The sequence below is a fragment of the Streptomyces cylindrosporus genome, assembly GCF_022698165.1.
In the GTDB taxonomy this organism is placed as follows: Bacteria; Actinomycetota; Actinomycetes; order Streptomycetales; family Streptomycetaceae; genus Streptomyces; species Streptomyces cylindrosporus.
In genome coordinates this window covers 56,831-114,292 of record NZ_JALDAY010000001.1, presented here as the reverse complement: position 1 = coordinate 114,292, position 57,462 = coordinate 56,831, and the positions used below count along the sequence as shown (strand labels likewise).

The 57,462-nt window shown below is 72.0% G+C and carries 49 protein-coding genes (1 of these 49 running past the window's edge); 29 read left to right on the top strand and 20 right to left on the bottom strand.

All coding sequences use genetic code 11. The features are described from left to right. Positions 1–200: 200 nt before the first annotated feature. From MQP27_RS00500 to MQP27_RS00490, 3 genes are read right to left on the bottom strand one after another with little or no spacing between them, the layout of a single operon-like run. Positions 201–668 carry an NUDIX hydrolase gene (locus MQP27_RS00500; RefSeq protein WP_242759015.1) on the bottom strand — a complete coding sequence of 156 codons (468 nt, stop codon included), beginning with the start codon at positions 666–668 and terminating at the stop codon, positions 201–203. A gap of 9 nt (positions 669–677) precedes the next feature. Beyond that, positions 678–1,565, bottom strand: coding sequence for a pyridoxamine 5'-phosphate oxidase family protein (locus MQP27_RS00495; protein WP_242759013.1), 888 nt, complete (start codon positions 1,563–1,565; stop codon positions 678–680). 2 nt (positions 1,566–1,567) lie between these two features. Further along, positions 1,568–2,011, bottom strand: a complete 444-nt coding sequence (locus tag MQP27_RS00490; RefSeq protein ID WP_242759012.1) for a VOC family protein — start codon at positions 2,009–2,011, stop codon at positions 1,568–1,570. A 119-nt stretch (positions 2,012–2,130) separates the two neighbouring features. Here MQP27_RS00490 and MQP27_RS00485 point away from each other — a divergent pair, with 119 nt between their 5' ends. After that, positions 2,131–2,658: a CGNR zinc finger domain-containing protein gene (locus MQP27_RS00485; RefSeq protein ID WP_242759011.1), complete on the top strand. Its 528-nt coding sequence runs from the start codon at positions 2,131–2,133 to the stop codon at positions 2,656–2,658. Positions 2,659–2,832: 174 nt separating this feature from the next. Further along, the gene (locus tag MQP27_RS00480) at positions 2,833–6,129 is read left to right on the top strand and encodes a S8 family serine peptidase (RefSeq protein ID WP_242759010.1); all 3,297 of its coding nucleotides are present in this window, start codon (positions 2,833–2,835) and stop codon (positions 6,127–6,129) included. A gap of 52 nt (positions 6,130–6,181) precedes the next feature. On the opposite strand, the gene MQP27_RS00475 is transcribed toward MQP27_RS00480, so the two are convergent. After that, the gene (locus MQP27_RS00475; protein ID WP_242759009.1) at positions 6,182–6,952 is read right to left on the bottom strand and encodes a hypothetical protein; all 771 of its coding nucleotides are present in this window, start codon (positions 6,950–6,952) and stop codon (positions 6,182–6,184) included. A gap of 1 nt (position 6,953) precedes the next feature. Next, positions 6,954–7,481: an RNA polymerase sigma factor gene (locus MQP27_RS00470; RefSeq protein WP_242759008.1), complete on the bottom strand. Its 528-nt coding sequence runs from the start codon at positions 7,479–7,481 to the stop codon at positions 6,954–6,956. A 208-nt stretch (positions 7,482–7,689) separates the two neighbouring features. Here MQP27_RS00470 and MQP27_RS00465 point away from each other — a divergent pair, with 208 nt between their 5' ends. Beyond that, positions 7,690–8,709 (top strand): aspartate-semialdehyde dehydrogenase, encoded by a 1,020-nt coding sequence (locus MQP27_RS00465; RefSeq protein WP_242759007.1) that lies wholly within the window; start codon positions 7,690–7,692, stop codon positions 8,707–8,709. Here the strand turns inward: MQP27_RS00465 and MQP27_RS00460 are convergent. Beyond that, positions 8,706–9,179: a DUF1203 domain-containing protein gene (locus MQP27_RS00460; RefSeq protein WP_242759005.1), complete on the bottom strand. Its 474-nt coding sequence runs from the start codon at positions 9,177–9,179 to the stop codon at positions 8,706–8,708. The genes MQP27_RS00465 and MQP27_RS00460 overlap by 4 nt on opposite strands. Before the next feature lie 158 nt (positions 9,180–9,337). Here MQP27_RS00460 and pepN point away from each other — a divergent pair, with 158 nt between their 5' ends. Further along, positions 9,338–11,935 (top strand): aminopeptidase N, encoded by a 2,598-nt coding sequence (gene pepN / locus MQP27_RS00455; protein WP_242759003.1) that lies wholly within the window; start codon positions 9,338–9,340, stop codon positions 11,933–11,935. A 66-nt stretch (positions 11,936–12,001) separates the two neighbouring features. Here pepN and MQP27_RS00450 read toward each other — a convergent pair whose 3' ends face one another. The 3 genes from MQP27_RS00450 to MQP27_RS00440 form a co-directional block, all read right to left on the bottom strand. Beyond that, positions 12,002–12,760 carry an SDR family NAD(P)-dependent oxidoreductase gene (locus MQP27_RS00450; RefSeq protein WP_242759002.1) on the bottom strand — a complete coding sequence of 253 codons (759 nt, stop codon included), beginning with the start codon at positions 12,758–12,760 and terminating at the stop codon, positions 12,002–12,004. A 79-nt stretch (positions 12,761–12,839) separates the two neighbouring features. After that, a complete protein-coding gene (locus tag MQP27_RS00445; protein WP_242759001.1) occupies positions 12,840–14,237 on the bottom strand; it encodes a sigma-70 family RNA polymerase sigma factor in 1,398 nt (465 codons plus the stop codon). 58 nt (positions 14,238–14,295) lie between these two features. Then, positions 14,296–15,183: a LysR family transcriptional regulator gene (locus MQP27_RS00440; RefSeq protein WP_242759000.1), complete on the bottom strand. Its 888-nt coding sequence runs from the start codon at positions 15,181–15,183 to the stop codon at positions 14,296–14,298. A gap of 137 nt (positions 15,184–15,320) precedes the next feature. Here MQP27_RS00440 and MQP27_RS00435 point away from each other — a divergent pair, with 137 nt between their 5' ends. Beyond that, the gene (locus tag MQP27_RS00435) at positions 15,321–16,226 is read left to right on the top strand and encodes an SDR family oxidoreductase (protein ID WP_242758999.1); all 906 of its coding nucleotides are present in this window, start codon (positions 15,321–15,323) and stop codon (positions 16,224–16,226) included. A 728-nt stretch (positions 16,227–16,954) separates the two neighbouring features. On the opposite strand, the gene MQP27_RS00430 is transcribed toward MQP27_RS00435, so the two are convergent. The 3 genes from MQP27_RS00430 to MQP27_RS00420 all read right to left on the bottom strand — a co-directional run bounded on the left by MQP27_RS00430 (position 16,955) and on the right by MQP27_RS00420 (position 20,110). After that, a complete protein-coding gene (locus MQP27_RS00430; protein ID WP_242758998.1) occupies positions 16,955–18,073 on the bottom strand; it encodes a LysR family transcriptional regulator in 1,119 nt (372 codons plus the stop codon). Between the two features lie 95 nt (positions 18,074–18,168). After that, on the bottom strand, positions 18,169–19,116 hold the full coding sequence (locus MQP27_RS00425; RefSeq protein WP_278195536.1) for a DMT family transporter: 948 nt from the start codon (positions 19,114–19,116) through the stop codon (positions 18,169–18,171). A gap of 52 nt (positions 19,117–19,168) precedes the next feature. Then, positions 19,169–20,110, bottom strand: a complete 942-nt coding sequence (locus tag MQP27_RS00420) for an EamA family transporter (RefSeq protein WP_242758996.1) — start codon at positions 20,108–20,110, stop codon at positions 19,169–19,171. 138 nt (positions 20,111–20,248) lie between these two features. On the opposite strand from MQP27_RS00420, the gene MQP27_RS00415 reads away from it, so the two are divergent. After that, positions 20,249–20,758, top strand: coding sequence for a MarR family winged helix-turn-helix transcriptional regulator (locus MQP27_RS00415; protein ID WP_242758995.1), 510 nt, complete (start codon positions 20,249–20,251; stop codon positions 20,756–20,758). 52 nt (positions 20,759–20,810) lie between these two features. Here the strand turns inward: MQP27_RS00415 and MQP27_RS00410 are convergent, their stop codons facing one another. Continuing rightward, positions 20,811–22,256 carry an FAD-dependent monooxygenase gene (locus MQP27_RS00410; protein ID WP_242758994.1) on the bottom strand — a complete coding sequence of 482 codons (1,446 nt, stop codon included), beginning with the start codon at positions 22,254–22,256 and terminating at the stop codon, positions 20,811–20,813. A 134-nt stretch (positions 22,257–22,390) separates the two neighbouring features. Between MQP27_RS00410 and MQP27_RS00405 the strand changes: the two genes are divergently transcribed. Then, positions 22,391–22,978, top strand: a complete 588-nt coding sequence (locus MQP27_RS00405) for a TetR/AcrR family transcriptional regulator (protein ID WP_242758993.1) — start codon at positions 22,391–22,393, stop codon at positions 22,976–22,978. A gap of 119 nt (positions 22,979–23,097) precedes the next feature. Here the strand turns inward: MQP27_RS00405 and MQP27_RS00400 are convergent, their stop codons facing one another. The 3 genes from MQP27_RS00400 to MQP27_RS00390 form a co-directional block, all read right to left on the bottom strand. Continuing rightward, on the bottom strand, positions 23,098–23,349 hold the full coding sequence (locus MQP27_RS00400; RefSeq protein WP_242758992.1) for a hypothetical protein: 252 nt from the start codon (positions 23,347–23,349) through the stop codon (positions 23,098–23,100). 93 nt (positions 23,350–23,442) lie between these two features. After that, on the bottom strand, positions 23,443–25,527 hold the full coding sequence (gene malQ, locus MQP27_RS00395; protein WP_242758991.1) for a 4-alpha-glucanotransferase: 2,085 nt from the start codon (positions 25,525–25,527) through the stop codon (positions 23,443–23,445). Continuing rightward, positions 25,528–25,758, bottom strand: a complete 231-nt coding sequence (locus MQP27_RS00390; protein WP_242758990.1) for a hypothetical protein — start codon at positions 25,756–25,758, stop codon at positions 25,528–25,530. Between the two features lie 193 nt (positions 25,759–25,951). Here MQP27_RS00390 and MQP27_RS00385 point away from each other — a divergent pair, with 193 nt between their 5' ends. The 3 genes from MQP27_RS00385 to MQP27_RS00375 are packed head-to-tail and all read left to right on the top strand — an operon-like array spanning position 25,952 to position 28,562. Further along, positions 25,952–26,485, top strand: coding sequence for a PadR family transcriptional regulator (locus MQP27_RS00385; RefSeq protein WP_242758989.1), 534 nt, complete (start codon positions 25,952–25,954; stop codon positions 26,483–26,485). Beyond that, positions 26,482–27,207: an ABC transporter ATP-binding protein gene (locus MQP27_RS00380; protein ID WP_242758987.1), complete on the top strand. Its 726-nt coding sequence runs from the start codon at positions 26,482–26,484 to the stop codon at positions 27,205–27,207. Before MQP27_RS00385 ends, MQP27_RS00380 begins: the two co-directional genes overlap by 4 nt. Beyond that, positions 27,204–28,562 carry an FtsX-like permease family protein gene (locus MQP27_RS00375; protein WP_242758986.1) on the top strand — a complete coding sequence of 453 codons (1,359 nt, stop codon included), beginning with the start codon at positions 27,204–27,206 and terminating at the stop codon, positions 28,560–28,562. Before MQP27_RS00380 ends, MQP27_RS00375 begins: the two co-directional genes overlap by 4 nt. Positions 28,563–28,663: 101 nt before the next feature. On the opposite strand, the gene MQP27_RS00370 is transcribed toward MQP27_RS00375, so the two are convergent. After that, positions 28,664–29,200: an HNH endonuclease gene (locus MQP27_RS00370; protein ID WP_030609777.1), complete on the bottom strand. Its 537-nt coding sequence runs from the start codon at positions 29,198–29,200 to the stop codon at positions 28,664–28,666. A 332-nt stretch (positions 29,201–29,532) separates the two neighbouring features. Between MQP27_RS00370 and MQP27_RS00365 the strand changes: the two genes are divergently transcribed. Beyond that, positions 29,533–30,639 carry a mechanosensitive ion channel family protein gene (locus tag MQP27_RS00365; RefSeq protein ID WP_242758985.1) on the top strand — a complete coding sequence of 369 codons (1,107 nt, stop codon included), beginning with the start codon at positions 29,533–29,535 and terminating at the stop codon, positions 30,637–30,639. A 136-nt stretch (positions 30,640–30,775) separates the two neighbouring features. After that, positions 30,776–31,414, top strand: coding sequence for a Uma2 family endonuclease (locus MQP27_RS00360; RefSeq protein WP_242758984.1), 639 nt, complete (start codon positions 30,776–30,778; stop codon positions 31,412–31,414). A gap of 7 nt (positions 31,415–31,421) precedes the next feature. Here the strand turns inward: MQP27_RS00360 and MQP27_RS00355 are convergent, their stop codons facing one another. Then, complete coding sequence (locus tag MQP27_RS00355; protein ID WP_242758983.1) at positions 31,422–32,030, bottom strand: hypothetical protein; 609 nt, start codon at positions 32,028–32,030, stop codon at positions 31,422–31,424. A 147-nt stretch (positions 32,031–32,177) separates the two neighbouring features. On the opposite strand from MQP27_RS00355, the gene MQP27_RS00350 reads away from it, so the two are divergent. The 10 genes from MQP27_RS00350 (at position 32,178) to MQP27_RS00305 (ending at position 44,097) form a co-directional block, all read left to right on the top strand. Continuing rightward, positions 32,178–33,032, top strand: a complete 855-nt coding sequence (locus MQP27_RS00350) for a hypothetical protein (RefSeq protein ID WP_242758982.1) — start codon at positions 32,178–32,180, stop codon at positions 33,030–33,032. 220 nt (positions 33,033–33,252) lie between these two features. Then, positions 33,253–34,464 (top strand): ROK family transcriptional regulator, encoded by a 1,212-nt coding sequence (locus MQP27_RS00345; RefSeq protein WP_242758981.1) that lies wholly within the window; start codon positions 33,253–33,255, stop codon positions 34,462–34,464. A 72-nt stretch (positions 34,465–34,536) separates the two neighbouring features. Continuing rightward, complete coding sequence (locus MQP27_RS00340) at positions 34,537–35,913, top strand: ABC transporter substrate-binding protein (RefSeq protein WP_242758980.1); 1,377 nt, start codon at positions 34,537–34,539, stop codon at positions 35,911–35,913. Positions 35,914–35,920: 7 nt separating this feature from the next. Continuing rightward, positions 35,921–36,862 (top strand): carbohydrate ABC transporter permease, encoded by a 942-nt coding sequence (locus MQP27_RS00335; protein WP_242758979.1) that lies wholly within the window; start codon positions 35,921–35,923, stop codon positions 36,860–36,862. Positions 36,863–36,864: 2 nt separating this feature from the next. Next, positions 36,865–37,758 carry a carbohydrate ABC transporter permease gene (locus MQP27_RS00330; protein WP_242758978.1) on the top strand — a complete coding sequence of 298 codons (894 nt, stop codon included), beginning with the start codon at positions 36,865–36,867 and terminating at the stop codon, positions 37,756–37,758. Positions 37,759–37,764: 6 nt separating this feature from the next. Further along, positions 37,765–39,030 (top strand): 6-phospho-beta-glucosidase, encoded by a 1,266-nt coding sequence (locus MQP27_RS00325; protein WP_242758977.1) that lies wholly within the window; start codon positions 37,765–37,767, stop codon positions 39,028–39,030. Continuing rightward, positions 39,021–39,992 (top strand): N-acetylglucosamine kinase, encoded by a 972-nt coding sequence (locus MQP27_RS00320; RefSeq protein WP_242758976.1) that lies wholly within the window; start codon positions 39,021–39,023, stop codon positions 39,990–39,992. The genes MQP27_RS00325 and MQP27_RS00320 overlap by 10 nt, the downstream gene beginning before the upstream one ends. Positions 39,993–40,200: 208 nt before the next feature. Then, positions 40,201–41,655, top strand: coding sequence for a GlnX family signal transduction membrane protein (locus MQP27_RS00315; protein WP_242758975.1), 1,455 nt, complete (start codon positions 40,201–40,203; stop codon positions 41,653–41,655). A gap of 14 nt (positions 41,656–41,669) precedes the next feature. Further along, positions 41,670–42,707, top strand: coding sequence for a glutamate ABC transporter substrate-binding protein (locus tag MQP27_RS00310; RefSeq protein WP_242758973.1), 1,038 nt, complete (start codon positions 41,670–41,672; stop codon positions 42,705–42,707). Positions 42,708–42,762: 55 nt separating this feature from the next. After that, positions 42,763–44,097: a coiled-coil domain-containing protein gene (locus MQP27_RS00305; RefSeq protein WP_242758972.1), complete on the top strand. Its 1,335-nt coding sequence runs from the start codon at positions 42,763–42,765 to the stop codon at positions 44,095–44,097. 45 nt (positions 44,098–44,142) lie between these two features. Here MQP27_RS00305 and MQP27_RS51870 read toward each other — a convergent pair whose 3' ends face one another. Beyond that, positions 44,143–44,442 carry a hypothetical protein gene (locus tag MQP27_RS51870; protein WP_443735744.1) on the bottom strand — a complete coding sequence of 100 codons (300 nt, stop codon included), beginning with the start codon at positions 44,440–44,442 and terminating at the stop codon, positions 44,143–44,145. Here MQP27_RS51870 and MQP27_RS00300 point away from each other — a divergent pair. The 4 genes from MQP27_RS00300 (at position 44,414) to MQP27_RS00285 (ending at position 50,962) form a co-directional block, all read left to right on the top strand. Further along, complete coding sequence (locus MQP27_RS00300) at positions 44,414–46,633, top strand: serine/threonine-protein kinase (RefSeq protein ID WP_443735743.1); 2,220 nt, start codon at positions 44,414–44,416, stop codon at positions 46,631–46,633. The genes MQP27_RS51870 and MQP27_RS00300 overlap by 29 nt on opposite strands. Further along, entirely contained in the window at positions 46,634–47,953 is a 1,320-nt protein-coding gene (locus MQP27_RS00295; RefSeq protein ID WP_242758970.1) for a PP2C family protein-serine/threonine phosphatase, read from the top strand. 101 nt (positions 47,954–48,054) lie between these two features. Continuing rightward, entirely contained in the window at positions 48,055–49,401 is a 1,347-nt protein-coding gene (locus MQP27_RS00290; RefSeq protein ID WP_242758969.1) for a vWA domain-containing protein, read from the top strand. 58 nt (positions 49,402–49,459) lie between these two features. After that, positions 49,460–50,962, top strand: coding sequence for an FHA domain-containing protein (locus MQP27_RS00285; RefSeq protein WP_242758968.1), 1,503 nt, complete (start codon positions 49,460–49,462; stop codon positions 50,960–50,962). A 52-nt stretch (positions 50,963–51,014) separates the two neighbouring features. On the opposite strand, the gene MQP27_RS00280 is transcribed toward MQP27_RS00285, so the two are convergent. Then, on the bottom strand, positions 51,015–51,998 hold the full coding sequence (locus MQP27_RS00280; RefSeq protein WP_242758967.1) for a methyltransferase domain-containing protein: 984 nt from the start codon (positions 51,996–51,998) through the stop codon (positions 51,015–51,017). A 443-nt stretch (positions 51,999–52,441) separates the two neighbouring features. Here MQP27_RS00280 and MQP27_RS00275 point away from each other — a divergent pair, with 443 nt between their 5' ends. From MQP27_RS00275 to MQP27_RS00265, 3 genes are all read left to right on the top strand, one after another. Further along, positions 52,442–52,855, top strand: a complete 414-nt coding sequence (locus MQP27_RS00275; protein ID WP_242761294.1) for a globin — start codon at positions 52,442–52,444, stop codon at positions 52,853–52,855. 142 nt (positions 52,856–52,997) lie between these two features. Next, on the top strand, positions 52,998–56,246 hold the full coding sequence (locus tag MQP27_RS00270; protein WP_242758965.1) for an FtsX-like permease family protein: 3,249 nt from the start codon (positions 52,998–53,000) through the stop codon (positions 56,244–56,246). Between the two features lie 97 nt (positions 56,247–56,343). Continuing rightward, positions 56,344–57,462: the start of an FtsX-like permease family protein gene (locus tag MQP27_RS00265; RefSeq protein WP_242758964.1), read on the top strand. 1,587 nt of this gene lie beyond the right edge of the window; 1,119 of the gene's 2,706 nt are visible here — the first part of the coding sequence; it begins with the start codon at positions 56,344–56,346; its stop codon lies off the right edge, out of view.

The following is a 57,462-nucleotide window of genomic DNA, read 5'->3' as shown; positions in this document are numbered from 1 at the left end:
CCCCGAGTGCGAACGCGTCGGCAGTGGTCGCGGGTCGTCGCTGTCGCGAACTTCCCGCTCGTACTGGATGCTTGGCACCGGGGATGACCTGCGCGTGAACGAGACGGCAACGCGCAGCGCCGATCACCGTACGTGGATCTAGGAGCCCCCTGTGCGCCCTTGAGCGTGCTTCGGGCGGACGGGGGGCGGTTACGGAGTGTTCATCTTCCCGGGTAGGGGGAGGGCTCCAAGTGGCCCGTGACGGGACGCTCCCGCCACAGCGCCAGCCCCACGTCGACCAGCCCCACCCGGTTCAGCCCCGCCACCTCCCCCAGCGGATGCCATGCCGCCAGGTCCGTGGAGCCGCCCACCTCGGGGCGGAGTTCGCCGCCTGTCACCCGGGCCTCGTAGACGAGCCTCAGCGCGTGGCGGTCGACCTCGCGGCCGAAGCGGTGGTGGGTGGTGAGGCGGAACGAGTGCACGCCCAGCAGGCCGGTGATCTCGACGTCGTAGCCCGTCTCCTCCTCCACCTCCCTCAGCACGGTGTCGTACGGGTCCTCACCGTGTTCCATGCCGCCACCCGGCAGGGTCCACTCCGGCTTCCCGTCGTCGTCGATCCCGCGGGCGAGCAGGAGTTGGTCGTCGCGGACGCATACGGCGTAGGCCGCCACCCTCAATTTCCTTCGCACACGCGGACGTTAGTCCGCCGGGACCGGATTGGCAGGCGAGTATTCCGGCTCCGACCAGCGCAGTGGGAGCGCCGAGGGTGTCTCCGTCGCCTCCGTCAGCTCGAAGCGCACCCTTCGTGCGCCGTCCGCGCCGAACAGCGTCCTCGCCTCGCCGGTCAGCTGGAGCGTCGTACCCGTCGTCCAGTCCAGGAACAGCAGGCCCGCGCGGGAGTCGGAGCGGATGTTGCCGAGCGTCAGGAACATGGAGTTGCCCGGGTAGTCGCGCCAGCTCAGGGCGCGGGGTGAATCGACTCGCACGAAGCCCGGGTTGCCGCCCCTGTGGCTGACGTCCGCGCCTTCCTCGTGCACCGTCGCGATGAAGAAGGTGTCGGCCGATGCGATGAACCGCCTCTGGTGTGCGGTCAGTTCGGTGCCGCGGCGCGGGTCCTTCGCGCCCCGGTCCGCCACCACCTCGTACGACTGTCTCCGCTGGATGTACTTCGGGCAGTTGGAGAAGACCCGGTCCGCCGAGATCGCCAGTCCCCTCGGCGTCGGCCGGAGTCTGCCGTTCAGGCGCATGCGGCGGCGGGTGCGGGGGTCCAGGGCGATCGTGCCGATCCGTACGCCCTCCGTTGCCAGCGCCGGCGCCAACGGGTCCCCCGGCCGCACTCTGCCCGTCACCGACATCTGGTGCGGGGTCGTCGCCCGTGCGAAGCCGGGTGCGCCGGTCACCGGTGACGCCCACACCCTGGCCGTCTCGGGGTCCGCCGCGCCCAGTACTAGCAGTGGCTGGAGTTCCAGGAAGGCCGCCGCGACCGGCTTGATCCCGTCTCCTATCGCCCTGCCGACGTGGTCGGCCGTCTCGCGCACGCCCACCCGGTCCTGGAGCGCGCGGGAGCCCTCGTGATAGACGGGCATGGCTAGAAGAAACCGCAGGTGGGGGCGGATTCGTTCGGCACGGGCGCTCCCTTCGCGCCGCTCGGCACCGAGATCTCCAACCGCGTCCCGTCGGGGTCGTGGAAGAAGATGCCGCCCGAGGCCGCGCCCTCGCGGTGGGCCACCACTCCCTCGTACGCGAAGTCGGCGCCGTACGCCCGCAGCGCCTCCTCGTACTGACGGACCCGGTCAATGGAGTCCGCCTCCAGGGCCAGGTGGTGCAGGCCGGCGCGGGCCCCGTCGTATCCGCCGCTCGCCTGCTGCCACAGCGTGAGGACGAGTCGCTCGCCGTCGCCCAGGAACGCGTACCGCCGGTCCTCCTCCTTGCCCTCGCCCACGAGCACGAAGCCCAGGACGTCCCGGTAGAAGGCGAGCGAACGGTCGAGGTCGGTGACGTTCAGGCCTGTGTGGCCGGTGCGCAAGGTCATGGGGATCCCCTCTGCCGGATCGACGACATCTATAACCCTTGACTCTGATGTTAGCGGTTAGAATTCGGGAATGTCAACCGGTCACGTAACCTTTAGCGGTTAGCCGGAAGGAGATCCCCATGACCGCCGCCCCCGACCCGCGCCCCCTCACCGGTGAGCCGCTCGCGCTCGATCTGCTCAACACGCGGTGGATGAAGGAGGGGGTCGTGCAGGACCTGCTCCGTGACGTCGACGGGCTGGCCGTGTGGCTCGATGCCAACGGGCTGGACCACACCGCCGACGAGGAGACCCTGGGGCACGTCCTCCAGGCGCGCGACGCGCTGAGGAAAGCGGTGGACGGGGAGGACGTGGCCGCCGTCGACGCCGTGCTCGGGCATGGCCGGATCCGGGCCACGCTCACCGTCGACGGGCCCGGGGAGCTGCCCGAGTTCGGGGACCCCTCGTGGGGGCCCGCCTGGCTCGCCGCACGCAGTTATCTGGAGCTGCTCACCATCGCCCCGGACCGCATCCGCGGCTGCGCCCACGAGTCCTGCATCCTGCACTTCTTCGACACCTCACGGAACGGCACCCGCCGCTGGTGCTCCATGGCAGCCTGCGGGAACCGGGCCAAGGCGTCCCGGCATTACGCGCGCTCGAAAGATGCGTGAACCAGCCCGCAACTGACGGGTGATTTGCCGGATTTCGCGCCTGATAACACCAAAGAGCACCGGGGGTTTTCCCCATACATCCATCTCGATTCGGTCAACACTTCCCAAACAACTGTCCCTTGCGTAAAGCTGTGCGGTCGTTCACGCACGTTCCTTTACCTACAAGGGATGCCGATGACCCTCACCCCCCAGAGACGCGTGGCCCGAATAGCCGTGGCCGCCGGTCTCGTCGCCGCGCTCTCCGCGGCCGGGCCGATACCCATGGCCTTCTCCGCCGACGACCCGTCCACCACCGCCCCGACCGACGGCGCCGTCAAGTCCGCACAGGACAAGCTCGGTTCCGACGACGCCGACCTGCTCGCCGAGGCCAAGGCCGCCGGCGACAAGAACGTCACGATGATGATCGCCACCGCTCCCGGGCAGACCGAGCAGGTCGCCGAAAAGCTGGACGCGGTCAAGGGCGGCTCGGTCGGCCGGACGTACGACAAGGTCGGTTACGTCCGTGCCACCGTCCCGACCTCGAAGGCGGACTCGGCCATCGCGGCCGCCGCGAAGCTCTCCTCCGTGCACGGCATCGACCTGCGCGAGGAGATACCGCTGGACGACCCGAGCGCCGCGAGCACCGCCAAGTCGGCCTCGGCGAGCCCCACTTACCCGGCTCCCGGCAAGAAGACGCCCGCCGCGAACCCGTACAACCCGTCCTTCGAGACGGGCGCCGTCGACTTCGTCGAGGACCACCCGAAGGCGGACGGCCGCGGTGTCACCATCGGCATCCTCGACTCCGGCGTGGACCTGGGGCACCCGGCCCTGCAGAAGACCACCACCGGCGAGCGGAAGATCGTCGACTGGGTGACGTCGACCGACCCGATCCTCGACGGCGACGCCACCTGGCGGCCGATGGTCACGAGCGTCTCCGGTCCGACCTTCACCTACGGCGGAAAGACCTGGACGGCGCCCGCCGGGTCGTACCAGGTCAGCACCTTCAGCGAGTCCGCCACCACGGGCGGCGACGCGAAGGGCGACGCCAACCGGGACGGCGACACGACCGACAAGTGGGGCGTGCTGTACGACGCCGCCGCCGGGACCGTCACCGTCGACCTGAACAACAACTACGACTTCTCCGACGACACGCCGATGAAGCCGTACAAGGACGGTTACCAGGTCGGCTACTTCGGCACCGACGACCCGTCCACCGACGTCGTGGAGCGCCAGCCGTTCGTCGTGCAGATCCGCAAGGACGTGCCGATGGACCCGTACGGCGGCGACTGGGTCGGCCAGAAGCGGGACTTCGTCAACATCGGTGTCATCGAGTCCGAGCACGGCACGCACGTCGCCGGCATCACCTCCGCCAACGGCCTGTTCGGCGGCAAGATGAACGGCGCCGCTCCGGGCGCGAAGATCGTCTCCTCGCGCGCCTGCACCTGGACCGGCGGCTGCACCAACGTCGCGCTCACCGAGGGCATGATCGACCTGGTCGTCAACCGCGGGGTCGACATCGTCAACATGTCGATCGGCGGTCTGCCGGCGCTCAACGACGGCAACAACGCCCGTGCGGAGCTGTACACGCGCCTCATCGACACCTACGGCGTGCAGCTGGTGATCTCCGCGGGCAACTCCGGCCCGGGCGCGAACACCATCGGCGACCCCGGCCTGGCCGACAAGGTCATCTCGGTCGGCGCCACCATCTCCAAGCAGACCTGGGCCGCCAACTACGGCTCCCAGGTGACCAGGTCGTACCAGATGATGCCCTTCTCCTCGCGCGGTCCGCGTGAGGACGGCGGCTTCACGCCGACCCTGTCCGCGCCGGGCGCCGCGATCAACACCACCCAGACCTGGCTGCCGGGCTCCCCGGTCGCCGAGGCGGGCTACTCGCTGCCGGCCGGCTACTCGATGCTCCAGGGCACCTCGATGGCGTCCCCGCAGGCCGCGGGCGCGAGCGCGCTGCTGCTCTCCGCCGCCAAGCAGAAGCACATCGAGCTGACGCCCGCCACCCTGCGCACGGCCCTCACCTCAACTGCCAAGCACATCAAGGGTGTTCAGGCGTACGAGGAGGGCGCGGGCCTCATCGACATCGTCGACGCCTGGGACTCGATCCGGGACGGCGCGACCGCGCACGACGCTGTGCTCAACAACTACGCCGTGAAGGCGCCGGTCGACACCGCGATCGACTACGCGCTGAAGACGCCGGGCTTCGGCACGGGCCTGTACGACCGCGAGGGCGGTCTCAAGGCCGGTGACAAGAAGACGTACGACGTCACGATCACCCGGACCTCCGGCTCCGAGAAGGCCGTCTGGCACGAGCTGAGCATCGAGAACAACGCCGGTGACACCTTCCGGATCGCCGGCAAGGGCTGGGTGAAGCTGCCGCTGAACCAGCCGGTCACCGTCAAGGTGCAGGCGAACCCGAGGTCCGCGGGCATCAAGAGCGCGATCCTCGACGTCGACGACCCGAGCACCGAGGGCGTCGACAAGCAGATCCTCACCACCGTCGTGGTCTCGGCGCCGGTGAACTACACCTGGTCCGCGTCCAACTCCGTGCAGCGCAACAGCACGCAGTCGTACTTCGTGACCGTGCCGGAGGGCGCCAAGTCCCTGGAAGTCGCGATCAGCGGGCTCAAGGACAAGAGCCAGACCCGGTTCATCGCGATCCACCCGTACGGCGTCCCGGTCGACAACTCCGGCACTCCGTACTGCTACCCGAACTACCTCGACGGCAACGGCTGCCGCCCCGACGTGCGTTCGTACGCGGACCCGCAGGCCGGTGTCTGGGAGATCGAGGTCGAGTCGCGCCGGACCTCGCCGCTGCTCGACAACCCGTACAAGCTGAACGTCGCCGTCTACGGCGCGGCCTTCGACCCGGAGACCGTGACCGTCCCGGAGGCCAAGGTCGGCACCCCGGCCGCCGTCTCCTGGAAGGTGACGAACAAGCTCGCCGCGATCGACGGCAAGCTCGCGGGCGGCCCGCTGGGCTCCGCCAAGTCGGCCCGTCCGACCATCAAGGAGGGCGAGACCCAGGTCACCACGGTCGAGGTGCCCGCGGGCGCCAAGTCCCTGGACGTCGCCATCGGCAACGTCTCGGACACCTCCGCCGACCTCGACCTGACGGTGAAGAACGCCGCCGGCACGGTCGTCGGCTCCTCCGCCGACGGCGACTCGGAGGAGGCGGTCTCCATCGCCTCGCCGGCCGCCGGTACGTACACCATCGAGGTCGCGGGCTACTCCGTCCCGGCCGGCTCGACCGCGTACGACTACCAGGACGTGTTCTTCTCCGCCGCCCTGGGCACCGTCACGGTCGACGAGTCGACCCCGGTGAAGCTCGGCACGGGCGCCTCGGCGACCGTCTCCGCGAACGTCACCGCCGCGGCGGCCGCTCCGGAGGGCCGTGAGTTCTTCGGCCAGGTCCAGCTGGTCAACGCGAACGGCACGGTCGCGGGCCTGGGCAGCGTGAAGATCGAGAAGGTCACGCCGTAGTAGATGGTGGTACGGCGATGAGGGCGGGCGTCCACCGGGCGCCCGCCCTTTCTCATTCGCACGGCACGGCGGACGCCTCCGGCAACGCCCGTGCCAGCGCGGCCCGTTCGCGGGCTATGGCCTTCTCGCCGGTGAGAACGTAGTCCGGGGTGGAGGCGTGGCGCGGTACGGCGACCAGGACGTGGTCGCCCTTGCGCAGGGGCGCGGACAGCGCCTCCTCGTCGACGGTCAGGGTGAGCTGCGGCTTCGTCCTCTCCGGTGTGTACGAGCGGGTCACGTGCAGGGTGATCCGCTCCTGGCCGGCCTCTCCCGCGACCCGCTGTACGGCCGTCACGTCCCCCTCCGCGACCAGCCGGGTGCAGGCGAGGTAGCCGGGGCTGGAGAAGGGGGAGCCCGCCGCGGAGTCCGCCGCCTTGCCGCCCGCCTCCGCGCTGCTCGCGCCGGCGTCGTCGGCGCCCCCTCCGGCCTGTCCGACCAGCCAGATCATCCCGGAGAACACTCCCCCGACGGCGGCGACGGCGAGGCCCGCGAGGGCGAAGCGGCGCACGGCACGCCGGTTGCGGGGCGCCCGGGGAGCCGTCCGCCGCGGACGCCGGGCGCGTGGCCGCCGTACCGGCGCCGTCGCCTCCAGCGCCTGCTCCTCGGCCAGCGCGTCCCCGATCATGCCGAGCTGTTCCCGCAGCAGCGCCACGTCGGCCTCGGCGGCGCGGTGCTCGGCGCGCAGCTCCGCGCCGGCGCCGTCCGGCAGCGGCTCCCCCGTGATCGCGGCCATCAGCGCGTCGGGGCCGTCGTACTCCCCGTGGGTCTCGTGTCCGGCGGTCATCTCACACCACCTCGTCCTCGTGCAGGCGGGCGCGCAGGGCCCGTACCGCGGTGTGCAGCCTGCTCTTGACCGTGCCCTCGGGGACGCCCAGCTCCTGGGCGATCGAGCGGACCGGCAGATCGGCGTAGAAGCGCAGGACGAGGACCTGGCGCTGGGCGTCGGGCAGCTCGTCCAGGCCCTGGGCGACCGCCAGCGAGAGCACGCTGCTGTCCTCGCCCGACGGGTGCTCCAGCTGCCTCAGCGAGGCCAGGCGCTCGCCGATGCGCTCCTGGCGGCGCTGGGCGCGGTGCCAGTCCATGGCCAGGTTGGAGGCGACGACGGCCGCCCAGGCGGAGACGTCGCGCGGCGCCTCGTACCCCTTCGCCGCCCGCTCCAGGAGCCGCAGCCGGACCTGCTGCACCCCGTCCGGCAGGTCCGTCTGCGGCACCCCGCCCAGCGCGAGCACCGCCCGCACCCGGCGTTCCTGAGCCGCGTCCAGAGGATCCCCGTGATCGTCCTCCTGGGCCCGGCGGGCCTTTCTGCGCAGCACAAGCCACCCCCCTCACCGCGTTTCCTCTACGACGCTCCGGCGCACGGAAACGTTCGGCGCTCACGCCGGGAGTTTCACCGAGGCGTACGTCACACCCGTCGGCGTCCCATTCCTCGGGCATGGAGCGCAAAGAATTGGACAGGCGGACCCGGGTCGGCCGCATGATGGAAAAGCCGCAGACATGCAGAGAACACCTAAGGGAGTCGCCGTGAGGGTCGGAATCGTCGGAGCCACCGGTCAGGTCGGCACGGTCATGCGCAGGATTCTGGCGGAACGGGACTTTCCGGTCACCGAGCTGCGGCTGTTCGCCTCGGCGCGTTCGGCGGGGTCGGTCCTGGACGGCGTGACGGTCGAGGACGCGGCGACGGCCGACTACTCCGGTCTGGACATCGTGCTGTTCTCCGCGGGCGGCGTGACCTCGAAGGCGCTGGCCGAGAAGGTCGCCGCGCAGGGCGCCGTCGTGATCGACAACTCCTCCGCCTGGCGCAAGGACCCCGAGGTCCCGCTGGTCGTCTCCGAGGTGAACCCGCACGCGATCGCCGACCGCCCCAAGGGCATCATCGCCAACCCGAACTGCACGACCATGGCCGCGATGCCGGTCCTGAAGGTCCTGCACGCCGAGGCCGGCCTCGAAGCGCTGGTCGTCGCCACCTACCAGGCGGTCTCCGGCTCCGGCCTCGCGGGCGTGGCCGAGCTGCACGGCCAGGTGCAGAAGGTCGTCGCCGACGCGGACAAGCTGACGCACGACGGCGGCGCGGTCGACTTCCCCGAGCCCGGCGTCTACAAGCGCCCCATCGCCTTCAACGTGCTCCCCTTCGCGGGCAACCTCGTCGACGACGGTCTGAACGAGACCGACGAGGAGCAGAAGCTGCGCAACGAGTCCCGCAAGATCCTGGAGATCCCCGAGCTCAAGGTCTCCGGCACCTGCGTGCGCGTCCCGGTCTTCTCCGGGCACTCCCTCCAGATCAACGCCCGCTTCGCCCGCCCGATCTCCCCCGAGCGCGCGACGCAGCTGCTCGCCGCTGCCCCGGGGGTCGCGCTGTCCGACATCCCGACCCCGTTGCAGGCCGCCGGCCAGGACGCGTCCTTCGTGGGCCGCATCCGCCGCGACGAGACGGTCGACAACGGCCTCGCGCTGTTCGTCTCCAACGACAACCTCCGCAAGGGCGCGGCGCTGAACGCCGTGCAGATCGCGGAGCTGGTGGCGGCCGAGCTGAAGCAGGCCTAGGGCCTGCGCACCTCGTAGAGGAAGCAGCCGTACTCGACGGCCCGGACGTGGACCAGCGCCACGGCCGGGTCGGCGAACGCCTTCCGGAACGCCTCGTCGCCGGCCGCGTCCACCAGCTCGCCGCCGAGGATGCGCCCGTCGGCGGAGTAGCGGCGGACCGTGCGGTGCGCGTCGGGGAAGGGGTAGCCGTCGAGGTCGGGGCCCGGGCACTCGTCCGCGTGGACGAAGACGGGGCCCTGCTCGTCGTACGCCCCGGGCTCGGCACCCGTCTCGGCCGCCCACCGCCGCAGCGGCGCGTACGAGACGAGGGCGATCCGCTCCCCCGGCTCGCTGCGGCGCAGACAGCAGCGGAGCGGGGCGCCGCCCTCGTCGTCGACCACGGGTGCCATCGGGCGGCCCGCGTCGTCGGCGGTGCGGAGTTCCTTGAGGACGGACTGGTCGATGGGCCGTGCGGTGTAGGTCGTCGTCATGTGTTCCAGGCTGGCCCGTGCGGGCCCGGATGACCGGCGGGAATCGGACATGGCGCTGCGGCGGCGCCGATCGGTGATCCATCGGGAAAACCCTCGTCGCCCTCCCCACGGTCACGTGGAAGGATGGCCGAACCCACCCATAACGAGGAGATGACCGCGTGCCTGGCACAAACCTGACTCGCGAAGAGGCGCAGCAGCGGGCGAAGCTGCTCACCGTTGACTCGTACGAGATCGATCTCGACCTCTCCGGCGCGCAGGAGGGCGGTACCTACCGGTCCGTGACCACGGTGCGCTTCGACGTCACGGAGACCGGCGTCGAGTCCTTCATCGACCTGGTCGCCCCCACGGTCCACGAGGTGACCCTCAACGGTGACCCGCTCGACCCGGCCGAGGTCTTCAAGGACTCGCGGATCGCGCTGCCGGGCCTGCTGGAGGGCCGCAACATCCTGCGGGTCGTCGCCGACTGCGCGTACACCAACACCGGTGAGGGACTGCACCGCTTCGTCGACCCCGTCGACCAACAGGCCTATCTCTACACCCAGTTCGAGGTCCCGGACGCCCGCCGTGTGTTCGCGTCCTTCGAGCAGCCGGACCTCAAGGCCACCTTCCAGTTCACCGTGAAGGCGCCGAGCGGCTGGACCGTCATCTCCAACTCGCCGACGCCGGAGCCCAAGGACGACGTCTGGGTCTTCGAGCCGACGCCGAGGATCTCGTCGTACATCACGGCGCTGATCGTCGGCCCGTACCACAGCGTGCACAGCGTGTACGAGAAGGACGGGCAGTCCGTGCCGCTGGGCATCTACTGCCGGCCCTCGCTCGCCGAGTTCCTCGACTCGGACGCGATCTTCGAGGTCACCCGGCAGGGCTTCGAGTGGTTCCAGGAGAAGTTCGACTACGCGTACCCGTTCAAGAAGTACGACCAGCTGTTCGTGCCGGAGTTCAACGCGGGCGCGATGGAGAACGCGGGCGCGGTGACCATCCGCGACCAGTACGTCTTCCGGTCCAAGGTGACCGACGCCGCGTACGAGGTGCGCGCGGAGACCATCCTGCACGAGCTGGCGCACATGTGGTTCGGCGACCTGGTCACCATGGAGTGGTGGAACGACCTGTGGCTGAACGAGTCGTTCGCCACCTACACGTCGATCGCCTGCCAGGCCTACTACCCCGAGTCGCGCTGGCCGCACTCCTGGACGACGTTCGCCAACTCCATGAAGACGTGGGCCTACCGGCAGGACCAACTGCCCTCCACCCACCCGATCATGGCCGAGATCAACGACCTCGACGACGTCCTGGTCAACTTCGACGGCATCACGTACGCCAAGGGCGCGAGCGTCCTCAAGCAGCTCGTGGCGTACGTCGGCATGGACGAGTTCTTCGCGGGCGTGCAGGCCTACTTCAAGCGCCACGCGTTCGGCAACACCCGCCTGTCCGACCTGCTGGGCGCGCTGGAGGAGACCTCCGGGCGCGACCTGGGGAACTGGTCGCAGAAGTGGCTCCAGACCGCCGGCATCAACATCCTGCGCCCGGAGATCGAGACGGACGCGGACGGCGTCATCACCTCCTTCGCCATCCGCCAGGAGGCCCCGGCGCTCCCGGCGGGCGCGAAGGGCGCTGTATCCGATGATGCGGCTCCGCCGCGTGGGACGCTCCGCCCCCACCGCATCGCGGTCGGCCTGTACGAACTCGACGAGGACAGCGGCAAGTTGGTCCGCGACGAGCGCGTCGAGCTGGACGTCGACGGTGAACTCACCGCCGTACCGCAGCTGGTGGGCAAGCGCCGTCCGGCGGTCGTGCTCCTCAACGACGACGACCTGTCGTACGCCAAGGTCCGCCTGGACGAGCAGTCCCTCGCGTTCGTCACCGAACACCTCGGCGACTTCGAGTCCTCGCTCCCCCGCGCCCTGTGCTGGGCCTCGGCCTGGGACATGACCCGGGACGCCGAACTCGCCACCCGCGACTACCTCTCCCTCGTCCTGTCGGGCATCGGCAAGGAGTCCGACATCGGTGTCGTGCAGTCGCTGCACCGCCAGGTCAAGCTCGCCATCGACCTGTACGCCGACCCGGCCGCCCTGGAGGCCCTGCTGACCCGCTGGACCGACGCGACGCTCGCGCACCTGCGCTCCGCCGAGCCCGGCAGCGACCACCAGCTGGCGTGGGCGCGGGCGTTCGCGGCGACCGCCCGTACGCCGGAGCAACTGGACCTCCTGGAGGCCCTGTTGGACGGTTCGCAGACGGTCGAGGGCCTGGCCGTCGACACCGAGCTGCGCTGGGCGTTCGTCCTGCGGCTGGCCGCTGTGGGCCGCTTCGACGAGGCGGAGATCGCGGGCGAGTACGAGCGGGACAAGACGGCCGCGGGTGAGCGGCACGCGGCCGGCGCCCGTGCCGCCCGCCCGACCGCGGAGGCGAAGGCGGAGGCCTGGGCCTCGGTCGTGGAGTCCGACAAGCTCCCGAACGCCCTCCAGGAGGCGGTCATCGGCGGCTTCGTCCAGACCGACCAGCGCGAGCTGCTGGCGCCGTACACGGACAAGTACTTCGAGGCGGTCAAGGGCATCTGGGACTCCCGCTCGCACGAGATGGCCCAGCAGATCGCCGTCGGCCTCTACCCGTCGATCCAGGTCTCCCAGGAGGTCCTCGACAAGACGGACGCCTGGCTGGCCGAGAACGAGCCGGGCGCGGCCCTGCGCCGCCTGGTCTCGGAGTCCCGCTCGGGCGTGGAGCGCGCGCTGAGGGCGCAGGCGGCGGACGCACAGCAGTAGCAGCCGTACTCGTCCGTACGACGACGAAGGGCGCCCGGAGTCACTCCGGGCGCCCTTCGTGTGTCCTCACCGCACGACCATTCCGCCGGTCACGTTGACGAAGGTGCCGGTCAGGCCGGCCGCGTGGTCGGAGGCGGCGAAGACCGCGGTGGCGGCGACCTCCGCGAGGGTGGGGTTGCGGCGGGTCATGCGCATCGACGCGAGGTTGTCGACGATGCCCTGCACGGCGGCCTCGTCGATGGCCGGGTTGACCGCGGACAGCTTCTCGACGGTGAACGTCTCGGGCACCCCGGCCGCCCACAGCCCCACGGCCCGCACCCCGCGCGGCCCCAGTTCGATCGCCAGATTCCGTACGAGCGTGTCGATCGCGGCATCGGCCGGTCCCGTGCCGCCCATCATCGGACTCCCGTGCGCGGAGCCGCTGTTGAGGGCGAGGATGACGCCGGAGCCGCGCTCGGCCATACGGCGGCCGGCGGCCCGGGCGGTGATGAAGTTGGCGCGGGCGCCGTTGATCACGGGCCGCAGGAAGTCGTCCACGGCCATGTCGGTGAGCGGGGCGCCCTGCACATCGCCGCGCGTGACGAGGTTGAAGGACACGTCCACGTCCCCGACCCCGGCGAGGTGCTCCTCGACGGCCGTCTCGTCGAGCGCGTCGACGACGGCCACCTCGGCGTCCTTGATGTCCGCGGCCACCGCCTCCAGGGTCTCGCGGGTGCGTCCGACGAGATGGACGCGGGCGCCCTCGGCGGCGAAGGCACGGGCGACCGCACCGCCGATCGAGCCGCCGGCGCCGTACACGATCGCGGTCTTGTCGGTGAGCAGCATGGTGATCTCCTTGCGTTCCGGGGAGCGTGTTCCGTATCGGTCGGTCATACAGACGCACGGCACCCCGGACGCTCATCGGTCACAGCTTCAGCGGCAGCCCGAAGTCCGGGAACAGGTGCGGCTCGAAGGACGTGATCTCCACGATCCGGTCGTCCGCGTCGAAGCGGAGCACGTCGAGGACCTGGGCGCGGTAGACGTTCGTACCGGGCCTGCGGACGTAACCCCCCGCCGCGAGCTGGCCGTTGGCGCGGGCGGGCAGGTGGCGCCAGTGGCCGAAGAACATGGGGGACGCGGGGTCGAGAGTGGGCCGCAGGAACTCGACGAGGGCGTCCCGGCCGGTGAACCAGAAGGGGTTGGGCGGCATGGTGAGCCTGACGTCCTTGCCGAGCAGCTCGGTCATCGCGTCGAAGTCGAGCCGTTCGGCCGCGGTCATGTAGCCCTGAAGGACGGCCCGTTGGGCCTGGGTCGGCTCCCCGGCGCTCCAGTCGGCGCGCTGCCCCGGCAGATGGTCGCGCAGGGTGGGGCGGGCCCGCTGCAGCGCGCTGTTGGCGGAGGCCACGGTCAGGCCGAGGGCGTCGGCGGTCTCGGCGGCGCTCAGGCCGAGCACGTCCCGCAGGATCAGCACGGCGCGCTGGCGGGGCGGGAGGTGCTGGATGGCGGCGAGGAAGACCAGCTCAAGGGTCTCCCGCGAGACGGCCGCGCTCTCCGGCTGCTCCTCCGCGGAGGGCAGTTCGTCGTCGGGGTAGGGCTGGAGCCAGGTGATCCGGGCGGGGGGCTCGCCGGTGCCGTGGTTCATGCCGGGGATCGGCTCGTAGCGCTGCGGGCGACGGGCGGTGCGGCGCTGGAAGTCGAGGCAGGCGTTGGTGGCGATGCGGTACAGCCAGGTGCGGGCGGTGGCCCGGCCCTGGAAGTCCTCCCGGGCCCGCCAGGCCCGCAGGAAGGTCTCCTGGACCAGGTCCTCGGCGTCGTCGTAGGAGCCGGTCATGCGGTAGCAGTGGACCTGGATCTCGCGGCGGTGGGACTCGGTGAGGGCGGCGAAGTCGGTATCGGTGAGGGCTTCCGCGGTTTTTTCCGTGACGGCTTCGGGGGTTTTTTCCGTGACGGCTTTGGGGTTCTTTTCCGTGGCGGCTTTGGGGGTCTTTTCCGTAACAGATGCCGGCGTGACGGAATCGTTGGCGCTGTCCCGGGCCACCCGGGCGACCCGGCGGAGCCTGGCGACGGAGGCCGACAGTTCGGTCACGCCCGAGTAGAGGACGGAGGCCGGCTGCGGCACGAGCTCCTGCACGCGCCGGCCGATGTCCTCGATCAGCCCGTCCACGCCGGACCCCGCCCCCTGCCGCTCCCGGTACGCCTTCTGCCGGCAGGCGGCCGAGCAGTACAGGGAGCTGCGGCCCTTGCGGCCGGTCCGCTCGGGCAGCGGTTTGCCGCAGCTGGCACAGACATCGGCGACCACGGGCACCTCCGGAGGTCCGGGCATTGCGTCACGCGGGGACGGAGTGACGCTATCGCGGTACGGAGGCGGAGGGGAGCTCCGGTCAGGCCGGTTCCGATGGCCGGGTGAGGTGGGTGCGGGCGACCTTGCGGAACGCGGAGACCAGGCGGCCGCGGTCGCCGGCGCGGGTGGCCAGGGCGACCTGGCTGGGCTCCACGCCGTGCAGCGGTACGGAGGTGAGGTCGGGGCGCAGTCGGGCGCCCGCCGGATCGGCCGTGATGACCAGGGCCTCCCCGGCGGCGACGACCTCGAACTTGTCCTCCAGGTCCCGGATCTCGGGGCCGTCGGGCACCGGGCGGCCGTCGGGCCGGGGTTCGATCCGCCAGAAGGCGGCCCAGACGGGGTCGGCGCCGACGATCCTGGGCATCGGCTCGTCCGCGATGTCGTCGACGGTGACGGACTCCTTGCCGGCCAGGCGGTGACCGACGGGGACGACGATGGCACGGGGCTCGTCGTAGAGGACGGTCACCTCCAACTGGTCGGTGGCGAAGGGGAGTCGGGTCACCGCGACGTCCACCCTGCGTTCGAGCAGCGCGGTGCGCGCCTCGTCCCAGCCCAGGTGCATGCTGCGTACGTCGGCCTCCGGATGGCGGCGCCGCATCTCGCGGACGGCCGCGGTGACGAACAGGCCGCTGGTGAAGCCGACGGTGAAACGGCTGGGCTCGGCGGCGGCGCGGGCCTCGGCGGCGGCCTGCTCGGCGGAGCGCAGCAGGGCCCGGGCGCGGGGCAGGAACGCCTGGCCGGCCTCGGTGAGCCGGGTGCCGCGCGGGGTGCGGTCCAGCAGCCGGGCGCCGACCTGCTGCTCCAGGCCGGCGATCTGGCGGCTCAGGGAGGGCTGGGTGATGTGCAGGGACTCGGCGGCGCGGCCGAAGTGCCGGTGCTCGGCGACGGCGGTGAAGTACCGGACCAGACGGAGGTCGAGGTCAGCCATGCCTCCAAGATACGCCCATCCACCTGGGGTGATGCCCAAACCGCATTGCGGGATGCGGAAGAAGCCTTGGACGGGACGCCGCCCCCCTCCGGAGGATGGAGGCACATCCACTCCCCTCCCTCTCGAAGGGCTTCACCATGCGTGTTTTCGTCACGGGCGCGACGGGTTTCATCGGTTCCGCCGTGGTCCGCGAACTTCTCGACGCCGGGCATCAGGTGACCGGCCTGGCCCGCTCGGACACGTCCGCGGCGGCGCTCACGGCCGCCGGGGCCGAGGTGCGGCGCGGGGATCTCGCCGATCCGGCCGGGCTCGCGGAGGGGGCGGCCGCCGCCGACGCCGTCGCCCACCTCGCCTTCATCCACGACTTCTCGGGCGAGTTCGACTTCGCCGCCGCCTGCGCGGCCGACCTGCGGGCCATCGAGGCGATCGGGGCGGCGCTGGAGGGCTCGGACAAGCCCTTCGTGGTCTCCTCGGGGACGGCGCTGCTGCAGGGCGGCGGCCGGGTCGGCACCGAGGAGGACACGTCAGTGCCGGGGACCTTCGGGGCGGTCCGGGGGCGGAACGAGGACGCGGCCATCGCGCTGGCCGAGCGCGGGGTGCGGTCGGCGTCGGTCCGCTTCGCGCCGACGGTGCACGGCCGGGGGGACCACGGGTTCGTCCACATGCTGATCGGCATCGCCCGGGAGAAGGGCTTCGCGGCGTACGTCGGCGACGGCACGAACCGCTGGCCCGCCGTGCACCGCACGGACGCGGCGCGGCTGGTCCGGCTGGCCCTGGAGCACGCCCCGGCGGGCGCCCGCCTGCACGCGGTCGGCGAGGAGGGCATCCCGTTCCGAGACATCGCGAAGGCCATCGGCACCCGCCTCAACCTGCCGGTCCGCTCCATCACCCCCGAGGAAGCCCCACCCCACTTCGGCTGGCTCGCCCACGTCACCACCCTCGACACCCCGGCATCGAACACCCTGACCAGGAAGTGGCTGGCCTGGGAACCGACGGGGCCGGGCCTGATCGAGGACTTGGAGGAGGGGCACTACTTCGACTGATGGGGAGTTCGGCTGACGGGGAGTTCGGCGGACGGGGAGTTCGGCGGACGGGGAGTTCGGCGGACGCGGGCTTCGGTTGACGGGGAGTTCGGCGGACGCGCGCTTCGGCTGACGAGGAGTTCGGCTGACGGGCGCTTCGGTTGACGGGACTTCGGCTGCTGGGGGCTTGGCCGACGCGGGGTCCGGCTGACTCGCGCTTCGGCGGACGGGGGCTTGGCCGACGCGAGGTCCAGCCAACGCCCGCTCCGACCGACGGGGACCCGGCCGACACGGAGTCCAGCCGACGCGCGCTTCGGCGGACGGGGGCCTGGCCGAGGCGGAGTTCGGCCGACGCGCGCTCCGACCGACCGAACATAGCCGACACGGAGACCAGCCAACGCCTGCTCCGACCGACGCGGACATGGCCGACACAGAGACCAGCCGACGCGCGCTTCGGCGGACGCTGGCTGGCACGGACGTCGGCTGACCCAGCCGACTGACCCCGACTTCGGCTAACTGCGCTCCGGCTGGCTCGGATGCTGGCTGGCCCGAACGTCGACTTACCCGGACTTCCCCTGACCCGCGCTTCGGCTGACCCGAACGCTGACCGGCCCGTACGCCGGCTGGCCCGTACGCCGGCTGGCCCGAACGCCGGCTGGCCCGAACGCCGGCTAACCCCAGCCGCCTGCCCCGGACTTCCGCCGACCCCCACTCCAGCCGACCCGCACCCCGACTGCCCGAATCGGGCGCTACGACGATCGACTCGCCGCCCCGCCTCCCGCCGAAGCGACCACCCGTAGCGCCTCCAACACGCGCCCCACCGCCGCCCCTTCCTCGGCCCCCTTCCGCACGGCCGCCACGACATGCCGCCGCGGCCGATCCACGGTGAGCTCCCGCATCACCACACCACCCACCCGGCGCCCAGCCTCACCCACCGGCCGCCGCCACCGGCCTCCCCCTGGCTCCCGACCCACGGCCGCACCCTCCCGTGACTGACCCCCGGTCGTCTCCCGGACGGCGGCATCCTCCCGCGATCGGCCCTCCACCGGCTCCCCAACAACCGCACCCTCCCGTGACCGACCCCCAGTCGGCTCCCCAACAACCGCCCCCTCCCGCGACCAGCCCCCCACCGACTCCCCAACAACCGCACCCTCACCCGCCCCTTCCCTCCCCACCACCACCATCCGCGGCACCAGCGCCACCCCCATCCCGGCCTCCACCATCGCCAGGATCGCCGTCCAGCCCGCCGCCGAATGACCCTGTACGGGGCTGAAGCCCGCCGCCTCGCAAGCCGTGCGGGTGATGTCGGACCAGGGGCCGCTGCCGCCGAAGATCCACGGCTCCCCGGCGAGGTCGGCCAGCCGCAACCCGTCGGCGTCGGCCAGAGCGTGGTCGCGGGGCAGCGCCACGTCGAGCGGGTCGGCCAGGAGCGGGACGAGGGTGAAGCGGGGGTCGGCGGCGGTGGGAGCCTGCGCGGCGAGGGAGAGCGCGAGGTCGACGTCACCCGCGGCAAGCAGCTCGTACGCCTCCCCGGCCTCCGCTTCCCGTACCCGCACGGTCACCCCTGGACGCGCCGCACGCAACGCTCGTACCGCGGGAACCACCAGAGCCGGCACGGCCGTCGAGAACGCACCGACCCGCACCTCCCCCACCTCACCCCGCGCATACGCCGCCAACTCGGCATCCGCACGCTCCAGTTGTTCGAACACGGCCTCCGCGTGCCGCAGCACCAGCCGCGCCGCGTCCGTCAACCGCACCCGCCGCCCCTGAGCCTCCAGCAACGGCACCCCGAGCTGCCGGGCAAGGTTGCTCAACTGCTGCGACACCGCCGAGGGCGTCATCCGCAGCGCCTCCGCGGTCGCGGTCACGGTCTCCCGCTCCCTCAGTGTCCGCAGAATCAGCAACTTCCGGATGTCCCACTCGACCATGGCGGCAACCTATACGGCGGCCCGCTCACACCCGCTCACACCCGCGCCGCCGCCCCCAGCCCCACCCCGCCCAGGATCAGCCCCATGCACAGCACCTGCCTCCACCCGATGCCCTCCCCGAGCACCGCCCACGACAGCAGCGCCACGCACACCGGCTGGAGGTAGTAGACGACTCCCGCGCGGGCCGGGCCGATCAGGGTGATCGCCTTGTTCCAGGCGAAGAACGCGACGGCCGAGGACGCGATGCCGACATAGAGGATCGGCAGGACCGTGCCGGGCGTCGGGGTGAAGCCGCCCTGGGCGGTGAGGCTCACGGCCTGGGCCGGCAGCAGCAGGGCCGTGCCGAGGAGGAAGGTCGTGAACAGGAAGGCCGTACCGCCGAGTCCGACCGGCCGGCGCCGCAGCAGCGCGCTGTACGAGCCGAAGCAGCAGGCCCCGGCGATCATCCACAGGTCGCCCGCCGCGAACCCGGCCCCGCCGCCCACCAGCAGCACCACCCCGGCGCACGCCGTCAGCAGCCCGGCCACCCGGCGCGTGCCCAGCCGTACCCCGGCCGCCCGCTCGAATCCCGCCATCAGCACCGGCGAAGCGGCCATGATCATGCCCATGTTGGCGGCCGGAGTCGTCAACCCGGCCTGGTTCACGAGGGTGTTGTACACGGTCACCCCGAGGAGCGCGGCGAGCAGCGCGAAACCGAGATGACGCCGTATCAATTCCCTTTGCCGCCAGGCCTGTCGGGCACCGAAGGGCGTCACCGCCGCCAACGCCACCACCCACCGCCAGAAGGCCTGCTGCACCGGCGGCACGCTGTCGTGCAGGGCCCGGGACGTGACGAAGCTGCCGGACCAGACGACGGTCGCGAGGGCGGCGAGGGCGAGTCCGAGGAGGGGCGCGTTGCGGGCGAGTGCGGTGCGTGGGGCGGCGGCGGTCCGGTCGAGGACGGCGGTCACTGAGGTCCTTTCGGTCGTAGCTGAGCCCGGCATTCCGGCAATCCGGCGATCCGGCGATCCGGCGATCCGGCGAATCCCGGTGCACCTACCGTCGCAGCGCCACACCTGTCACGTCCATCGAATCTTTTCGATCATTCCTTTCAGCTGAACTGAACAATTGACGGCGTCCACCCATCGCCCCCACCCGCAGCTGCCCGGCCACCGTCGCCCCGAACGCCAACCCCATGCCCACCAGCTGGACCGGCGTGAGCGACTGGCCGAGGGCCGCCCAGCCCACGATCGCCGCGGTCAGAGGGGAGAGCGGGCCGAGGAAAGTGACCTGCGTGGCGGTGAGGCGGCCGATGCCCCGGAACCAGAGCCAGTAGGCGACGGCCGTGTTCGCGAGGGCGAGATAGAGGTAACCGCCGACCGCCGGGGCGTCCAGCGCGGGCGGCGCACCCTCGGCCAGGAACGCGAGCGGCGCGATGAGCAGGCCGCCCGCGGTCAGCTGCCAGCCGGTGAGGGCGAGCGGACCCACCCCCTCGGGCCGGCCCCACCTCTTGGTCAGCACCGTGCCGGTCGACATCGAGGCGGCCGAGGCGAGCGCGGCCAGGACGCCGACGGGATCGAGCGCGCCGGACGCCTTCAGTACGACGAGACTGACGCCGAACGCCGCCACCACCCCGGCGACCACCGCCCGCACCGTCGGCCGCTGCCCGAGCAGCAGCGCCGAGAGCCCGACCACGAACAGCGGCCCGACCGAGCCGACGACGGCCGCCATCCCGCCGGGCAGGCGGTACGCGGACAGGAACAGCAGCGGGAAGAAGGCGCCGATGTTCAGCACGCCGAGGACGGCCGACTTCCACCACCAGGCCCCGCGCGGCAGCACCCGGGCTACCGCCAGCAGCAGGAGCCCGGCGGGAAGCGCCCTGGTCAGGGCGGTGAACAGCGGGCGATCGGCCGGAAGGAACTCGGTCGTGACCGCGTAGGTCGTGCCCCAGGAGACGGGGGCGAGGGCGGTGAGCAGGATGGTCGCGGACCGGTTCATGGCGAGGCCCTTCAGAAGAAAGCTTGACGCCGATTAGCTTAGTCCTAAGCTAATCAGCGTCAAGCCACTCGCTACGAAGCCACTTAGCACCAAGCAGCTTTCTTGCAAGCGACCGGCCCCCGGACGGATACTCACTCCATGACTGCACAGCCCAAGGACCCCGTCGACGCGATCGTGGAGCAGTGGGCCGAGGTGCGGCCCGACCTCGACACGAGGGCGATGGAGGTCTTCGGGCGGATCTTCCGCCTCTCCCGCGCCATGGGCGACCGCATGGAGAAGGCGTACGCACCCTTCGGGATCTCGCGCGGCGAGTTCGACGTCCTCGCCACCCTGCGCCGCTCCGGCGAGCCCTACACCCTCTCGCCCCGCCAGCTCTCTGCGACCCTGATGCTCACGACGGGCGGCATGACGGGCCGCCTGGACAAACTGGAACGCGCAGGCCTGCTCCGCCGCTCCCCCGACCCGCACGACCGCCGCGGCCTCCAAGTCACCCTCACCGAAAAGGGATTGCAGCTCATCGACGAGACGGTCGGGGTCGGCCTGTCCGCCGAGACGGAGGCGCTGTCGGCCCTGAACGCCGAACAGGCCGACCAACTGGCCGACCTGTTGCGGGAGTTGCTGGCGAGCACCCAAAAGCCGCTGCACTAGGGCCCGTTGGACCCTCCGGCCCTGTTCGGGCGTTCGGCGCTCCGCGGCTCGCTCAGCCCACGTGCGTGGCCAGCGCCCTCTCGATCGTCGCGTCGTCCGCCGAGTCCGCCGCCCAGGCCACGTATCCGTCGGGGCGGACCAGGACTGCCGTACGGCGGGCGCTCGCCCACTGTTCCACCGCCAGTCGGTCCTTGCGGACGCTCTGGTCCTGGGGCGGCTCGGGGGTGATCAGGACGAACCGGCCGCCGCGCAGGGCCTCGTACAGGCGGCCGCTCTTCAGGGCGACGTCGGGGACTCGCGTGCCCGTGAGGCGGTGGGTGCCGCGGGGGGCCGGGTAGCGGTAGCCGATGCCGGTGAGCTGCTCGGCCATCCTGCGGCGGGCCGGTGCGACGGTGTTGAGGACCGTGGTGAGCACCGCCCGCTCCGCCAGCGTCCAGGGGTGCTTGGCCATGGCCATGCGGACGATGCCGCCGCTGCTGCGCAGGACGGACCGGCCGACGGGGTGGCGCTCGGCCTGGTAGGTGTCGAGGAGGCCGACACCCGCGTGGCCCTGGACCACGGCGGCCAGCTTCCAGCTGAGGTTGGCCGCGTCCTGGAGGCCGGTGTTCATGCCCTGGCCGCCGGCCGGGGTGTGCACGTGCGCGGCGTCGCCGGCGAGGAAGACGCGGCCCACGCGGTAGGCGGGCGCCTGGCGTTCGTCGCTGTGGAACCGGGAGAGCCAGCGGGCGTCGTGCATGCCGTAGTCGCGGCCGAGGGCGAGCCGGGTGACCTCCTTGACCTCCTCCAGTTCGAGGGGCTCGCTGTCGGGGACGTCGTGGGCGCGGTTCCAGGCGATGACGCGGTAGTAGCCGTCACCGAAGGGCGCGAGGAAGGCGAAGGCGTCGCCGACGGTGTCGACGGTGAGCAGCGACTCCGGCTCCTCGGCCAGCCGGACGTCCGCGAGTACGACGGAACGGATCACCGACCGGCCGGGGAAGGGCAGACCGATGGCCGTGCGTACGGCGCTGCGCATGCCGTCGGTGCCGACCACGTACTCGGCACGCAGGCTCTCCGCCGCGCCGCCGGCGCCCCGGACCTCGACGGTGACGCCGTCCGCGTCCTGGGTCAGGCCGGTCAGCTCGGTCTCGTACCGGAAGTCCACCCCCGCCTCGACGGCCCGCCGCTCCAGGGCCTTCTCCACCTCGTACTGCGGGATGACGAGGAGGTGGTTGAAGCGGGAGGGGAGGGTGGTGAGGTCGACTTCGAGGCGGGTGAAGAGGCGGAGGCGGTCGAGGGGGCGGCCGACGGCTTCGAGTCCGTCGGCGAGGCCGCGGGCGTCGAGCTGTTCGAGGGTGCGGGCGTGCAGGACGAAGGCGCGGGAGAGGTTGCTGGTCTTGTGGGGGCGCTTTTCGAGGAGGGTGACGGGGACCCCGGCGGTGGCGAGGTCGCCCGCGAGCAGAAGACCGGCGGGGCCGGCGCCGACGACGATCACGGGGGTGGGAGTCGGGGTGGCGTTCATGTGGGGGGCCTCCTCCTGATGCCAACATCCGTTGGCCAACAACTGTTTGCCAACGCTTGTTGACGACGTTAGCGCCACCTCGGCGACAGAGTCAACGCTTGTTGGCCAACACGTGTTGGCATACGCTCGTAGGCATGACCGGCACCGACGCATCCAGTACCGGCGGCCCCCGACGCCGCTCCGACACCACCCGCAACGCCATCCTGGCCGCCGCCCGCGAGCGCTTCGCGGCCGACGGGTACGAGCGGGCCACCATCCGCGCCATCGCCAAGGACGCGAACATCGACCCGTCCATGGTCATGCGCTACTACGGCAACAAGGAGGGCCTGTTCGCGGCGGCCGTCACGGTCGAGCTGAAACTTCCCGACCTGGCGTCGCTCCCCCGGGACGAGGTCGGCCGGGCGCTCGTGGCGCACTTCCTCGACGTGTGGGAGCAGAACGACGAGCTCACCGCGCTGCTCAGGGTCGGCGCGACCAGCCAGGCGGGGGCGGAGCGGATGCAGGGGGTCTTCCGGGACCAGTTGCTGCCGGTGACACGGCACGTGTGCCCGGACCCGGAGCAGGTGCCGACGCGGGCCGCGCTCGCGGCGACGCAGGTGCTGGGGCTGGCGCTGACCCGTTACGTGCTGCAGTTGCAGCCGGTGCGGGCGCTGGGGCGCGGGGAGATCGTGGCGTGGCTTGGCCCCACGATCCAGCGGTACCTGACGGCGCCGAGTCCCTGAAGCGCACCGAGCCCCTGCGGCACACCGAGTCCCCGAAGCACACCGAGGGCGCCCACCTCACCGACGTACCCGAGGACGGGTACGTACGGCGGGGTCGGCGCCCTCGGGAAAAGGTGAGGTCAGGCCTTCGCCTTGGTCTTCGGCTGGCGGTCCTTCGACCGGTCCAGGACCATCACGAGGCCGGCGATGACGCCGAACAGCACGAGCGGGGTCGCGACGTAGAGGCCGAGCGTCTCGACGACGCTGAGGCCCTTGCCGGGGTCGTCGCCGTCGTCGCGGGTGAGGGCGAGCGCCGGGGACGTCATGAGCAGCATCATCAGCGTCGTACCGGCGGCCAGGGCGCCGGCGCGCAGGGCGTTCTTCTTGTCCACGGGGCCAAAGTATCCAACGCCGGTTCGGGGCGCTCGTCCGGGGGTGCGTAAGTGGGTGCCCGGCACAGCCATCGGCCACGGGCACCCCGCTCGTCATGTCGCCGGCCGGCGCAGCACCTCCACCAGCGCGTGCAGCCGTGGTGACCCCGCGAGTTCCTCCAGGGTCACCGGTCGCCCTTCCGCGTCCGCGATCGGCAGCCGCCAGTTCGGGTACTGGTCCCAGGTCCCGGGGAGGTTCTGCGGGCGGCGGTCGCCCACCGTGTCCGGGAGCCAGATGCCGAGCAGGCGGGACGGGGTGTGCAGGAGGAAGCGGTGGACCGCCTGGATCTCGGCCTCCTCCGTCGAGGTGCCGTGGCCGCCGCCCGTGCCGTGCAGCAGGCCGAGGCGGGTGAGCAGGGCCAGCCACTCCCCCGTGTCGGCGGCGGCCTCGGCGCGTTCCTCGTCCAGCGGGCGGGTCAACAGGCCGAGGCGGTCGCGGAGTTCTACGTGCTCGCCGGTGAGGCGGGCCGCGGTGGACGGCAGGTCGTGGGTGGTGGCGGTGGCGAGGCAGTCGGCGCGCCAGGACTCCGGCGGCAGCGGGCGGCCGTCGCCGTCCCAGTCCCGTTCGAACCACAGCACCGAGGTGCCCAGCACCCCGCGCTCGCGCAGCTTCTCCCGTACGCCGGGCTCCACCGTGCCGAGGTCCTCGCCGATGACGACCGCCCCGGCGCGCGCGGCCTCCAGCACGAGGATCGCGAGCATGGCCTCGGCGTCGTAACGGACGTATGTGCCCTCGGTGGGCGGATGCCCCTGGGGCACCCACCAGAGCCGGAACAGGCCCATGACGTGGTCGATGCGCAGGGCGCCGGCGTACCGGAACAGGGCGCGCAGGAGCCGGCGGTACGGCTCGTAGCCCGACGCGGCCAGGCGGTCCGGGCGCCACGGGGGCAGGCCCCAGTCCTGGCCGCGCGCGTTGAAGGCGTCCGGCGGGGCGCCCACCGACATCCCCGCGGCGAAGTACTCCTGCTGCGCCCAGGCGTCGGCGCCCTCCGGATGCACGCCGACCGCGAGGTCGTGCACGATCCCGACCGGCATCCCGGCCTCGCGCGCGACCCGCTGGGCGTCGGCGAGTTGGGCGTCGGTGAGCCAGGCGAGCCGGCAGTGGAAGTCGACCCGGTCCATCAACTCGCCCCGCGCACGGGCGGTTTCGGCCGAGCGGGGATCGCGCAGAGCCTGCGGCCACCGGCTCCAGTCGGAGCCGTGCACCTCCGCGAGCGCGTACCAGGTCGCGTGGTCCTCCAGCGCCTCGCCCTCCCGGGCGAGGAAGTCGACGTAGGCCGCGCGCCGCCCGGGTCCGAGCGGCACCTCGCGGATCAGCTCCAGCGCCTCCCGCTTGAGCTCCCACACCGCGTCCCGGTCGATCAACGCGCCCTTGTCCAGGACCGATTCGCGCAGCCGGTCGGCGCGTTCGAGCAGGGCCCGCACCTTCTCCGGCTCCCTGACGTACGCGTACTCGGGCACGTCCTCGACGCGCAGGTGCACGGGGTCGGGGAAGCGGCGGGAGGAGGGGCGGTAGGGGGACGGGTCGGTGGGGGCGCCGGGCACGGCCGCGTGCAGCGGGTTGACCTGGACGAAACCGGCGCCGAGATCACGCCCGGCCCAGGCGGCGAGTTCACCGAGGTCGCCCAAGTCCCCCATGCCCCAGGAGCGTTGGGACAGGAGGGAGTAGAGCTGGACGAGCAGTCCGTACGAGCGTGCGGCGGGCGTGGGCAGCCGGGCGGGGGCGACGACCAGGTGGGCCGCGGCGGTACGGCCGTCGGGGGCGGTGGCCGTCAACCGGTGCACTCCGGGCGGGAGTTGCTCAGTAGACGCTCGTGACTCGCCCTGCTCGGTCTCGATGTGCAGGCGGGTGCCGGAGGGGAGGGCGTCGAGGGCGGGGGACGTGTCGCCGATCCAGAGCACCACGGTCGGCGGCAGCAGCCGCTCGGCCGACTCGCGCTCCCGGGCGGCCAGCGCGGCGCGGGCCTTCTCCGCAGTGCCCGCGTCGACGCCGAGGGCGGCCAGCGCGAGGGTGACGGCGGTGGCCGAGGCCGGGACCGTGCGGTCCGGGGAGGGGCTGTAGGAGGTGGCGACGCCGTGCAGCTCGGCGAGGCGGATCAGGTCCTCGGAGGGCGGTCCGGCCGGCCCCTGCGCCGTCATCTACGGCACCGTGGAGGCCGGCTCAGGGGCCGCCGACTCGCTGGTGAGCGGTGCCGCGTCGGCGAGCGGCGGCTCACTGGTGAGGGGCTCCGCGTCGGGCAGCGGCGGCTCGCTGGTCAGGGGGATCTCGGCGCAGGCGCCCTCGGAGCTGAAGACACAGAAGTGCGGCTCGGGTTCGGCGGGCGGCGACTGCGCCTCGCGTTTGGAGAGGGGGTGTGCCGGTGCGGCCACGAGGGGCCTCCTTCGTCAGTACGGCGACCTTGAGGGCTACCGCAGCCCTACCCAGCGGGCGCGGAGGCAGACGTACCGAATGGAACTACGTGCCTCTCGTCACATTCTGCGTCAACTTCCGGCCTCGCAGGGTCCCGCATCCCGCCCTCCCCACTATTCACTCAGTACATGTAGCGAGTGCATAATGATCGGCATGAGCACCCGCCACATCCTGCTGGGGCTGCTCGCGTCGGGGCCGAGCCATGGCTACGACCTGAAGCGGCGGCACGACGAACGTTTCCCGCAGGCCCGTCCGCTGGCCTACGGGCAGGTCTACACGACCCTGCAGCGCCTGGTCCGGGACGGCCTCGCGCTGGTCGAGGGCACGGACTCGGACGGCGGCCCGGAGCGCACGACGTACCGCTCGACGGAGGACGGCTCGCGCGAACTGGCGCGCTGGGCCGGGGAGATCGCCCCGCCGGCCCCGTTCGTGACGAACGAGATCTTCGCCAAGGTCGTCGTCTCGATCCTGTCCGGCGGCGACCCGGCCGCCTATCTGGCCGCGCAGCGCGCCGCGCACATGGAGCGGATGCGCGAGCTCACGGCGGTCAAGACCGCCAAGGGCGCCGATCTCGCCACCGTGCTCTCGGCGGACTACGCCCTCAACCATCTCGACGCCGACCTCCGTTGGATGACCACCACGGCGGCCCGGCTCACCACCCTGACCGCGGAGGTCGACGCAGCATGAGCAACGGGGACGACAGCCCTGACAGCACGGTGCCGCTCCTGGCGGCCCGTGACCTCGCCAAGGCGCACGGCAGGACCGAGGCGCTGCGCGGCGCCTCGGTGGAGCTGGCGGCCGGCGAGATCCTCGCCGTGACCGGCCCGAGCGGCAGCGGGAAGTCGACGCTGCTGCACTGCCTGGCCGGGATCGTCCGGCCGGACGCGGGCTCGGTGAGCTATGCCGGGGAACGCCTCGACGCGCTGCCGGAGAAGCGGCTGAGCGAGCTGCGGCGGACCGAGTTCGGGGTGGTGTTCCAGTTCGGGCAGCTGATCCCCGAGCTGACCGCCCTCGACAACGTCGCCCTGCCGCTGATGCTCGCGGGCACCTCCCGCCCGGACGCCCACGCCCGGGCTGGCGAGTGGCTGGAACGGTTCGGTGTACGGGGACAGGAGGCGCTGCGCCCCGGCGAGATGAGCGGCGGCCAGGCCCAGCGGACCTCACTGGCCCGGGCCCTGGTCACCGGCCCGAGGATCGTCTTCGCGGACGAGCCGACGGGCGCCCTGGACTCGCTGGCGACCGAGCAGGTGATGACGGCCCTGACCCACACGGCCCGTGAGACGGACACCGCGGTCCTGCTGATCACGCACGACGCGCAGGTGGCGGCGTACGCGGACCGCGAGGTGCGGCTGAGCGACGGCACCGTGGCACCGGAGTTCTCCACAGAGGCCACGGAGGCCGCCGTATGAGGGCCGATCTGCGGCTCGCCTGGCTGCTCACCCGTGGCTCGGACCGGCGGGAGTGGTGGCGGGTGCTGCTGACCGCGGTGGGCGCGGCGCTGGCGACGGGGCTGGGGCTGGTCGTGGCCGCGCTGCTGCCGCTGGACGGCTACCACGAGGTGACCGTCGGCGCCGGACTGCTCGACGAGCCGGGGACCCGCGCCGGGGTGATCGTCGCGCTGATGCTGCTGCTCATCCCGGTGGGCGGGTTCCTCGGGCAGTGCGCGCGGATCGGCGCGGTGCACCGGGACCGGCGGATGGCCGGGCTGCGGCTCGCCGGGGCGACGCCGGGGCAGGTGCGGCGGATCGCGGCGCTGGAGTCGGGCCTTGCCTGCCTGGTGGGTTCGGGGGCGGCCACGGTGGTCTCCGTACCGACCCTGCTCGCGCTCTGGCACCACCCCGACCCGCTGTCGTGGGCGGGCATGCTCCTGGTGGCCGTGCTGGTGCCGGTGCTGGGCGCGGTCGTCAGCGCGGTGGCGCTGCGCCGGGTGGTGGCCTCGCCGCTGGGCTGGATACGGCGGGTGCGGCCGGCGGCGGGTCCGGGCCGGCTCTTCCGGGTGGCGACCGGGCTGCTCGCGCTGCTGGCCCTGTACCTGGCGACGACCCCCTTCCTCGGCAACCCCTTCGACTTCGCCCTCGTCCCGGTCACGGTCTTCGCCCTGTGTCTGCTGGCCGGCGCCGTGTCGGTGTGGCTGGCCGGCGCCTCGGCCCGGCAGCTGGGCGAGGGCTTCGCCGCCCGCGCCAGGCGCCCCGAGCTGCTGATCGCCACGGAGCGGCTGCGCGACGACCCGTGGGCGCTCGCCCGCACCCACGCCGCGGTGCTGCTGGTGACGGTCGTCGCCTCGGGCTTCATCGGTGTACGGCAGGTGCTGCTCGCGGACCTCCACGAGCAGCACCGCAGGGGCCACCTGGCGATGGGCCTCTCCTACTACACGAGCGGCCTCGACCTCACCGGCGCCGCCGTCCTCGTCGCCCTCGCCCTGGTCCTGACCGCGCTGGCCGTCGGCACCGCCGAGTCACTGGCCACCCGGCGCCGGGGTCTTGCCGCGCAGGCCGCCGCCGGGGTGCCGCACGCCGTGCTGGCCCGGGCGATGCTGCTGGAGACCGCGCTGCCGCTGGCGCCCGCGGTCGCGGTCGCGGGCATGGGCGGTCTGACGATCGGGGTCTGGTACGGCTCGGCCACCTCGGAGCACATGTCGGTGCCCGTGCCCTTCGCCGCGCTGCTGGTCCCGCTGGCCGTCTACGCGGCCTGTCTGCTGGCGGCGGCGACCTCGCTCCCGCTGCTGCGCCGCTCGATCCGCCCCGCGGAACTGCGCTACGCATGACGGTCCGGCTCCGGGAGCACGGGGGGGGCTCCCGGAGCCGGACACCGTACGACCCACGACCGCGGGCCCCGTCCCCCCGGGGTGTGCGAAGGCCCGGATCGTCAGGCGGAAATGCCGTCGATCCGGGCCATGGCGTCCTCCGCGCCGTACGGCTGCAGGTACGGCAGCCAGCGCGGGTCCCTATGCCCGGTGCCGATGATGCGCCAGGCGAGCCCGGATGGTGGTGCTGGTTTGTGGCGCAGCCGCCAGCCGATCTCGAACAGATGTCGGTCGGCCTTCACGTGGTTGCAGCGGCGGCACGAGGCCACCACGTTGTCCCAGACGTGCTTGCCCCCGCGGCTGCGCGGAATGACATGGTCGACGCTGGTTGCGACGCCACCGCAGTACATGCACCGGCCACCGTCGCGCGCGAAGAGCGCCCGCCGGGTAAGAGGAACGGGCCCCCGATAGGGAACCCGGACGAATCGCTTGAGCCGGACCACGCTTGGTGCGGGGACTGTGACGGTTGCGCTGTGCATGAAGGCGCCCGATTCCTCCAGGGAGACAGCCTTGTTCTCCAGGACGAGGACGAGCGCGCGGCGGAGCGGTACGACGCCGAGTGGCTCGTACGACGCGTTGAGGACCAGGACATGCGGCACGGATGCCTCCTTGGGCGTCGGCGGCGCGTGGCTCGCGCCGGGACGATCTGTGGCCAGTCTCCCCTCTTGCCTGGTGGAAGCGCCACCATGTCCCGGTAACGGGCTGGGAGTGTTTTCGACCACATCTGATTCATCCCCCGGAGGGGCTCGGGTTTATCCCTCCTGCTCATCGCAGGGTGCGCACGGGCTCTCCTCAGAAGATGGCAAGGATTCGCACACCGTGCCCCGATAGTGTGGTGGGCCTGCCCGTCCGGTGACCTTTTCGTGACCTGACCGAGTCGAACCATCTCGGCGCGCCGGGCGGCAGACCGTTGCACCTGGAGGTACCTGCCGTGTCCTTGCCCGCCGTCCTACTGGCCGCCGGTTCGTCGCCGTCTCCGTCTCCGTCCCCCTCGGAGTCGACGCCGACGGTCCCGTCCCTCCAGGACGCCCAGGAGAGCGCGACCAACGCCGCGAGCTGGGTCGAGCAGAACTGGTCGACCTGGCTGGCGATCGGGCTGCGGGTGCTGCTGATCCTGGTGATCGCGGGCGTGCTCAGAGCGGTCGTACAGCGGGCGATCACCAAGCTCATAGACCGGATGACCCGCACCGCCGAGGCGGTCGACGGCACCACGCTGGGCGGTCTGCTGGTCAACAACGAGCGTCGCCGCCAGCGCTCGCAGGCGATCGGCTCGGTGCTGCGCTCGGTGGCGTCCTTCGTGATCCTGGGCACGGCGGCCCTGATGGTCCTGGCCGCGTTCGAGATCAACCTGGCCCCGCTGCTGGCCTCCGCCGGTGTCGCGGGCGTCGCGATCGGTTTCGGCGCGCGCAACCTCGTGACGGACTTCCTCTCCGGTGTCTTCATGATCCTGGAGGACCAGTACGGCGTCGGCGACACGATCGACGCGGGGGTCGCCTCCGGCGAGGTCATCGAGGTGGGCCTGCGCGTGACGAAGCTGCGCGGCGACAACGGCGAGATCTGGTACGTCCGCAACGGCGAGGTCAAGCGCATCGGCAACCTCTCCCAGGGCTGGGCGACGGCCGGCGTCGACGTCACCGTTAAGGCGAACGAGGACCTCGACAAGGTCAAGGCCACGCTGGACGAGGTGGCGGAGAAGATGAGCGCGGAAGAGCCCTGGAACGAGCTCCTGTGGAGCCCGATCGAGGTCCTGGGCCTGGACAGCGTCCTGCTGGACTCGATGGTGGTCCGGGTCTCGGCCAAGACGATGCCGGGCAAGTCCCTCACGGTGGAGCGAGAACTCCGCTGGCGCGTGAAGCGGGCCTTCGACGAGGCGGACATCCGCATCGTGGGCGGCGCGACGGCCCCCCTCACGGAGGAGGACCTCCCCGACCCCACAGCCACGATTGCGTCCCCGTCGGCCCACTCCAACCCGGACTCCCCGCAGTCGGCGGCGGCTGCCCCGATAGCGCAGCCCCGCGCCTCGACCCCCGGGAAGTAGCGGAACGGTTCAGCACACTCGTTCGAGTGAACGGGCGGGGCATTCCGGCGCCGAGAGCGCGCTGGGTGCCCCATCGTTCTGCCGGGGCACCCAGCGCGGGCTTAGCCTGGCATCAGTGCGACGAGGAGAACCAGGGATGCGTGCGGAACCCATCTGGGAACCGGTCTGGGAGCTGGTCATGGAGCAGCCGAAGCAGGACCCCATCGATTTGTTGATCGCGCTCGAAAAGGCATCAAAGACGCCGATTCGGCCGGAGTACATCGAGGGGATGGCCATTGTGCCTCCGACGCCGAACGACAACCACAACGATGGTGCCTTCGAGCTGAGCTTTCAGTTCCGCGCCGCCGGCATCCGGCTCGTGGGCATGGGTAACGGTTACCGAGCCGCGTACGAGGACAGCGGAACCATGGCCCTGCTCATCCCGGACTTCTACGTTCGCCGCCGCAGGCCGACCGAGCTCGACGAGTCGTACCGTGCGGCCCACAAGGGTTGGTACCCCATCGACATGATCGAACTCGTCGGCGAAGTCACCTCCACCAACCACGAAACGGACACCGGCCCGAAGCTCCGCGCCTACGCCGCCGCCGACGTCCCCGTCTACGTCCTCATCGACCGCCACTCCAAAACGGCCCACTGCTACACCGACCCGATCCTCCCCGGCGAGGACCCCACCGAGGCCTACTACGACACCGACACCAAGGTCGACCTCGGCGCCCCCCTCCCCCTCCCCGCGCCCTATCCCACCCTGGACACCGCACCGTTCCTGGAGAACTGAGGCGCGGTCAGGCCTGGCCGCAGGTCAGTTCGTACGCCTCCTTCATCCAGGCGTCCTTTCCGGGGCTCACCCCGCACCGGAGTGACCCCTCGCCGGTGCCGTACCAGGCCGTCACACTGCCGTGGACCGGAGTCGTGGTGCCGGGGCAGTCGACCGTGAAGCTCGCCCGGAGGACCTGGACCGCCGCCGCCTCGACGAAACGACCGGCGCCATCGCTGTCCACCCTCACCCCCCTCTTCAGGCGATCGGCCATCACCGCGTCCGGCTTCGCCAGCACCGACGCATCCATGTCGACCCGCTCGGCCAGCGCCGCGTAGACCCGCCGCGCGGACACGCTCGGATCACTCACCTCGACCCGCGGCTCGAAGGTCCGTACGGGGATGAGCGGGTACGTCACCCAGCCGTCCGACGCGCTCACTTCCACGACCGGTGACACCGCGACCAGTTGCCACTCCCGCGTCGACCCGCCCCAGCGGATGGCACCCCCGGCGCACGAAGCCGCCGTCGCGGAAGGCGACTTGACGGCGCGCGTCCGCGCACGACCACCCGCGTCGCACGCCCCCACCACCGCGCACACCAGCAACGCCAGCGCCGCACCCCGTACCGCCCTGCTCATCGGCCCCACCCGTGTCCGAACCTTCATCGTTTTCACAGGATGATCGCATTCCGGCCACCCCTTCTCGCCACCTAAGGTCAACCTCACAGCGGGCCCTTGTTCTGGAGCGCATACGCCCAGGGGCCCGTTTCGAATGTGGGGAAACGCATGAGGAAGCTCGCCATAGGCGCCGCCCTGTCCGGCGCCCTGGCTCTCACCGGCCTGGCCGCGCCCGTCGCGTCGGCCGCCGCCGGTCCTGACCTGACCTTCTCCGACGTGGTCGTGAACAAGGGCAGGGCGATCGTCGTCGGCACGACCGCCACCGTGAAGGTCCCGGTGACGTACACATGGACCCGGCCCGCCGACTTCACGGTCGACTACAAGACGACCTTCGCCGGCATCAGCATCTACCGCGGCACGCTGAAGAACATGAGCAACGCCATCGACCCCGAGGCCGCACCCACCTGCACCACCACCGCCACGACCGACACCACGGTCACCGAGGCCTGCACCGAGACGCTGGTCATCGACCCCCAGGACAGCCTGTACGAGGCCGCCGACGCCACCACCTGGAAGTCCGCCGGCTTCTACGCCCACGTCGACCAGGACGACGACGACTCCGACGGCCACGTCAGCTTCGACTACGGCTACGACCTGTGGGGCCCCCTCGGCACCGCCCAGATCAAGCGCGCCGCCAAGCTCACCACCAACGCCACCCCGGAGCCGGCCGTCCAGGGCAAGACCCTCACCGTCAAGGGCAAGCTCACCCGCGCCGACTGGGAGAACATCACGTACACGGGCTACAAGGGGCAGGCCGTGCTGCTGCAGTTCCGGGCGCGGAACAGTGACACCTACACCACCGTCAAGACCGTGAAGTCCGGTACCGGCGGTGCGCTGTCCACCACCGTCAAGGCCTCCAAGGACGGGTACTACCGCTACAAGTTCGCCGGCACCTCCACCACCGGCGCCAAGACCTCCGCCGGTGACTACGTCGAGGTCGACCCGCCCAAGTACGAAGGTTAGTCAGCCTTACTTACTGACACACCCGGCCCCCACCGCCCCCGAGGTAACGAGTCTGTTGCCTCGGGGGCGGTTTCTATTGACGCCCGCTTCGCCCCGGGATTACGTTCCTTTCCAGCCAATAGGAAACTTTCCTAACAGTGATCGATCGGTGATCGGCGGAGTGGACTGACGTCCCTGGTCACTGAGAAGCTGGGCAGTCGAAAGGCAGGTGTCGAACCACATGGCAGGAACCGCCGGTACGCCGGGCACCCCGCGCGTCCTGCGCGCCATGAACGACCGCGCCGCCCTGGACCTCCTCCTGGAGCACGGGCCGCTGTCCCGCACGCGGATCGGCAAGCTCACCGGCCTCTCCAAGCCGACCGCCTCCCAGCTCCTGGCCCGCCTGGAGGCCGCCGGGCTCGTGCTCGCCACCGGCACCACCGAGGGCCGGCCCGGCCCCAACGCCCAGCTGTACGAGGTCAATCCCAAGGCCGCGTACGCCGCCGGGCTCGACGTAACCCCCGAGCGGATCCTCGCCGCCGTCGCCGACGTCACCGGCCGCACGGTGGGATCCTTCGAGCTCCCGACCCCGGGACGGCGGCCCACCCAACCCGTCGTCCGGCAGGTCACCGACGCCCTCGACGGCGCCGTGAAGGCCGCGGGCCTCGCCCGGGACGACGTCCACCGGCTCGTTATCGGCACCCCCGGCGCCTTCGACCCCAACACCGGCCGACTGCGCTACGCCTCCCACCTCCCGGGCTGGCACAGCCCCGCGCTGCTCGACGAACTCGCCGCCGCGCTGCCGATGCCGGTGGAGTACGAGAACGACGTCAACCTCGCCGCCGTAGCCGAACAACGGCTCGGCGCGGCCCGCGGCCACGAGGACTTCGTACTGCTGTGGAACGAGGGCGGCCTCGGCGCCGCCCTGGTCCTCGGCGGCCGACTGCACCGCGGCTGGACCGGCGGCGCGGGGGAGGTAGGTTTCCTTCCCGTTCCCGGCGCGCCGCTCGTACGGCAGGTGACCAAAGCCAACAGTGGCGGCTTCCAGGAGCTGGCCGGCTCCCAGGCCGTCCCCTACCTCGCCCGTGAACTCGGCATCGACGGCATCCCCTCGGGCCCGTACGCCGAGGTCGCCGCCGCCCTCGTGGCGCGGGCCGCCGCCGAGGACACCGTCCTCAACCGCAAGCTGCTGGAGCTGTACGCGACCCGGCTCGCGACCGGTCTCGCCTCCCTCGTCTCCGTCCTCGACCCCGAACTCGTCGTCCTCAGCGGCGCCTCCCTGACGGCCGGCGGCGAGGTGCTGCGCGCCCTCGTCCAGGCCGAGCTGGAGGAGCTGGCCGCCGCCCGGCCCCGGCTCGTCGTCGGTGACGTCCGTGAACACCCCGTGCTGCGCGGCGCGCTGGAGAGCGCCCTCGCGGCCACCCGCGACGAGGTCTTCGACACCTCGCGCTGACACACCCCCAGCCCCACCCCCCTCGCCCACTTCCCCTCGCCATGCCCCGCCGCGCACTTGGGAGACCCCGTCATGCCCGAAAAGTCCTGGAACGTCATATCCGGAGCGGCCCGAAAGGGAGCGTCACGGCGAGCGGCCGTCGCTCTCGCCGCCTCCGCCTCCCTCGCCCTCCTCGCCACCGCCTGTACCGGCCAGTCCTCCTCCGGCGCCTCCGACGACGCGTCCAAGGACGTGACGATCAACTTCTGGCACGCCTGGAGCGCGGCCTCGGAGACGAAGGCGGTCGACGACCTGGTCGCGGGCTTCGAGAAGGCGCACCCCAACATCCATGTGAACGTCGTCGCCAACATGACCGACGACAAGATCAACCAGGCGCTGCGCACGGGCGGCGACAAGGCCCCGGACGTCATCTCCTCCTTCACCACCAACAACGTCGGCAAGTTCTGCTCGTCGGGCGCCCTGGTCGACCTCAACCCCTTCTTCAAGAAGGACGGCATCGACCCGGAGACGACGTTCCCGAAGGCGATGAACGAGTACACCCAGTTCGACGGCGACCGCTGCTCGGTGCCGCTGCTCGGTGACGCGTACGGGCTCTACTACAACAAGACGGCGTTCGCGAAGGCCGGCATCAAGAGCCCGCCGAAGACCTGGTCCGAGTTCGAGACGGACGCGAAGAAGCTGACGATCACCCAGGGCGACACGTACAAGCAGCTCGGGTTCATGCCGAACTACCACGGCTGGGAGACGACGACCGAGCACTACTTCGGGCAGTTCTCGCCGACGTACTTCAACAAGGCCGGCAAGTCGAACCTCGCCACGGACCCGGCGTTCACGGCCGGCTTCGAGTTGCAGAAGAAGCTCGTCGACGAGCTCGGCGGCTACAAGAAGCTGGAGACCTACCGCGCCACCCTCGGCGACGAGTGGGGCGCCAAGCACCCCTTCCACACCGGCCAGGTCGCCATGCAGCTCGACGGCGAGTGGCGCCTGGGCATGGCGCTCGCCGCCAAGCCGAAGTTCGAGATCGGCGTCGCCCCGCTGCCCGTCCCCGACGACCAGGTGAGCCAGTACGGCAAGGGCTACATCACCGGCACCATCGCCGGTATCGCCGCCAACAGCAAGAAGCAGAACGCGGCCTGGGAGTTCGTCAAGTACATCACCACGGACACGGACGCGGTGGTCGGCTTCTCCAACTCCATCCACAACGTGCCCTCCACGCTGGCCGCCCTGAAGTCCCCGAAGCTGAAGTACGACCCGCGCTTCAAGACCTTCCTGGACATCGCCGCGAACCCGAACTCGACCACCTCGCCCGCCTCCATCAACGGCGGTGTCTACCTCGCGACCATCCAGAACTTCGGCTACGACTACGAGAGCGGCAAGGTCACCGACCTCAAGGCCGGGCTGAAGAAGACGGCCGCGCAGATCGACACGGACATCGAGCAGGCGAAGTAGTCCGCCGATGAGCACCATCACACTGGCGTCGAAGCGCCGCAGGTCGGCGCTTCGGACTCTCGCCTTCATGTCGCCCTGGCTGATCGGCTTCGCGGTCTTCTTCGCGTACCCGCTGATCTCGACGGTCTACTTCTCCTTCATGCACTACGACGGCTTCAAGCCGCCGACGTGGAGCGGGACGAAGAACTGGACCTACGTCTTCGAGCACTACCCGTACTTCTGGCCCGCCCTGCGCAACACCCTGTGGCTGGTGCTGGTCATGGTGAGCCTGAGGGTCGTCTTCGGGCTCGGCGTCGGACTGCTCATCACCAAGATCAAGACCGGCACGGGGGTGTTCCGCACCCTGTTCTACCTGCCCTACCTCGCCCCGCCGGTGGCCGCGACGATGGCCTTCGCCTTCCTGCTCAACCCCGGTACGGGCCCGGTCAACTCGATCCTGGAGAAGGTGGGCATCCCGGCCCCGGGCTGGTTCAACGACCCCACCTGGTCCAAGCCGGCCCTCACCCTGCTCGCCCTGTGGGGCATCGGCGACCTGATGGTCATCTTCATGGCCGCACTGCTCGACGTGCCCCAGGAGCAGTACGAGGCCGCGGAGCTGGACGGCGCCTCGGCCTGGCAGCGGTTCCGGTTCGTAACCCTTCCCAACATTTCGCCGATCGTGATGTTCGCGGTCGTGACCGGCGTGATCCAGACGATGCAGTACTACACACAGCCGCTCATCGCGGGGAAGGTCGCCTCGGGCGTGATCCAGGGCGCGGGCACCCAGTTCGAGCCCGGCTACCCGGAGAAGTCGACCCTCACCCTCCCGCAGCTCGTCTACAACCTCGGCTTCCAGCGCTTCGACTACGGCTCGGCGTGTGTCGTCGCCCTCGTCCTGTTCGTCCTGTCCATGGTGTTCACCGCGTTCCTGATGCGGCGCCGGGGCGGCCTCAACCTGGCAGGTGACTGACCATGGCCCAAGTCCTGGACAAGCCCGTGCAGTTGAAGGCACCGGTCTCCCCCGCCGAGCGCACCGCCCGCCGCAGGTCGCTCCTGGAGTGGGTCGCGATCCACTCCCTGGGCGTCGCGGCCGCCCTCTTCTTCGTCCTCCCCTTCGTGTTCGTGTTCCTGACCTCGCTGATGAGCGACAGCCAGGCGCTCAGCCGCGATCTGATCCCGCACACCTGGGAGTGGGGCAACTACAAGAAGGTCTTCGACACCCCGGGCTTCTTGACCTGGTGGAAGAACACGCTGATCTACGCGGGACTGGGAACAGTCCTTACCGTCGTGTCGTCCATCCCGGTGGCGTACGCGCTCGCCAAGTTCCGATTCCCGGGCCGCAATCTCTCCCTGATGCTGGTCATCTCGATGATGATGCTGCCGCCGCAGGTGATCATCATCCCGATGTACCTGTTCTGGGCGAAGCAGCTGGACCTCTCGGGCACGCTGTGGCCGCTGATCATCCCGATGGCGTTCGGGGACGCGTTCTCCATCTTCCTGCTGCGCCAGTTCCTGATGACCATCCCGAACGAGTACATCGACGCGGCGAAGGTCGACGGCTGCGGTGAGCTGCGCACGCTTCTGAAGGTCGTCCTGCCGATGGCCAGGCCGGGCATCGCGGCCGTGGCCCTGTTCCAGTTCTTCTACGCCTGGAACGACTACTTCGGCCCGCAGATCTACGCCTCGGAGAATCCAGGCGCCTGGACCCTGAGCTACGGCCTGGAGTCGTTCAAGGGCGCGCACCACACCGACTGGAACCTCACCATGGCCGCGACCGTGCTGGTCATGGCCCCCGTGATCCTCGTGTTCTTCTTCGCCCAGAAGGCGTTCGTCGAAGGTGTCACGCTCACCGGAGTGAAGGGTTAACCACGTATGAAACTCACCGTGGTCGGCGGAGGCTCGACCTACACCCCCGAACTCATCGACGGCTTCGCCCGTCTGCGCGACACCCTGCCCGTCGAGGAGCTGGTGCTCGTCGACCCGGCGCACGAGCGCCTCGAACTGGTCGGCGGGCTCGCCCGGCGCATCTTCGCCAAGCAGGGCCACAGCGGCCGGATCGTGACGACGGACGACCTGGACGCGGGCGTCGAGGGCGCCGACGCCGTGCTGCTTCAGCTGCGGGTCGGCGGGCAGGCGGCGCGCGAGCAGGACGAGACCTGGCCGCTGGAGTGCGGCTGCGTCGGCCAGGAGACGACCGGCGCGGGCGGCCTGGCGAAGGCGCTGCGCACGGTGCCGGTGGTGCTCGACATCGCGGAACGGGTGCGCCGTACCAACCCGGACGCCTGGATCATCGACTTCACCAACCCGGTCGGGATCGTCACGCGCGCGCTGCTCCAGGCCGGCCACAAGGCGGTCGGCCTGTGCAACGTGGCGATCGGCTTCCAGCGCAAGTTCGCGAACCTGCTGGGCGTCTCGCCCGCCGACGTCCACCTCGACCACGTCGGCCTCAACCACCTCACCTGGGAGACCGGCGTACGCCTCGGCGGCCCCGAGGGCGAGAACGTGCTGCCCAAGCTGCTGGCCGAGCACGGCGACGCGATCGCCGCCGACCTGCATCTGCCGCGCGAGATCCTGGACCGCCTCGGCGTCGTCCCGTCGTACTACCTGCGGTACTTCTACGCCCACGACGAGGTCGTACGAGAGCTGCGCACGAAGCCGTCCCGGGCCGCCGAAGTGGCGGAGATGGAACGGCAGTTGCTGAAGATGTACGGCGACCCGGCCCTCGACGAGAAGCCGGCGCTGCTCGGCAAGCGGGGCGGCGCGTACTACTCGGAGGCGGCCGTCGACCTCGCGGCCTCCCTGCTGGGCGGGGGAGGATCGACGTACCAGGTGGTGAACGCCTACAACCACGGCACGCTGCCCTTCCTGCCCGACGACGCGGTGATCGAGGTGCAGGCGGCGGTGGGGCCGAAGGGGCCGAGCCCGCTGCCGGTGCCCGCCGTGGATCCGCTGTACGCGGGCCTGATGGCGAACGTCACCGCCTACGAGGACCTGGCCCTGGAGGCGGCTCTGCGGGGCGGCCGGGACCGGGTGTTCCGGGCGCTGCTGGCCCATCCGCTGATCGGCCAGTACGAGTACGCCGAGACCCTCACCGACCGACTGATCGCGCACAACCAGGAGCATCTCGCGTGGGCATGACCGCACGTGTCCTCGCCGTCGACGCGGGCAACAGCAAGACCGACGTCGCGGTCGTGGCGGCCGACGGCACCGTCCTCGCCACGGCCCGCGGCGGGGGTTTCCGGCCGCCGGTGGTGGGCGTGCGGGCGGCGGTGGACGCGCTCGCCGAGGCCGTGGACAGGGCCTTCGCCGCAGCGGGCGTGGACTCGGTCGAGCACGTCTCGGCCTGTCTCGCCAACGCCGACTTCCCCGTCGAGGAGGAGCAGTTGGCGGCCGCGCTGCACGCGCGCGCGTGGGGCGCGTCGACGGAGGTCCGCAACGACACCTTCGCGATCCTCAGGGCCGGTGTCACCGAACCCCGGGGTGTCGCCGTGGTCTGCGGTGCCGGTATCAACTGCGTCGGCATGCGACCCGACGGCCGCACCGCCCGCTTCCCGGCGCTCGGCCGCATCTCTGGTGACTGGGGCGGCGGCTGGGGGCTGGCGGAGGAGGCGCTGTGGCACGCGGCGCGGGCGGAGGACGGCCGCGGCGCCCCCACGGCCCTCGCGCACACGCTCCCGGCCCACTTCGGCCACGACACCATGCTCGCCCTGATCGAGGCGCTGCACCTGGAGGAGGTGGAGCCGGTCCGCCGCCACGAGTTGACGCCGGTGCTGTTCGAAACGGCGGCCGACGGTGACCCGATCGCCCGCGCGATCGTGGACCGGCTGGCGGACGAGGTGGTGACGATGGCGACGGTCGCGCTGACCCGCCTCGACCTGCTGGAGGAGGAGACTCCGGTCCTGCTCGGCGGTGGCGTGCTGGCCGCGCGTCATCCCCAACTCGACGACCGGATAAGGGAGTTGCTGGCCGTGCGGGCGCCGAAGGCGGTCGCGCGGGTGGTGACGGCGAGCCCGGTGCTGGGGGCGGCGCTGCTGGGGCTTGACCGGGTGGGAGCGCGGGCGGAGGTGCACGAGAGGCTGCGGGCCCACTTCGAAGGGTGACCTCACGGGAACCGAACGGATTCCCATGGCGTATTCATGGGCAGGGGGGTGCTGCGGGCGTCGCGTCGTGCCGGTATACCCGGTACGGCACCGCGCTCCGCACCGGCCGCCGCGCTTGCGATCGGATCAAGATCCAGCGAAGGCCGGTGCGGATGTCGGTGCCGGGCGCGATACTTGCGGCGACGGATGACCATGGGGGAGGTCAACAGTGACACACCCGCCGAAGAGCAGCGCGGCGCCACCGGGTTCGAGCGTGCCCACGGTGCCCGCCGTCCCGCCTCAGCCCGGCCCGCCCGCTCCCCCCACGCAACCGGGCCCCGCGGCTGTGCCCGAGGCCGGCCCGCGGCGCCGTACCGCCTTCGCGGAGGGCGTCGACCAGCTGCGCGCGGCCGCCACCACCGAGCCCGGGCGGCTGCGCATCATCGGTGCCCTGCTCGCCCTGCTCGTCGTCGCGTTCGGGGCGGTCGCCGCCTGGCAGATGACGGACCGGGCCTCGGCCGCCGACGACGTGCTGAACAGCAGCCAGCCGCTCAGCTCGGCCGCGGCCGACATCTACAGCTCGCTGGCCGACGCCAACACCCAGGCGGCCAGCGGCTATCTCGCGGGCCCGCAGGAGAAGCCCGCGATGCGGAAGCAGTACCAGAAGGACATCGACAACGCCGCGGCCAAGCTGGTCACGGCCGCCGCCAACTCCAAGGCGGGCTCCGAGTCGGCGAAGACGATCGCCGACCTGAACAAGCTGCTGCCCACGTACAAGGGCCTGGTCGAGACGGCCCGCGCCAACAACCGGCTGGGCTACCCGGTGGGCGGCGCCTATCTGCGCGCGGCGAACGAGACGATGCAGCAGGAGATGCTGCCGAAGGCCGAGCGCCTCTACGAGCGCGAGAACCAGCGGCTGAACGCCGACTACGCGGACGCCAAGGCATTCCCGTGGGCGGCGGCCGGCCTGGGCGTCGTCGCCCTGGCGGCCCTGGTCTGGGCCCAGCGGCGCAACTTCCTGCGCACCAACCGGGTGCTCAACCACGGCCTGGTCACCGCCTCCGCGGTCTCCGTGGTGGTGCTGCTGTGGATCACGGTCGGCCACACCGTCGCCCGCGTGGGTCTCAACGACTCCTACGACCACGGCGTCCGCTCGCTGAACGTCCTGCACGACGCCCGGATCGCCTCCCTGACCGCCCGCAGCGACGAGAACCTCGCCCTGATCCGCCGCGGCGCCGACACCACGAAGGTCGGCGACGAGCAGAAGGACGCCTACGCCGTCGGCTACGACACCCAGATCGCCGACCTCGCCGCAAAGCTCGACCAGGCCGGCTCCCTCGCCGACGACTCGGCGGGCAAGAAGCCGGTGACGGACGCGAACGGCTTCATGAAGGCGTGGAAGGACCGCCACGGCGTCGCCCAGAAGTGGAGTGACGGGGGCGACTACCAGAAGGCCCGCGACAAGGTCATAGGCGTCGGCGCGGACCCGACCAGCGTGTGCTTCGAGAACGTCGACGCGGCGCTGGTGAAGGCCCTCGACCATGAGCAGGCCGAGTTCAAGGACGCGGCGACCGGCGGCCGGGACGCGCTGACCGGGCTGCCGTACGGCGCAGCGATCCTCGCGGTGCTGGGGGCGGCGGGCGCGGTCCTCGGCATCGGGCGCAGGCTGTCGGAGTACCGGTGAGAGGGGGCGGGAGGATGAACGCAGCACGTCTGGCACACCGTCTGCGGGGCTGGGGAGGTGTGGGCGCGATGGCGGTCGTGTGCGCCCTCGCGCTGGCCTTCGTCCTGCTGCTGCCCAGGACCGGGGCGAGCGGGGCGGGCTCCACGACGAGCAGCAGCGGCGGGCGCCTCACGCACGCCCTCCAGGCCGCCGTCGAGAAGAAGTGCACCAACGGCCGGTACCCGCAGGACCAGAGCCTGTCCCCGTCCGGCGGCAGCGGAAGCACCCCGAACGTCGACGCCATCAAGAAGCGGGGCCGGCTGGTCGTCGGCGTGGACACCAACAGCTACCGCTGGGGCTACCTCGACCCCAACAACGCCGACGGCGAGCTGGAGGGCTTCGACATCGACCTCGCCCACCGGATCGCCGGCGACATCCTCGGCGACCCGGGCAAGGTCACGTTCAAGGCCATACCGACCAGCCGCCGTATCGACGCCATAAAGAACAACGAGGTCGACATGGTGGTGCGCACCATGACGATCACCTGCGAGCGACTGGGCGACGTGGCCTTCTCCGCGCCCTACTTCAAGACCGGCCAGCAGGTCCTCGCGCTCAGGAACTCGACGATCACCGGATACGACAAGTCCCTGGCCGGGAAGCGGGTCTGCTCGGCGGAGTCCTCCACGGCCTACGACAACCTCAAGGCGGACAAGGGTCACGGCATCCCCGCCTCCACCGACATCACGACCGTCGTACCCAACCAGCTCGACTGCCTGGTCAAGCTGCAACTGGGCGAGGTGGACGCGGTGGTGACGGACGGCGCGCTCGCCGCGAGCCAGGCCGCGCAGGACCCGACCGTGGCGCTCAAGGGCGGCCTGTTCACCGACGAGTACTACGGCGTGGCGATGAAGAAGACCTCCACGGATCTGGTACGCCAGGTCAACCGGACGCTGGAGGACTACATCAAGGACGGCGGCTGGGCGGAGTCGTACCGGACGTGGCTGCACCCCACCATGGACCAGGGCGGCAAGAAGTCGGCCTCGGCGACCCCTCCCGAAGCCCACTACAAGTGACCGATCATCGACCGATGGACCACTGACGGAACACGACTGCAGCGAGAGGTGATCGATGGGCGTCACGGACCCCGCCGGGCCGGTGATGGACCGGGACGAGGTGGACCGTGCGCTGGCGCGGCTCGGCGCGGAGCACGAGGCCATCGAGACCTCGCTGCTCGCCCTGCAGGACCACGCGGGCCGCAGACTCCTCGAAGGCGCCGAGCTCACCGGAACCACCAAGGAGCGCTGGACGGCCGCGGAGGCGTCGATCACGCTGCTGTGGGCGTACTTCGACGCGTACACGGACGCGTTGCGGGCCGCCCGGGAGATCCGCTCCCGGCGCCGCTGGTCCAGCCGCGAGGACCTGGTGGAGCTGACCGAGCTGCTGCGCGGCGCGTCCGTGACGGTCGCCGGTTCGACGACCGCGACGGCGAACGCGCCGACGCTGCACGGCCCTTCGGGCAAGCTCAGCGAACAGTTCTCACTGGCCGCCCTGGTGGACCGGATGAACGAGCTGTACGCGACAAGCCTGGACATGGTCGTCGCCGCCGACGCGGTCTGGTCCGCGCTGCCCGCCCGGATCGATTTACTGGCCGCCGAGCTCCAGCGCACCCGCAAGCTCGCCCACTCGGTCGGTGTGCGCCCCGGCGAACACCCCGCCGGCGACGACCTGGAGCGCATCACCCGCACCCTGACGAACCTGCGCGAGCAGGTGGTCTCCGACCCGCTCGCCTACTGGATCCCCGCGCAGGGCAGTTCGGCGCCCGGCGGCGGCCGCCCGGACACGACGGTGTACGACCGTGAGGCGCGCGCCCTGGAGGACGTGCGCCGGGAGATCGACGCCGTGCTGACCGTCCGGCAGGACGCCGAGCAGCGGCTGGTGAAGCTGCGGGACGTGCTCTCCCGCGCGGACCGCACCCTCGCCGAGGCACGCACCGCGCGCGGCGAGGTCCTCGCGAAGATCGCCGCGACGGAGGTGCCGGTGGTCAGCGGCCCGCCGACCGTGCTGCAGGAGCAGCTGGCGACGGCCGCCGAGTACCGCAGACACGCCCAGTGGCACCGCCTGTCCCCGCTCCTGGAGTCCCTGGAGCAGAAGGCGGAGGACGAACTGCTGCGCGCCCGCGAGTCGTTGACCGCGGTCACCGCGCCACTCGCGGTCCGCGCGGAGCTGCGCGGCCGCCTCGACGCGTACAAGGCGAAGGTGGCCCGGCTCGGACACGCCGAGGACCCGTTCCTGATCGAGCGGTACGACGCGGCGCGCCGGATGCTGTGGAGCGCGCCCTGCGATCTGCGCGTCGCCGAACAGGCCGTACTGCGCTACCAGCAGGCGGCCGCCGAGGTGCTCGGCGGCGGCCCGCGCGTGCCGGGGCAGGCCGGGCCCGAGGACCGCAGGGGGCCCGGAGCGTGAGCGACAAGGGGGGTAGAGCGTCATGAGCCAGACGGAGCAGCCCTGTCAGCGGCCCGGCTGCGAGGGTTCGTACGAGGACATGGGCGGCGGCGAGCTGTACTGCGACACCTGCGGGCTGGCGCCGGTGGTGTCGTCGAAGGGCGCGGCCGGCTCGTCGTCCAGCGGGGTCACGGGCGGCAAGGACTCGGCGGGCAGCGGCAGTTCACGCTCGGCCGGCCGCGGCAGCTCCCGTACGTCCTCGCATTCGTCGAAGTCGCGGCGCTCGGTGTCGGGACGGCTGTCGCGGTCGCTGTCGGGGAAGTCGACGGGCCGCTCGGTGTCGGTGCGCAGCTCCGGTTCCGGCACCAACACCAGTTCCCGCGGGCGGCTGGGCGCCGGTCTGGTGCAGGTGCCGGACGTGCCGCGGCCCGACCCGCGCGCGATGGTGCTGGAGAACCCGGAGGTGCCCGAGCGCAAGCGGTTCTGCTCGCGCTCCGACTGCGGGGCGCCGGTGGGGCGTTCGCGCGGCGAGAAGGCGGGCCGTACGGAGGGCTTCTGCACGAAGTGCGGGCACCCGTACTCCTTCGTGCCGAAGCTGAAGGCCGGGGACGTGGTGCACGGCCAGTACGAGGTCGCGGGCTGTCTCGCGCACGGCGGGCTCGGCTGGATCTACCTCGCGGTGGACAAGGCGGTCGCCGACCGCTGGGTGGTCCTCAAGGGCCTGCTCGACACCGGCGACCAGGACGCGATGGCAGCGGCGATCTCCGAGCGGCGCTTCCTGGCGGAGATCGAGCACGCCAACATCGTGCGGATCTACAACTTCGTGGAACACCTCGACCAGCGCACCGGCTCCCTCGACGGCTACATCGTCATGGAGTACGTCGGCGGCAAGTCGCTGAAGGAGATCGCCAACGACCGCCGCACGCCCGACGGCAAGCGGGACCCGCTGCCGGTGGAGCAGGCCTGCGCGTACGGCATCGAGGCCCTGGAGGCCCTCGGCCACCTGCACAGCCGCAACCTGCTGTACTGCGACTTCAAGGTCGACAACGCCATCCAGACCGAGGACCAGCTCAAGCTCATCGACATGGGCGCGGTGCGCAGAATGGACGACGAGGAGTCGGCCATCTACGGCACGGTGGGCTACCAGGCGCCGGAGGTCGCCGAGGTCGGCCCGTCGGTCGCCTCCGACCTGTACACGGTCGCGCGCACCCTCGCCGTGCTGTCCTTCGACTTCCAGGGCTACACGAACGTCTTCGTGGACTCCCTGCCCGACCCCGACAACATCGAGGTCTTCCGCCAGTACGAGTCCTTCTACCGTCTGCTGGTCCGCGCCACCGACCCCGACCCGGCCCGCCGCTTCGCCTCCGCGCAGGAGATGGCGGAGCAGCTGACGGGCGTGCTGCGCGAGGTGGTCTCGTTGCAGACGGGCCGGGCGCGGCCCGCCCTGTCGACGCTGTTCGGGCCCGAACTGCGGGTCACGGACACGGAGTTGTTCCCGAAGCTGGAGGGGGACGTGTCCCGGCTCGGCGCCCGGTACGCGCGCCGGCGGACGCTCACCGCGGCTCCCTCCGCCGGACCGCCCGCGGCCGGACCGGTCGCCCTGAACGGCGGCCAGGCCCTGGTCAAGCACGTCAACTCCCCCGCCGCGGCCCTCGCGCTGCCCGTCCCGCGCGTCGACCCCGCCGACCCCAACGCCGGTTTCCTCGCGGGCCTGATGACCACCGCGCCGGCCGAGCTGCTCGGGGCGCTCTCGGCGGCTCCCTCGCCCTCGGTGGAGACCCGGCTGCGGCAGATCCGGGCCTGGCTGGAGAACGGCGACTCCGAGGCCGCGCTCACCTCGCTCGCCACGCTGGAGGACGAACGGCCGGACGACTGGCGGGTGGTCTGGTACCGGGGCGTGGCCGCACTGGTCACCGGCGACCACGAGAACGCGGCCCTCGCCTTCGACGCGATCTACGACGCCTTCCCCGGCGAGATGGCGCCCAAGCTGGCGCTCGGCCTGTGCGCCGAGGTGCTGGGCCAGCTGGACAACGCCGCCGAGTACTACCGCCTGGTCTGGTCGACCGACCCGAGCTATGTGAGCTCCGCCTTCGGGCTGGCCCGCGTCCAGCTCGCGGCCGGGGACCGGCGCGGCGCCGTACAGACGCTGGAGTCGGTGCCGGAGTCGTCGATCCACTACACGGCGGCGCGGGTGGCCGCCGTGCGGGCGCGGCTGCGGCAGCGCACCGCGGCGCCCTCGGACGCGCCGTTCCTGGCGGATCTGACGGCCGCCGCCGGGCAGGTCGAGGCGCTGGACGCGTACGGGCTGGACCCGGCGCGCCGGGAGCAGTTGTCGGCCGAGGTCCTCGGCTGCGCGCTGGACTGGATACTCTCCGGGGGCCAGGGTTCCGCGCCCACGGGGCGGCGGGTGCTGCTCGGCAGCGACCTGGACGAGCGGGGACTCCGCTTCGGCCTGGAGCGTTCGTACCGCACGCTGGCCCGGCTGGCGCGGGGCGGCGAGGAGAGGATCGACCTGGTGGAACGTGCCAATCGTTACCGCCCCCGGACGTGGGTGTAGTTGATGTCGCAGATGCCCCAGTTGTCCGCCTGCCCGAGCTGCGAATGGCCGCTCGAGTCGGGTGACCGTTTCTGCGGTGCGTGCGGATACGACCTGTCCGCGGTGCCGCCACGGCCGGACGACCACCCGACGATCGCGCTGAACGGCGCGGACCTGGCGCCGGACCCCGAGGGTGCGGCCTGGCCCGTCGCGTCCCGGCCCGACGGTGCCCCGGCGGCCCCGCATCTGCCGGCCGACCTGGCCGGCACGGACTCCGGCGGGATCCCGCTGCCGCCGGAGCAGCCGCCCACCGGATCGCCGGTCTCCCCGGCCTCCGGGGTGCGCTTCGACCGGCCGCCGGAGCCCGACGAGTATCCGCTGCAGGCCCCGGATCCGCGCGTCGCCGACCTGTCCGCGCCCGAGGGCGCGGGGCTCTGCGTGGCCTGCCGCGCGGGCCGGGTCGACACCGACGGCTACTGCGAGCACTGCGGGCACGCCCAACCGCGGGAGCGCGACCACATGGAGCAGGAATGCGGCCCGCTGGCCGCCGTCAGCGACCGCGGCCTGCGGCACCACCGCAACGAGGACGCCTTCGGCATCGGCACCGCCACCCTGCCGGACGGCTCCCCCGCGTCGGTGGCGATCGTCTGCGACGGCGTCTCCTCGGCGACCCGCCCCGACGACGCCTCGCTCGCCGCCGCACGGGCCGCCAACGAGTCGGTCCTTGCCGCCCTGCCGCGCGGCACCCACCCGCAGCAGGCGCTGCACGACGCGATCGTCGCCGCCTCCCAGGCCGTCAACGCGCTGGCCGTCGAGCCCGCCACGGCCCGCGAGCACGCCCCGCACCAGAACGCGCCGGCCTGCACCATCGTCGGCGCCGTGGTGACCACCGGCCTGCTGGTCGTCGGCTGGGTCGGCGACAGCCGCGCCTACTGGGTCCCGGTCGACCGCAACTCGCCCCCGGCCCGGCTCACCGAGGACGACTCCTGGGCCGCGCAGATGGTCGCCGCGGGCCTGATGAACGAGGCCGAGGCGTACGCCGACGAGCGCGCCCACGCGATCACCGGCTGGCTCGGCGCGGACGCCTACGAACTGGAGCCGCACACCGCTTCCTTCAAGCCGGACCGGCCGGGTGTAGTGGTGGTGTGCACCGACGGGCTGTGGAACTACGCGGAGGCGGCCGAGGAGATGGCCGAGGTCGTGCCCGAGGACGCGGCCGTACGTCCGCTGCACGGCGCCCGCGTCCTGGTCGGCCACGCCCTGGACGGCGGGGGCCACGACAACGTAACAGTGGCCGTCGTGCCGTTCCCGGCCGTGCCTCAGGGGGCAGGATCGGCCTGAGGCCGGATACGACGGGGAGGCCTCGGCGGACCGGAGGGGACCGGTCCGCACATAGTCGTCACCTCGCGATCGCGGGGTTTCCGAGGGGGATTTGAGTAGGCATGGCCAATTTCTCGAAGTCCAACGTGCCGCAGTTCTCGATGGACGTGTACCAGAACGAGTACCTGCCCGAGGGCGGCCGCGAGGTCAACGCCATCGTGACGGTGACCGCCACCGGGGGCGGCACGATCGGCAGCGCGGTCACCGCGCCGCACCTGTACGGGCGCGGCCAGGGACCGTCCGCGGCGGTCGCGGTCATGGTCGACTGCTCCGGCTCGATGGACTACCCGCCGACCAAGATGCGCAACGCCCGCGACGCGACGGCCGCCGCGATCGACACCCTGCGCGACGGCGTGCACTTCGCGGTGATCGGCGGGACGCACGTGGCCAAGGAGGTCTACCCGGGCGGCGGGCGGCTCGCGGTCGCCGACGCCACCACCCGGGAGCAGGCCAAGCAGGCGCTGCGCAAGCTGAGCGCGGGCGGCGGCACCGCCATCGGCACCTGGCTGCGCCTGGCCGACCGGCTGCTGTCCTCCGCGGACGTCGCCATCCGGCACGGCATCCTGCTCACCGACGGCCGCAACGAGCACGAGTCGCCGACCGACCTCAAGGCGGCCCTGGACTCCTGTGCCGGACGGTTCACCTGTGACGCACGGGGCGTGGGCACCGACTGGGAAGTGAAAGAAGTCACAGGGATCGCCTCGGCCCTGCTCGGCACCGCCGACATCGTCGCCGACCCGGCCGGCCTGGCCGCCGACTTCACGCACATGATGGAGACGGCCATGGGCAAGGAGGTCTCCGACGTCGCCCTGCGGGTGTGGACGCCGGTCGGCACGACCATCAAGTTCGTCAAGCAAGTCGCGCCCACCGTCGAGGAGTTGACCGACCGCCGCACCGAGGCCGGCCCCCGCGCCGGGGACTACCCCACCGGGTCCTGGGGCGACGAGTCCCGCGACTACCACGTGTGCGTGGAGGTCCCGGCGGCCGGCCTCGGCCAGGAGATGCTCGCCGCCCGGGTCTCCCTGGTCGTCCCGCAACCCGACGGAGCCGTCCAGAACCTGGGTGCGCAGGGGCTCGTACGGGCCGTGTGGACCGAAGACATGGTGGCCTCGACGTCGATCAACCCCCAAGTCGCGCACTACACGGGTCAGGCCGAACTCGCGCAAGTCATCCAGCAAGGTCTCGACCTGCGCAAAGCGGGCGATATCGATGGAGCGACGGCCAAACTGGGCCGGGCCGTCCAGCTCGCGAACAACTCGGGGAACGCGGATACTGCGAAACTGCTTTCGAAGGTGGTCGACGTGGTCGACGCCGCGACAGGTACTGTGCGACTGAAGGCGAAGGTCGAGGAGGCCGACGAGATGACTCTCGAAACACGGTCGACAAAGACTGTTCGTGTAAAGAAGTAGCGAAGTAGAGCAGTGCAGCAACAAGAAGTTCCCTGACACGAGAGGGGGAAGCGCCGACATGCCGACCTGCCCGAACGGACACCAGTCGGGTTCCGACGACTGGTGCGAGGTCTGCGGTCACCGCATGGCCGGTGCCGTACCCCCGCCCCCTCCGCCGCCCCCGCCCGGCGGTGGCTACGGCTTCCCGCCGCCCGGCCCCGGTGGCCAGGGCGGCCGTCCGCACCTGTCCTCGGTCCCGGACCCGGAGCCCGAGCTGTGCCCGCAGTGCCGCACGCCCCGCGAGGGCGGTGCGCCGTTCTGCGAGGAGTGCCGGTGGAACTTCCTCACCAACACGGCCACCTCGTACACCCCGGCCGCCCCGCGCCCGCCGGCCCCCGGGCCGAACGTGCGCTACCAGCAGCAGCCCGGTCCGTCGTACGGCGGCGGTGACTCGTACGAGTACCAGAGCTCCCGCCCCTCGCAGATGAACCGCCCCGCCGAGCCGATCCCGCCCTTCGGCAGCGAGCCCTCCGGCCCGGCCCCCTTCGGCGGCGACCCTGCGGGCCGCGGCGGCCCGTACGGCAACGACCCGCGCCCCGGCGGCCAGCCCGGCTACGGAAACGACCCCCGTCCGGGCGGCCAGCCCGGCTACGGAAACGACCCGCGCCCGGGCGGTCAGCCCGGTTACGGAAACGACCCGCGCCCCGGCGGTCAGCAAGGCTTCGGCAACGACCCGCGCCCCGGCGGCGGCCCGCCCGGCTTCGGCGCGGACCCCTCCCGTCCGGTCCCGCCGCCGCCCGGCCCGACGCCGACGGCCGGCGGCCCCGGTGGACCCGGCAGCGGACCCGGCGGACCCGGCGGTTCGGGTGGACCCGGCGGTCCCGGTGGCCCCAGTGGCCCCGGCGGCGGGCTTCCGCAGGCGTTCCAGCAGGCCGGCCCTCCGGCCCCGCCCGCCTTCCCGCAGGAGACCCAGCGGCCCGCGCAGGGCGGCCCGTCCTTCGGCGGCGGTGAGGACGACTGGGTGATCTCCCCGCCGTCGTCCGGCCCCGGTGCGCCCGGCGGTCCCGGTGGCCCCGGCGGTCCCGGTCAGGGTGGCGGTTACGGCTACCCGCAGCCCGGCTCCACGCAGGCGCCGCCCCCGCCCGGTGGCGGGTTCCCGCAGGCGCCGGCCGGCCCGGCGACCTGGACGGCGACGATCGGTCCGGACCGCGAGTACTTCATGGCGATGATGCAGCGGTCGGGGCCCGAGGCCGCGGGCCTCAACCTCCCCGCGTACTCGCCCGAGCAGCAGCGCACGCTCTCCGGCAACCAGATCACCATCGGCCGCCGCCGGCACTCCACCGGTGACACCCCGGACATCGACCTGTCGGTGCCGCCGGAGGACCCGGGCGTCTCGCACCAGCACGCGGTGCTGGTCCAGCAGCCGGACGGCAGCTGGGCGGTCGTCGACCAGAACTCGACGAACGGCACTACGGTGAACGGCTCCGAGGACCCGATCCAGCCGTTCGTGCCGGTGCCGCTGCAGGACGGCGACCGGGTGCACGTCGGGGCTTGGACGACGATCACGATCCGGCGCGGCTAGCCCAGAACGGCGAACCACCCGTCTCAGCCGGTCTCACCGGTCTCAGCCGGTCTCATCGGAGGGGCCAGACGTACGGCCCCTCCGGGTCGTCCAGCCACGCCCACTCCTGGTCCTTGGTGACCGTGATGCCGTAGCGCTCCCGCGTCGGCTCTCCCTCGCGCTCCCACAGGGCGTAGGCCTCCTGGGGGTCGAGGCCGGAGCGTGTCAGGGTCAACAGGAAGCGGAAGAGTTCGTTCTCCCTGGCCCGGCGCGGTATCGCGCCCAGGTGGGCCGGTTCGGGCTCGGGGCGGGTGTCGCCGCGCAGCGGGACGAAGTACGCCGGCGTGGGCAGGAAGCGGCCCTCGGCGTAGCCGGTGTCGTGGACGGTCAGCGCGAGCAGGCCCGTGGCGAGCGGGGTCAGGATGCGGGCGCCGGGGCGGCACTGGGCGATCCAGGCCGGCGGGACCGAGGTCAGGGTGCAGGTCGCGATGATCCGGTCGAAGGGGGCGCGCTCGGGGACACCGCGGGCGCCGTCGCCGGTGATGACGGCCGGGTGGTAGCCGGCGTCGGCGAGATGCTGCCGGGCCGCCTCGGTGATGTCCGGGTACAGGTCGATCGTGGTGACGAGGTCGTCGTCGCCGAGCCGGTACGCGAGCAGCGCGGCGTTGTATCCCGTGCCGGCCCCGATCTCCAGCACCCGGTCGCCGTCCGCCACCTCCAGCTCGACCAGCATCTTCGCCATCAGCGAGGGCTGGCTGCTGGAGGAGACCAGCTCGCCGTCGCGCAGCCGGGTGGCGAGCGGCGCGTCGGCGTACGCGCCCCGCAGCCACCGCTCCCGCGTCCGCGGATCCGGGCTCTCGCCCCACCGCCGCTCGTAGCCACCCCTGACGCCGACGTAGTAGTACGGCACGAACAGGTGCCGCGGCACGGCCTCGAACGCCCGACGCCACACGGGGTCGGCGTCCCACACCCCGCTCGCCCCGATCTCCCGCACGAGCCCCGCCCGCGCCGAGGCGGCGAGCCCGTCCAGATCCTTGCCGAGAACGTGCGCGCCCATACGTCCACTGTGCTGCGGGACGGGCCGAGGGGCGAGCACTGGACCCACCCGATCCGGAATCCGTGCCTCGGCCCCCACGCCCAGGTTCGGGGACCGGCACTGTGTGAGGGCACGGAATGACCAGGACTTCTCCGGATGCGGGCGACCTGCTGGAGCCGCTGCGGCAACACCTGCGGGACCCTTCGTACAACTTCGCCGTGGCTCCGGGATGGCGGCCGCTCGCGCTCGAGTGCCATCGGGCACTGGTCGCGCAGTTCCCGCAGTACGAGCTGCTGGCGGTGAAGCAGAAGTACGGGTCCCTGGCCTTCCAGGCGTTTCCGCGGCCGTGGAAGCGCGGCGGCGACTGGACGGAAGCCGAGTACGACCGCCGGCTTCGCCGCCCGCAACTGCGAGACGAAGGTCGCGTCCTAGGTCTCAAGTCCTCGTTCCCCCGGTCTGACACCATGGAGGGCGTGAAAGAGATTCGGCGCGGCACGCTTCAGGAGCAGACCTTCTACGAGCAGGTCGGCGGGGAGGAGACCTTCCGCCGGCTGGTCCACCGTTTCTACGAGGGCGTGGCCGAGGACCCGGTCCTGCGGCCGATGTACCCCGAGGAGGACCTCGGACCGGCCGAGGAGCGGCTCACGCTGTTCCTGATCCAGTACTGGGGCGGTCCGACGACGTACAGCGACAACCGCGGCCACCCGCGCCTGCGGATGCGGCACGCCCCCTTCACCGTGAACCGCGAGGCGCACGACGCCTGGCTGAGGCACATGCGCGACGCCGTGGACGAACTCGGCCTGTCCGAGGAGCACGAGGAACAGCTGTGGCGCTATCTGACGTACGCCGCCGCTTCGATGGTGAACACCCCGGACTGACGCTCGGATTCCGGTCGTACGACGCCGGATTCCGGTCACAATCCGGTCAAGGCCGGTCCACAAGCGCTTACAAGTCGCCCCTCACCTCTGACAACATCGCCCGGAGGTCTGGACAACATCTGGACGACCACGGGGGGTCGGGGTGTCAGCGTTCGGTGGGGTGGCGAGATTCGTGCTGCTCCGCGCCCGCGCGCACCGGCTGCTGCTGGCCGCCGCACTGCTCACCGTCCTGCTGACCACGGCCGTCCTGGCGACCCTCACCGCCTACTCCGGCGCGATCGGCGACGCCTCCCTGCGCCACTCCCTGCGCGACGGCGAGAACGCCGCCGACAGCGCGCTCATCGTCAAGGCCGACGTGCCCGCCGACCGCAGGAAGGCCGCGGACACCGCCGTACGACGGGAAGCGCGCCGGGCCTTCGACGGGCTGCCGGTCTCCGTGCGGACACTGGTCCGCTCCGGCCCCTACTCCCTGCCGCGCTCGCTGCAGCCGCCCGCCCAGCGCTCCGGTGACCCCGATCTGACCTACCTCGCGGCGCTGGACCCGGCGCAGGTACGCATCGTCGCCGGGCGGACGCCCACGGCCGCCGCGGGCCGGATCGAGGCGGCCCTCCCGCAGAACGCCGCCCAGCGCCTCGGCCTCCAGCCCGGCGCCCGCCTCACCCTCACCGACCGCCTCGACGGCCCGAAGGTGCGGGTCACGCTCGTCGGCCTGTACCGGCCGACGGCGCCGAACGACCCGTACTGGCGCCTCGACGACCTCGGCGGCCGGGGTGTCAGGACGCTCAGTTTCACGACGTACGGCCCCCTGCTCGCCGCGCCCGACGTGCTGGCCGGGGACCGGGTGAGCGCCGGGCAGTCGGCCTGGCTGGCCTCGGGCGACTTCTCGGCGCTGACGACCGGGCGGATAGACGGGCTGCGCGACGCGGCCCGCGCGGGCGCCGCCGCCCTGCGCAAGGAGCCCGCGCTGAGCGGCTCGACGGCCGTGACCACCGGGCTGCCCGGCGTCCTGGACCGCGTCCAGCGCTCGCTCCTGGTCTCCCGCTCGACCCTCTTGATCGTCGCCCTCCAGCTCGCCCTCCTCGCCGGCTGCGCGCTGCTCCTGGTGGCCCGGCTGCTGAGCGCCGAACGCACCGGTGAGACACGGGTGTTGCGGGCGCGCGGCGCCTCCCGTTCCCGTATCGCCGCGCTCGCCGCCCTGGAGGCGCTGTTCCTCGCCGTGCCCGCGGTGGTCTGCGCGCCGCTGCTCGCGGGGCCGCTGACCCGGCTGCTCGCCGGGCACGGGGCGCTGGCCCGGATCGGGCTGCGCCTGGACGTGCCGGCCGGCGGGCGGCTCGGGGTGTGGCTGGTGGCGGCGGGCGTGGCCCTGGGCTGCGCGCTGGCGGTGACGCTGCCAGCGCTGACCGTCGAGGGCTTCCGGCCGGGCCGGGCCCGTGCGCTGCCCGGTTCGGTGCGGGCGGGCGCGGACCTGGGTCTGCTGGCGGTGGCCGCGGTCGCCTACTGGCAGCTGAGCAGCCACACCTCCGGCGCCGTGAGCGACGACCGGTCCGGCACCCTCGGCGTCGACCCGTTGCTGGTAGCGGCCCCCGCCCTCGCGCTGCTCGCCGGGACCGTGCTGACGCTCCGCCTGCTGCCGCTGGTGGCGCGGCTCGCCGAGCGCCGGGCGGCCGGCGGACGCGGGCTCACGGCGGCGCTGGCGGGCTGGCAGCTCAGCCGGCGTCCGATGCGCGGGGCGGGCCCGGTGCTGCTGCTGGTCCTCGCGGTTGCCCTCGGCATGCTCGCGATCGGCCAGGGCGCCTCCTGGGAGCGCTCGCAGGACGACCAGGCCGACTTCACCGCGGGCGCGCCGGTCCGCGTCCTGGGCGCGGGCGACGGCGGGATCGGGCGCACCGAGACTTATGCGGCCGTCCCGCACGTCCAGGAGATCGCACCCGCGGTCCGCGCCGAACTCCCGCTCTCCGGCAGCCGCACGGGCACCCTGCTGGCCCTGGACACCGCGCACGCCTCGGACACCGTGCTGATGCGCCGGGACCTGGCGTCCGAGCCGGTACGGCCGCTGCTCGCCTCGCTGGGCCCCAAGGCGCAGGCGGCCGGGGCGGCCGTACCCGGGCACACGGCCGAGCTGCGGCTGACGGCCACCCTGCACAGCTCCACCGGCCCGGGGACGACCGCGAACGTGACGGTCACCCTGGAGGACTCGTACGGCACCCCGTACGAGCTGCGCGCGGGCGAACTCCCCGCCGACGGACGGCCGCACACGCTCACCATGCCCGTCACGGGCGGCCCGCTCACCCTCACCGGCCTCCAGCTGGTCTTCGCCCAGCCGGCCGAACGGGCGGAACAACACCGGCTGACCCTGGACGGGTTGACGGCGGTCGACACCCAAGGGGCGGTACGGCGGCTGCAGTTGCCGGCCGACTGGACGGCGGCCTCGCGCGTCGACGGGACGGTGTCCTCGCCGGACCCGAACACCCGCGCGACCAAGCCGAAGGTGAGCACGTCCGGGCCGCTGTCGGTGTCGTACGGCACGGGGTTCAAGCCGGCCGGGGACAGCTGGACCATCTCGTCGGTGACGGTGCGGGTGCAGGTCGCCCAGCCGAAGCCGCCCGAGATCACCGGCCTCGCCACCGACCGCTTCCTCACCTCGGCCGCCGCCCGCGTCGGCGACCGGGTGGACGTGACGGTCGGCGGGCAGATCGTGCCGGTGCGGATCCTGCGGTCGGTACGGCAGCTGCCGACGACGAGCGACTCCGACGGGGGCGCCCTGCTGGTCGATCTGCGGTCCGTGAACCGGGTGCTGGAGGCGCGGTACGGCATGGGGGTCACGCCGACCGAGTGGTGGCTGCGGCCCGCGCCGGGCAGGGCGGCGTCCGTCGCGGCGGCGCTGCGGGCGCTGCCCGACGTGGATCCCGAGCAGGTGGTGGTGCGGGACGAGACGGCCGCGCAGCTGCGGGACGACCCCTTCGGGGCGGGCCCGGAGGCCGCGTTCGCCGCGGCGGCCGGGGTGGCGGCGGCGCTGGCCGCGGTCGGCTTCGCGGTGAGCGCGGCCGGGTCGCTGCGGGAGCGGAGCGCCGAACTCGCGGTGCTGCGCGCCCTGGGCGCCCCGCGCCGCCGGCTGGCCCGGATGATCGCCGTCGAGCAGGGCGTCCTGGTGGCGCTGGCGCTGCTGGTGGGCGCGGCCCTCGGCACGGTCCTCACCCGGGCGGTGATCCCGCTGATCGTCCTGACCGCCCAGGCCACCCGGCCGGTGCCGACGGTACTGGTCGAACTCCCGGTCTCCACGGCCGCCGTACTCCTGGCGGCGGTGGCCCTGGCACCGCTGGCCGTGACGGTGGGGCTGGCGGTGCGGCGGGGGGATCCGGTGGTTTCGTTGCGGGAGCAGGGGGGCGAGTGAGTGGTTTCGCTGCGGAAGCCGGGGGCGAGTGAGTGGTTTCGCTGCGGAAGCCGGGGGCGAGTGAGCGGTGTCGTTGCGGAGTTGGGGGGCGAGTGACGTGAACCGGATACCGGCGCCCTGGATCCGCACCCGGCTGCGCACCGCCCCGGCCGCCGCTGCCGCGCTCGCGCTGCTCGTGGCGCTCACCGCGTGCCTCGCGGGGGCGTTCCCGCGGGCGGTCGACCGGTACGAGGACGCGGGGCTGCGGCACGCCGTGGAGCGGGCGCGCCCCCTCAACACCAGCATGACCGTGTACGCCCAGCAGCCCGACGCGCTGCTGTCCCAGCAGCAGCGCGAGGACGCCCTGCGCCCGGCCGCGCTCGACGTGCGCTACGGCAAGGTCCTCGCCGCTCTCCGGCGCCCGTTCGTCGCCGACCGCGCCCAGTCGACGTACGGGGTGCGCACCGCCAACCCCCAGAAGGCGCCCGACCCCTTTCTGCCCCAGCCGTACGGACTGCCCGCGCAGATCGAGCTGACCGCCCAGGAGGGCCTGGCCGCGCACGCGACCGTGAAGGCCGGCCGGCTGCCCCGCGCCGACGGCCGGGTGACCGCGACGACACCCGAGGTGGAGGCGGCCGTCAGCGCCGAGACCGCCAAGTCGCTGCACATCAAGGTCGGTTCGGTGATCCACGTGCCGGGCTCGGGCCGCGCCCCGCTCGCCGTCCGGGTCACCGGCATCATCACGCCGCGCGATCCCGACGGCGCCTACTGGGCCACCCACGAGCTCCTGCACACCCCGAACCTGATCCCGGTCCCGAACACCGACTTCTTCTACTGGCTCGGCGCCCTCCTGCTCGCCCCCGACGCGGCTCCCGCGCTGCTGGGCACGGCCGGAGACCCGCAGCGCTACTGGCAGTTGGCCCCCGACGTCCCCGCCCTGCGCTCGCACGAGCTGGACGACCTGAAGTCCGCGGTGGCCTCCATGGAGACCGGCCCCGACACCCGCAGGCTCCGCGCGGCCACCGACCCGTCCACCAACGTCACCACCTACCTCGACGACGTGCTGGACTCCTACGGCGCGCTGCGCGGGCGGGTCCGGCCGCTGGTCGCCGTCGCCGCCTTCGGCACCGGCACGGTCGCGGCGGTCGTACTCCTGATGGCGGCCGGTCTCGCCGCCGACCGCCGTGCCGCCGAACTGACCCTGCTCCGCGCCCGCGGCGCGTCCCTGCGGGGCCTG

Bases quoted from the DNA above. Each gene is read 5' to 3' on its own strand.
- MQP27_RS00495 (WP_242759013.1), bottom strand. From the start codon at position 1,565: ATGCCCGTCTATCACGAGGGCTCCCGCGCGCTCCAGGACCGGGTGGGC.
- MQP27_RS00490 (WP_242759012.1), bottom strand. From the start codon at position 2,011: ATGACCTTGCGCACCGGCCACACAGGCCTGAACGTCACCGACCTCGAC.
- MQP27_RS00485 (WP_242759011.1), top strand. From the start codon at position 2,131: ATGACCGCCGCCCCCGACCCGCGCCCCCTCACCGGTGAGCCGCTCGCG.
- MQP27_RS00480 (WP_242759010.1), top strand. From the start codon at position 2,833: ATGACCCTCACCCCCCAGAGACGCGTGGCCCGAATAGCCGTGGCCGCC.
- MQP27_RS00475 (WP_242759009.1), bottom strand. From the start codon at position 6,952: ATGACCGCCGGACACGAGACCCACGGGGAGTACGACGGCCCCGACGCG.
- MQP27_RS00460 (WP_242759005.1), bottom strand. From the start codon at position 9,179: ATGACGACGACCTACACCGCACGGCCCATCGACCAGTCCGTCCTCAAG.
- MQP27_RS00450 (WP_242759002.1), bottom strand. From the start codon at position 12,760: ATGCTGCTCACCGACAAGACCGCGATCGTGTACGGCGCCGGCGGCTCG.
- MQP27_RS00445 (WP_242759001.1), bottom strand. From the start codon at position 14,237: ATGCCCGGACCTCCGGAGGTGCCCGTGGTCGCCGATGTCTGTGCCAGC.
- MQP27_RS00440 (WP_242759000.1), bottom strand. From the start codon at position 15,183: ATGGCTGACCTCGACCTCCGTCTGGTCCGGTACTTCACCGCCGTCGCC.
- MQP27_RS00435 (WP_242758999.1), top strand. From the start codon at position 15,321: ATGCGTGTTTTCGTCACGGGCGCGACGGGTTTCATCGGTTCCGCCGTG.
- MQP27_RS00425 (WP_278195536.1), bottom strand. From the start codon at position 19,116: ATGCCGGGCTCAGCTACGACCGAAAGGACCTCAGTGACCGCCGTCCTC.
- MQP27_RS00420 (WP_242758996.1), bottom strand. From the start codon at position 20,110: ATGAACCGGTCCGCGACCATCCTGCTCACCGCCCTCGCCCCCGTCTCC.
- MQP27_RS00415 (WP_242758995.1), top strand. From the start codon at position 20,249: ATGACTGCACAGCCCAAGGACCCCGTCGACGCGATCGTGGAGCAGTGG.
- MQP27_RS00410 (WP_242758994.1), bottom strand. From the start codon at position 22,256: ATGAACGCCACCCCGACTCCCACCCCCGTGATCGTCGTCGGCGCCGGC.
- MQP27_RS00405 (WP_242758993.1), top strand. From the start codon at position 22,391: ATGACCGGCACCGACGCATCCAGTACCGGCGGCCCCCGACGCCGCTCC.
- malQ (WP_242758991.1), bottom strand. From the start codon at position 25,527: ATGACGGCGCAGGGGCCGGCCGGACCGCCCTCCGAGGACCTGATCCGC.
- MQP27_RS00385 (WP_242758989.1), top strand. From the start codon at position 25,952: ATGAGCACCCGCCACATCCTGCTGGGGCTGCTCGCGTCGGGGCCGAGC.
- MQP27_RS00380 (WP_242758987.1), top strand. From the start codon at position 26,482: ATGAGCAACGGGGACGACAGCCCTGACAGCACGGTGCCGCTCCTGGCG.
- MQP27_RS00375 (WP_242758986.1), top strand. From the start codon at position 27,204: ATGAGGGCCGATCTGCGGCTCGCCTGGCTGCTCACCCGTGGCTCGGAC.
- MQP27_RS00360 (WP_242758984.1), top strand. From the start codon at position 30,776: ATGCGTGCGGAACCCATCTGGGAACCGGTCTGGGAGCTGGTCATGGAG.
- MQP27_RS00355 (WP_242758983.1), bottom strand. From the start codon at position 32,030: ATGAGCAGGGCGGTACGGGGTGCGGCGCTGGCGTTGCTGGTGTGCGCG.
- MQP27_RS00350 (WP_242758982.1), top strand. From the start codon at position 32,178: ATGAGGAAGCTCGCCATAGGCGCCGCCCTGTCCGGCGCCCTGGCTCTC.
- MQP27_RS00345 (WP_242758981.1), top strand. From the start codon at position 33,253: ATGGCAGGAACCGCCGGTACGCCGGGCACCCCGCGCGTCCTGCGCGCC.
- MQP27_RS00340 (WP_242758980.1), top strand. From the start codon at position 34,537: ATGCCCGAAAAGTCCTGGAACGTCATATCCGGAGCGGCCCGAAAGGGA.
- MQP27_RS00335 (WP_242758979.1), top strand. From the start codon at position 35,921: ATGAGCACCATCACACTGGCGTCGAAGCGCCGCAGGTCGGCGCTTCGG.
- MQP27_RS00330 (WP_242758978.1), top strand. From the start codon at position 36,865: ATGGCCCAAGTCCTGGACAAGCCCGTGCAGTTGAAGGCACCGGTCTCC.
- MQP27_RS00325 (WP_242758977.1), top strand. From the start codon at position 37,765: ATGAAACTCACCGTGGTCGGCGGAGGCTCGACCTACACCCCCGAACTC.
- MQP27_RS00310 (WP_242758973.1), top strand. From the start codon at position 41,670: ATGAACGCAGCACGTCTGGCACACCGTCTGCGGGGCTGGGGAGGTGTG.
- MQP27_RS00305 (WP_242758972.1), top strand. From the start codon at position 42,763: ATGGGCGTCACGGACCCCGCCGGGCCGGTGATGGACCGGGACGAGGTG.
- MQP27_RS00290 (WP_242758969.1), top strand. From the start codon at position 48,055: ATGGCCAATTTCTCGAAGTCCAACGTGCCGCAGTTCTCGATGGACGTG.
- MQP27_RS00285 (WP_242758968.1), top strand. From the start codon at position 49,460: ATGCCGACCTGCCCGAACGGACACCAGTCGGGTTCCGACGACTGGTGC.
- MQP27_RS00280 (WP_242758967.1), bottom strand. From the start codon at position 51,998: ATGGGCGCGCACGTTCTCGGCAAGGATCTGGACGGGCTCGCCGCCTCG.
- MQP27_RS00275 (WP_242761294.1), top strand. From the start codon at position 52,442: ATGGAGGGCGTGAAAGAGATTCGGCGCGGCACGCTTCAGGAGCAGACC.